The organism is Streptococcus sp. ZY19097 (genome assembly GCF_040731245.1).
Taxonomy (GTDB): domain Bacteria; phylum Bacillota; class Bacilli; order Lactobacillales; family Streptococcaceae; genus Streptococcus; species Streptococcus orisratti.
Map to the genome: position 1 here is coordinate 1,095,761 of NZ_CP160400.1, position 57,671 is coordinate 1,153,431.

A 57,671-nucleotide genomic window follows, 5' to 3' on the forward strand; every position below is an offset into this window, starting at 1 on the left:
CCAAACTTGGTCTATCGTCAATGGTTGGTGGTTCTCTATTTCACTTTCTTCATTCTAATGCTATTTTATATGAATCGCTCCTATCAAAATTTACTTGAGAAAGAAGTATCTTTAGCGCGGGAACAAGAACTGCACTCTTTGTCGGTGTATAGCAAACAAATTGAAGGCCTGTATGAAGAACTAAGAGCATTTCGTCATGATTATGCTAATATCTTAGCAAGTTTAAAAGAAGGAATTGACCAAAATGATATGACCATGGTGAGAAATATTTATAATTCTGTCTTAGAAGATTCAGGGCAACTTATTCAGAATAAAAAATTTGATATTGGACGGTTGGTTAATATTGATAATGATGCGATAAAAAGCGTGTTATCAGCAAAATTTTTGGAAGCAGAATCTTATCATATAGAGGTGGAATTAGAAGTTAAAGACAAAATTGGAACTCCAGATATTCCCTTGTTAGATTATGTACGACTTGTATCCATTTTATGTGATAATGCGATTGAAGCAGCTATAGAAGCTGAAAAGCCTGCCATGATTATTGCTTGTTTCTATCAAGATGGTGATTATATTTTAATTGTGGATAACACCACAAAAGAAGAACGAGTTCCAGTGGAATTGATTTATCAAAAGAATTATTCAAGTAAGGGATTCGGCAGAGGTGTTGGTCTCAAAACGATTAACCAGATGATGAAAAAATATTCTAATATGTCGGTACAAACATCAAGCAAAAATTATCATTTCAGACAAACAATACGGATCAAAAAACCATTCGACTGAAATAGTCGAATGGTTTTTTGATTTAAGCGTGTCTGGTAGGCTTTTGATTTTTCTTCAACCAATCGAATGCTCCAGCAATTAAGAAGTCTTTAGTGTTTCCACCAACTGTTTTCTCTAATTCAGACTGACTTAGTTCTTTAAACGTTTTTTCCGTTGCCATATCAAACACCTCCTCTCTCAATAATTGTAACAAAAAAGTTGGCGATAATCTTCCTAAGTCGTAAACAGTCATTTTTAAGTCGTAAACGGTAGTAAACTAGTGACGATAATCTTGATTAGGGAATAAAAACACCTTCAGCTGATTGTTTGGCGAAACCTAACTGGTTAAATATTATAATAATATTTCGGGAAATGATTGACAAATTCCGAAAGTTAATATATGCTAAATATGTAATTAAGTATACTTAAATTTTAAATTAAATAAAATGAATGGAGTTTATGATGAAAAAAACTTATTTTACATTGCTTGCTTTGTTATTGTCACTTGTATTTCTAGGAGCCTGTTCATCAGGAAATAGATCGGACAGTGGTAAATTAAAGGTTGTTGCTACCAATTCGATTATTGCAGATATGACGAAAACGATAGCTGGTGATAAAATTGATTTACACAGTATTGTACCTACTGGTAAAGACCCACATGAATACGATCCCTTACCAGAAGATGTTGAGAAAACTAGCAGCGCAGACCTCATTTTTTACAATGGCATTAATTTAGAGGACGGTGGTCATGCTTGGTTTACGAAATTGGTCAAAAATGCTAAGAAAAGCAAGAACAAAGATTATTTTGCGGTCAGTGATGGTGTCAAAGTTATCTACCTTCAAGGACAAAGTGAGAAAGGCAAAGAAGATCCGCATGCTTGGTTAAGTCTTGAGAATGGTATCATTTATGCCCAAAATATCAGTAAGCGTTTATGTCAAAAAGATCCTAAGAATAAGGCTTTTTATGAAAAAAATCTGAAGGCCTACGTAGCTAAGTTAGAGGCATTAGACAAAGAAGCAAAATCAAAATTTGCTGCCATTCCCGAAAATAAAAAATTAATTGTCACCAGTGAAGGCTGCTTTAAATATTTTTCCAAAGCCTACGGCGTGCCATCAGCGTACATTTGGGAAATCAATACCGAAGAAGAAGGAACACCAGACCAACTGTCATCCTTAGTTGAAAAACTTAAAATCGTTCGTCCATCAGCGCTTTTTGTCGAATCAAGTGTTGATAAACGTCCAATGAAATCAGTTTCTAAGGATAGTGGTATTCCGATTTATGCTGAAATTTTCACAGACTCAGTTGCTAAAAAAGGCCAAACAGGCGACAGCTATTATGCCATGATGAAGTACAATCTCGACAAGATTGCAGAAGGTTTGTCACAATAGCAGAGCAACCTATATTTAGGAGGAAAAATGATTACAATAGAAAATTTGACGGTCAGTTATGAAGATGACTGTTTAGCCTTGGAGGATGTATCTGTCCATATTGAAGGACCAGCTATTGTAGGCTTACTAGGACCAAATGGTGCCGGGAAATCAACCTTTATCAAAGCTATTCTTAACTTGATTACTTACAGTGGTAAAATTTATATAGATGGCAAGGAAAATTCGGCAGATAAAGGACAAATCGCCTATGTCGAACAAAAGAGCCAGATTGACTATAATTTTCCGATGACAGTCAAGGAGTGTGTATCTCTGGGAACTTATGCAAAACTAGGACTTTTTCATCGTCCAAGTAAAGCAGAGTGGCGTAAAGTTTTTGAAGTCATGAAACAAGTGGGGCTGTCAGAATTTGCCGATCGTCCTATCAAGGCTCTGTCAGGAGGTCAGTTTCAGCGGATGCTGATAGCTCGATGTCTGGTACAGGAAGCTGACTATATCTTTTTGGATGAGCCCTTTGTAGGGATTGATTCAATTAGTGAAACAATCATCACTAATCTGCTTAGGGATTTGAAAAAGTCTGGCAAGACTATTTTGATTGTTCACCATGATTTGAGTAAAGCTCGGTCATATTTTGATCATCTTCTAATGATAAACAAGAACTTAGTGGCCTATGGAAAGGTTGAAGATATTTTCACCAAGGAAAATCTCAAGGCAACTTACGGGGACAATATTTTTCTGGGAAAGGAGAGCTAACTCATGTTTCTTAAATTTTTTCATGGTCTAGTAACCTACCATTTCTTACAGAATGCTTTGATAACAGCGCTCGTGATTGGTGTAGTAGCAGGAGCAGTCGGTTGCTTTATTATCCTACGCTCCATGTCCCTTATGGGAGATGCCATTTCACATGCTGTACTACCAGGAGTTGCTCTTTCGTTCATTCTAGGTATCAATTTCTTCGTTGGAGCCATTATCTTTGGAGTTTTGGCTTCGATTATCATTACCTATATCAAGGAAAACAGCATGATTAAGGGAGATACAGCCATTGGCATCACCTTTTCTTCCTTTTTAGCATTAGGTGTTATCTTGATTGGTGTTGCTAATAGTTCGACGGACCTTTTTCACATCCTTTTTGGAAATATCTTGGCAGTGCAAGATAGTGACATGTGGGTGACGATTATTGTTTCTATTATTGTATTAGCAGTTATGATTATCTTTTTCAAGGAATTACTACTCACTTCATTTGATTCGACTTTGGCTAAAACCATGGGAATGCCAGTAAAGTTTTATCACTACCTTTTGATGATTTTACTGACAGTGGTATCAGTGACTGCTATGCAAAGCGTTGGTACAATATTGATAGTTGCAATGTTAATCACACCAGCAGCAACAGCGTACCTTTATGCTAATAACCTCAAGACTATGATTCTATTATCCTCAGTGATTGGAGCTCTGACATCGCTAATTGGCTTATATATAGGATACACATTCAACATTGCAGCTGGATCTAGTATTGTACTAACAGCGACGACTTTATTTTTGATAGCATTCTTTATCTCCCCGAAGCAACTTTCTGTGAAAAAACTACGGTGATACTTGATGAAATTCAACATAGTTTATCTTTAACAGACTGAGAGGGCTGTAAATAAAGTCAATCTTCATTTGAAAACTAAAAAACGAATAACCAGAAATCATTCGTTTTTTTTTTATTTTTTTCAAAATCTAAAAATGTATGAGCAAAAGAGAAGGTCGGAGTGGAAAAAGAAGTCACTAAATCCTGAATGGACGAATACTAATTACAAAGTTGTTGGGAATGAAATTTCAATCAATTTTGGAGTGTGGATAGTTTTTAGTTGATCCATGAGGACAATAGACTGATTGATTTTGCGTTTGAGGAAAAACTCGCGAATCGCTTCAAGTTCGTTATCTTTGATTGCGCGGTATTTATTAGTAATCAACAACTCGTAGTGGTGCGGTGCCTGTGTAAAAATAACATCTGTGTTTCCTGCTGAGTAGGTTTCCACAAGTTTAGCATCAGTATTACGCAACTGATTTCGAACTAGCTCAGCATGGCTACTGGTCGTATTGATAAGTCTCATATTATCCTCCTTGAAAGTTCTTAGTCATATTATAGCACTATTTTAATAGAAAAAATATTAAATCTGATGATTTTTTTGCCACTGTTCGACTCCCCATTTATGACTTCCTCGTTTTAGTTTAGAAATGGCTTCGCTGATTGGAAACCAAGCCAGTTGGTTAAAGTCTTCCAATGGAGTATCAACTTGTGTAAAGTGTGTGATTTCATAGAGATAAGCAGGATTATAATAATATTTATCGCGATGACTGGAGTAAAAGTACTCATCTGCCTGACCTAAATACTCTCCAACTTCTGCAGTAAATCCTAGTTCCTCAATAAGTTCACGTTCAAGAGCAGTCATGTGATTTTCACCAGCTTCAATTTTACCTCCAGGTAAAAACCAAGCACCGTTAGGAGCCTGAACTAAGATAATTTTTGATTTCTCTGGATTAGGGATAACGGCATAGACACCGTAGCGAGCATTGTAATTAACACCGTCAATTTTTTTACCGAAGGTTGGATTGGTCATGATTTTCTCCTTTGTGATTATTATACTAAAAATAGATTAGAATTCCTATTGAAAATATCTGTAAAACTAAGAACCTGTATTCACAAGCGAAGTGCTTTTATATCAGAGATAGTTTTTCGCTAATCAAGGCATTTTTTTGAGAGAATACTGACTGTATTTTGAAAAAAATTAACGATGAGTAGCTCAAAAACTAGCCTTAGATAGAAGTGCTGAACTGTGAATACAGGTTCTTATACTCTTCGAAAATCAAAATTATCCGTTGTCAACTTGCCTTGATGAACTCAAGTTCTATCGTCGGCTTCGTTTCCTAGGCTACTTTTGATTTTCATTGAGTATTACTTAAAATCAAAACTATTTTTGAAAAATGCAGTGTTAATGATATAGAAAATAAAATGAAACCAAGTAATTGTCATGCACTTTATTTTTGATCGAATGACTTTCTTGTGCAAGAAGTGATTTTAAAGAGTGTAAGAAAGTGATGTTTTGATTTTTGAAAATAGGTTATAAATCAATATTGCATTACTCTTTGAAAATTAATACAGTAAAAGCCCTTACTAAGACGACACTCCTAGTTAAGGGCTTTGTGGCAATTACATTATTTTGTGGTTGGAAAATAAGTCATTACGGCTGATTTGCCCAACTCAAATTTATTCAGTCGTTACAGTCTCTTCTGTTTTTTCAACTTTTTGAGCTGCTTTTATGATAATTTTACCATTGCTTGTCAGGACAGCCTTGAGTTCTTTTTCTGTTGGGTGTTCCAGATAGTAATCTGTGATGGCATCCTCAATGTAATCCTGAATGGTTCGACGTAATGGACGTGCTCCCATTTTTGGATCAAAGCCAAGATCAACCAGTTTTTCTTTGACCTTATCTGTTACTTGAAGATGAATTTCATTGTAAGCTAAACGTTGATTAACATCGTCAAGCATAAGGTCAACAATATGAAGGAGGTTGTCCTTGCTAAGAGGCTTGAATTCAATGATACCATCGAAGCGGTTCATAAATTCAGGACTAAAGTAATTGCTGAGCTCTCCAAGGACAGAATTGGTACGCCCTTCACGAGCAGCTCCAAATCCGACACTTGCTTCAATCTTGCCAGTACCAGCATTAGATGTCATGATAATGATGGTGTCCTTAAAGCTGACAGTACGGCCTTGCCCGTCGGTTAATCGACCATCATCAAGAACTTGGAGGAACATGTGCATGACATCAGGGTGAGCTTTCTCTACTTCGTCTAGCAAGATAAGTGAATAGGGATTGCGGCGAACCTTTTCAGTCAATTGTCCAGCCTCTTCGTAGCCGACATATCCTGGAGGTGCTCCGACTAATTTAGCAACAGCATGTTTCTCCATGTATTCTGACATGTCAAAGCGAATCATGCTATCGGCAGAACCAAAGAGTTCAATAGCCAGTTGCTTAGACAATTCTGTCTTACCAACACCAGTTGGACCAACAAAGAGGAAAGATCCGATTGGGCGGTTTGGTGTACCAAGTCCGACACGATTGCGACGGATAGCTTTGGCGATTTTATCAACTGCATCATCTTGACCGATGACATGAGCTTTCAAATCAGTAGCTAGGTTAATCAGTTGTGATTGTTCTTTTTCCTTCAAATCACCGACAGGAATGTTGGTTTTTTCTTCGATGATAGCTTCGATAGTCTTTTCTGTAATGACAGGTATATCTTGCTCATTGATGGTTTGTTTTTGCATTTCCTTATATTTGGCGATTTGGTCGCGGAAATAAGCTGCGCGTTCGTAGTCTTCGTCACGTGTGGCTTGCGTTTTGAGATTTTCAGCTTCAATTAGGCGCTTGTCAATATCTTTAGGGTCAACGAAGTTGAGAGTCAAATTCATCTTAGAACCAGCTTCATCAAGAAGATCAATAGCTTTGTCCGGCAAGAAGCGGTCTTGAATGTAGCGGTTTGATAAGACAGCGGCAGCCTCAATGGCATCGTCACTGTATTTGACATGGTGGTAATCTTCGTATTTTTTTTGAATGCCACGTAGGATGGTGATGGTTTCTTCAACAGAAGGTTCATCAACCTTAACTGGCTGCATACGGCGCTCTAGCGCAGCATCTTTTTCAATAATACGGTATTCGTTGAGGGTTGTCGCTCCAACCAATTGAAGTTCACCACGTGCCAAAGCTGGTTTGAGGATATTTCCTGCATCCATATTACCATCGCCAGCAGAGCCAGCACCGACAATTTCGTGAATTTCGTCAATGAAGAGAATAACATCCTTACGGTTACGAATTTCTTCCATCAGCTTTTGCATACGTTCTTCAAATTGCCCGCGAATGCCAGTACCTTGGACAAGACTAACCACATCAAGACGAATAACTTGTTTGCCTTGGAGTTTTTGTGGAACATTGCCATCAACAATTTTCTGAGCGAGGCCTTCAACAACAGCAGTTTTACCAACACCAGGTTCACCGATGAGAACTGGGTTGTTCTTAGTACGTCGGTTGAGAATTTCAATGACACGAATAATTTCGGAATCGCGTCCTATAACAGGGTCAATGTCACCACGGCGAGCAATATCAGTAACGTTAATGCCAAATTCCTCTAGTAGGCCTTTTGGTTGTTGGGGTACTTGTTGCGGGCGAGGTCCATTTGGTCGATGGTTATTACCTGCTCCGCCATTTCCTCCGAAATTGCCTCCAGATTGAGTTGGTGGTGTATTTGGTAAGTCTTGACCGTTAAAAGCGCGGAAATTATTAAGATCGTTGAAAAAATCATCAAAGAAAGGATTGATTCCCCCTGCTTGAGCTTGCTCGGAAGAGGTTTGTGAGCCATTGCCAAGACCACCCAAAATAGCATTATTTGGGTCTGTTTTCATAATTTGATAACAGTTTTGACAAAGATCAATCTGTTTTTGATGTCCGTTGACATTAGTATAGAGATGTATGGTTGATTCGTTTAAGTTACAATTTTGGCAGAGCATAACTGCATCCCCCTTTCGTGATTAGCTGACTTTTTGATGTTTGGTCAGATATAGTCAAACTTTATGCTTCTATTATAGCACTAGGAATATAGAAATCAAGTAAAAAGATTATGATTTTTAGCACTTACACCATAGGAGTGCTAAAAGTCATTAAAAATACATTTTTTGTGAATGTTTCGGAGAATTTTCTTGACATAATGAATAATTATGCTAAAATAAATTATATTATTACACGGTATAGGAGTAACAGTATGGTAAAAAATCGGTCGTTTTTAAAAGAAATTGATTTTAGCAAAGAAGAACTAGAAGCATTAATTGATCTAGGATTGAAATTTAAGGAACTCAAAAATGCAAAAATTTCGCATAAATATTTAGATGGTTTAAATATCGCTTTAATTTTTGAAAAGGCCTCAACAAGAACACGTTCTGCCTTCACAGTTGCGGGGCAAGACTTAGGAATGAATGTGACTTATCTTGGTGCTGGCGAAATTCAGCTAGGGAAGAAAGAATCGGTTGTTGACACAGCTAAGGTTTTGGGTTCCATGTTTGATGGGATTGAGTACCGAGGTTTCAAGCAAGAGGATGTGGAAACCTTGGCTGAGTACGCTGGAGTACCTGTTTGGAATGGACTGACCGACACTTGGCACCCCACACAGATGATTGCAGATTTTATGACTTTGAAAGAAGTTTTTGGAAAGGTGGAAGGTTTGACCATTGCTTATGTCGGTGATGGTCGCAATAACATGGCAAATTCTCTTTTAGTAACCTCAGCTATCTTGGGCGTCAACGTTAAGATTATCGCACCAACTGATTTGCAGCCTGAGGTTGAGATTGTGGCAATGGCAGAGCAGCACAACGCAGGAGCTAAATTAACTGTTACGGATGATATCAATGAAATTAAGGGAGTTGATATGCTCTATACTGATGTTTGGGTATCTATGGGAGAAGATGTGGATTTCAAGGAAAGGATTGACTTGCTACTGCCTTATCAAATCAATGCTGACCTGCTGGCTAAGACTGAAAATCCAAATGTCATTGTCATGCACTGCTTGCCGGCTTTCCATGACCTTAACACTGAGATTGGTCAAGAAATCTATGCTAAATATGGTTTGGCTGAACTGGAAATCACTGACGAAGTTTTTCAAAAATACAGTTCTATTATTTTTCAAGAAGCTGAAAATCGCATGCATTCCATCAAGGCAATTATGTATAATTCGTTAAAATCTCTCTAAACTGATGACGAATAGTCCGCATTGTGTTAAAATAGAGGAGACAAAAAACGAATAGGAGAATAATATGGAATCACATTTGGTGAGAATTATCAATCGTCTGGAGTTGATGACGACTGATGCTAGCAATCTTAAACGTAATTTTGAACGAGATGGTGTTGTGGTTGCCGAAGTTTCTTTCAGTAATGACCCAGATAATGGGCCTGTCTTTACTTTGCGTGACGTTGAAGCTCGTGAATCATACTCATTTGATAGCATTGACCTTATCGCAATGGAAATCTACGACTTGCTTTATTAAAGAGGTCGGAGAAATAGTGTGTTGCCGACTATTATCTAGTAGCATAATCTTTTCATAGATAGCAGTGGATAGCTAGTCGCAATGTCTAAAAATCTCGTAAGAAAAGCTGATCATCATGTTTGGCTTTTTTTCTTTTGGTTTTGAGAAAAGGCTGTTGGTATTTTTATGCAAAATGTGTTATAATTAGCTGAATTACTAGCGTGAGGAGTTAAGATAACTATGAATTTTTCATTTTTACCAACTTATTGGTCTTATTTCAATTACGGTGTCGTCGTAACCGTCATGATTTCGGCTTGTGTCGTTTTCTTTGGTACCATTCTGGGAGTATTAGTTGCTTTGATTAAACGTAGCAATATCAAAGTTTTAGACTGGATTGTTAGTTTTTACGTCTGGGTCTTTCGTGGAACACCTATGGTCGTACAAATTATGATTGCCTTTGCTTGGATGCATTTTAATAATGCTCCGACTATTGGTTTTGGTGTTCTTGATCTTGATTTTTCACGATTACTGCCAGGGATTATTATTATTTCGCTCAATAGCGGAGCTTATATTTCTGAAATTGTCAGAGCTGGGATTGAAGCTGTTCCAAAAGGTCAACTTGAAGCTGCTTATTCATTGGGAATTCGTCCAGTTAATGCTATGCGCTATGTCATTTTACCTCAAGCTCTGAAAAATATTTTACCAGCCTTAGGGAATGAATTTATTACCATTATCAAGGATAGTTCACTTTTGCAGACTATTGGTGTTATGGAGTTATGGAATGGTGCCCAATCAGTCGTGACAGCAACTTATACTACGGTTGAACCACTTTTATTTGCTGCTTTCTACTATTTAATGTTGACAACAGTTCTGTCTTTTGCACTCAAATCTCTTGAAAAACGTATGGCTCAAGGAGGAAAACACTAATGACTGAGACAATTATTTCCATTAAGAACCTTCACAAATATTTTGGAAAAAATGAAGTGTTAAAAGGGGTAAACCTTGATATTAAAGCAGGAGAAGTTGTGGTTATCATTGGTCCGTCAGGGAGTGGGAAATCAACTTTTCTTCGCACCATGAATCTTCTTGAAACTCCGACTAAGGGTGTGATTACCTTTGAAGGAGTGGATATTACTGATAAGAAAAATGATATTTTCAAAATGCGTGAAAAGATGGGGATGGTTTTCCAACAATTCAACCTTTTCCCAAATATGACAGTACTTGATAACATCACCCTATCTCCAATAAAAACTAAGGGCCTATCTAAGGTTGAAGCAGAAGCAAAAGCTTATGATTTGCTTGAAAAGGTTGGTCTTCGGGATAAGGCTAAAGCTTACCCACCAAGTCTTTCAGGCGGACAGCAACAGCGTATTGCTATTGCGCGTGGTTTGGCTATGGATCCTGATGTTTTGCTTTTTGATGAACCTACTTCGGCACTTGACCCAGAAATGGTTGGTGAAGTGCTTGGAGTCATGCAAGATTTGGCAAAATCAGGTATGACTATGGCTATCGTTACTCACGAGATGGGCTTTGCGCGTGAAGTAGCAGATCGTGTTATCTTCATGGATGGCGGTGTCATCGTTGAAGAAGGCACACCAGAAGAAGTTTTTGAACACACCAAAGAAGACCGTACCAAGGACTTCTTGAGCAAAGTCTTGTAAGAAAGCCTCAAAACCTAGGCCATTCGCCTAGGTTTTTTAGTATCTGGGAAATGAGAAAATTCTTCTGTGCATAGCTCTGTATAAGAACAAAAAATTGAAAACGTTTTCGAGGAGCTTTTGTATAAAGGTTCAAAGGTTTTAACATATTTTAAGAAGAAATTATCATCTGTAAGGTTACCCTTGTTTCATTTTTATTATTTTTGCATTTTTTAGTTCATAGATAGTATCATAATCTTCGGGATTATATTTGTGTGCAACTTCAATGATGGTAATGGTTTTAGGGAGCTGATGGAGGAGAGTTCTAATTGACTTTGCGGTATGTCTATCAAGGGATGCTGTGATTTCATCTGCTAAGATGACTGATTTTTGGCGAAGAAGTGTTCTCGCAATTTCTAGTCGCATGATTTGACCGCCTGAAAGATTGTGTCCATCAAGGTAGTAGTCTAGGTTTTGATTAAAGTCCTGTGATAAACCAACGGCTTTTAAGATAGATAAAAGTTGTTCATCATTATAATTTTGATAAAGTGTTAGATTATCTCTCAGGCTAGCTTGAAAAATATAGGGAATTTGATGAATTAAAGAAATAAAATTGTAACTAGGTTTTAGTTGGTAATTCTTCCTGTTAGTATAGACGATGTTCCCTGAGTAATTTTGGTCTTCACCGCTTAAAATATTTAAAAGTGTAGATTTACCACTGCCGCTTTCTCCAACAAGAAGAACATGTTCGCCTTCTGTTATTTTTAAGTTAGCCTCTTTGACAATCACTTTTTCAGGAAATGACTTTGAAAGGTGAGTTATTTCAAGTGAACTAATGTGAGATGCTTCCTTGATTTGTAGCTGTTTATCATCAGGATAAGTTTGGGCGTTCTGAAGAATTTTTTCTTTAATCTTTTGACTTGATTGTAAATTTGAACTTGCCTCTAACAATTGTTGTAGAGGGTTAATCAGATAAGTAGAAGCGGTCATCATGGCAATTAAGGTGGTCAGAGGTAGATTTGTAATTGTTAATCCGATGATAAAGGGAAGAATAATTCCCAAACTTTTCAAAGGACCAGTCCAAAACATGACAAGATTATGAGTGGTGAAATATTGGAATTGACGATGCTCAGTATTTCTAATTTGGTTTAAGGTATGATTAGAAAAGTCACTTTCTGCCTGATTGCTCCGGATGGAATTTATCCCTTTTCCAAAGTCAGTAATGCTTTTCAAGCTTTCTTCCTTGGCTTGACTAAGCAGGAGGCCTGTTTTATTGAGTTTTTTATTAAAGATAAATTGGGGGATAATCATCAATAAGCCACCAATAACAAACAGTGTGCCTACGAAAGGATTTTGCCAAATAATATAAATAATTGAGACAATAATAGATGATCCAAAAACTGGAAAAATCAGCAAAGACAACAAGCAATCTTGCCAGAATATTGTTAAATCTTGTGTGAGTAGGGAGGTTAATTCTGAGTCTGTCAAACAAATCTGTTTAGAAGCGTAATTATCTAAAATCTGTTTAGAAATTTCAGTATTATTATCCTTAATGAGACTTCTCAGGAGTACATTTTCTACATACATAAAAAGATAAACAAGGATCCATAAGCTGATACTAACAATACCAAAAATAACGATTTGATAAGTATTATTTAAATCAAGCTTTCCAGCCAACTGAATAATAATGGGCATAATAACTCCTTGGCAGGAGTAAAGCAAGGCAAAAATTAGAAAGAGATATAATTTCCATTTTTTTAGGTATTTTAGACTTTGTAACATGATTGTCCCTCCTCGGTTAAGGTTGTGATTTCTTGTGTTATAATATGTAATAGTTTAACACCTTCATGTTTTTTATTTTTGAGGTGAGTTTATTATAATTGAGAAATGGCAACTTATGAGGGATTTTCGGAAATCCGAACAGGAGTTTTTATGGAACAAGGACAAAAATTCAGACTAATTCGCAAGCAACGTCACTTAACAATTAAACAATTAGCAGAAGTTGCTAGTTCAGTTGCCAGTATTTCTGATTTTGAAAATGGAAAAACCTCTTTATCTAATGATAATCTCTTTAAACTGTTGAGATATTTACGAGTTGAATATAATGAATTTTTCGACAATGATTTGTTATTGGATAAAAGCTTTCAAGAGTTGGCCAATGATTTTAATAAGGCTATGTTTGAAAAAGATGTTGCTTCCCTAGAGAAATGTTGTCATGCGTTTGAACAGTTAGGAAATAACAATCCCATAGATAAGATTATTTCTTTATGTATTCAATGCCAAATACACCAGTTGCAACACCGAACTTTAGATAATGGGGTTATAGAAACTCTGAGAGATTATTTCTTTTCTCTTGATATTTGGACAAATGTGGATATCAGTTTGTTGGATATGGCTAAAACAGTTTTTAATGTAAAAACATTAACCATTTTTATGAATGAAATTATGGCTAGTATCAATCATCCACCTAGAAATAATCTTGATCGTATTAAGGTTGACAGCATTGGTAGTTGTATCTTTTACCTCATCAAAATTGGCGAAAGTGCTGAAAGCAGGCGATTTTTATCACTTTTAGAAGAACTTAAATTTCCTGATTATTTTGCCTTACAGAGTCTATATCTTAAGGAGCTTGAATCCGCCTATCATTATTGTTTTAAAAATAAATCAAATGGTCTGAATCTGCATCAGAAAGTTTTGAAAACTTTAGAGTTTATTGAGTTAAAAGGATTGGCAGAGGAATGGGATGCCGATTTTAAATCTGCGTTTATCAATGAGTTTTAATGTGAAATCCGAAAGGAAGCAAATGGAAACAAGAGAAAAATTTAGAGCTATTCGTAAGCAACGTAAATTATCTTTAAAGCAGTTGGCAAGTATCGCAGGATCAGCAACCAGTATATCTGATTTTGAAAATGGTAAAACAATGCTTTCTAACGATGTACTCTTAGAACTGTTGAGTTATATGATTGTTGAAGTTAATGAATTTTTTGAGTGGGATTATTTTTACAAGTCTGACTTTTTCACTCAAGTCAATCACTTACAAAAAGCAATAGCTGATGGCAATCAAGAAGAACTGTTTTCTTTGACGCAGGTCTTTGAAACTTTGGTTTCAAGTCAAGGTCAATATATTTACCACATTATTAGTTTGACAATTGCTATTGTCTTAGCTAAGTTACAGGGGAAAGAGCCAGATCAGGAAATCATTGCAGAGTTAACAGATTATTTTTTCTCGATAGATTATTGGACGAATTTAGATATTGGTTTATCGGGAAATGTGGTGTCGTTTTTAACAGCAGATACGCTAGCTCTTTTAGCCACAGATATCCTAAAAGAACTTAATTCTGAACCACGCAATAATTTAGACAGAATTAAATATGACACACTCTTGAACTGCTTATCTGTTTTGCTTTCTAGGAAAGAAAAGAGTTTAAGTCAGACCTTATTAAATCACTTAAAGCAGGTTTCCCTACCTCACTATTTTGCCTATGAAAAACTTGCCTTGTTAGAATTGGAAGCAAGTTTTGATTATTTGTGGCAAGATAGATCAGAAGCAAAAAGGCAACACCAACAAGTTTTGAGTGCTATTACCTTATTATTTTCAGCGGAGGAGGCTAAGCAGTGGCATGAAGAGTTTGAAAAAATTGTTTCATGAGAGGATTTTGTGGAGAAATTGTTGATTTGGTCAGCGTATTTTCATTGTAGATATCAAATCAAAAACTGTTAGTCTATTTCTTTTCAGACGAAAACTGGTTTAATTTATAATTATTCTAAATAACACATACATTTATTTAGAACGACTCTAAACAATGTATAAAATACACAAAATATTCATTTTTTTGCTAAAATGGGTATTTTTTTGTGTTATAATGGTGACGTTGAAAGTATTTTTAGGGTTGACTAGCGAAGGAGGCTAATGAGTTGATTTTACTGGATGCCAAATCTGAGGTGGCTTATAAGATTGTCAGTATTGATTTACCAGAGGAAAGCCAGCGGCATTTGTCCAATCTTGGTGTCAAGGTTGGCAGTCAGGTGAAGATTGTATCGAAAACTAAGACGAGCGCTATTATTATGCTTAAGGCCAGTCGGTTGGCTTTTGATCAATCTATTTTAAAACACATTGATGTGACAGAGGAGGAAAATATTCTGGAAGCTCTGCCATTATCAGAACTAAAAGTTGGAGAATCCGCCTATGTAGAGGGAATTTTTGCTATTGGCGAGGCAAAACGTCGTCTTATGGATATGGGGCTGACGCGTCATACTAAGATTTATCTGCGAAAGGTTGCACCTTTGGGTGATCCGATTGAGATTAGCTTACGCGGTTATGAATTAACGTTACGTAAATCTGAAGCGCAAATGATTAGTGTTGTGAAAACAAGGAAGGAGGCAACAGGTGACTGAGATTGCTTTAATTGGGAATCCTAATAGTGGAAAAACCAGTCTATTTAACTTGGTGACAGGAACCAATCAGCGTGTTGGAAACTGGCCTGGAGTAACAGTTGAGCGTAAAAGTGGAACGGTCAAAAAAGACAAATCTCTTAAAATTCAGGATTTGCCAGGAATTTACTCAATGTCGCCTTACACACCAGAGGAAAAGGTTGCGCGTGATTACCTGCTCAGCAATCATGCTGATAGTATTTTAAATGTGGTTGATGCGACTAACTTGGAGCGAAACTTATATTTAACGACTCAACTTATTGAGACAGGGATTCCTGTTACCATTGCGCTCAATATGAGTGATGTGCTCAAGAGTCAAGGAAAATCTATCAACACGGAAAAATTGTCCTATCAATTAGGGGTTCCAGTCATTTCAACCAGTGCCGTTAAAAGCTATGGAGTGGATAAAGCGGTCAAAATGGCTGCCCAGACAACCAAAGATACTATTGATAGCATTCAATTTCCACTTTACGATGATAAGTTTGAAGCGGCTATTGCCCAGATTATTGAGGTTCTTGGTGATTCAGCGCCAGAGCGTTCAGCACGTTTTTATGCCATTAAACTCTTTGAACGTGACAGCCTAGTAAATCTAGATCTCAATTTGTCTGAATTTCAGAAACAAGAAATTGCCGAAATTATCAGGATTACAGAGGAAGTCTTTACTGAAGATTCGGAAACGATTGTCATCAATGAGCGTTACGCCTTCATTGAACGTGTGGCAAAAATGGCACAGAGTCAGGAAAGCGACTTTAAAATGACGATTTCTGATAAGGTTGATAAGATTGTAACCAATCGTCTTTTAGCCTTACCGATTTTTGCACTGGTCATGTTTTTGGTTTATTATCTGTCAATCCAAACAGTCGGAACCATGTGGACCGACTGGGTTAATGATGTCCTTTTTGGAGAGTGGATTCCCAATTGGGTTAAATCTGGTTTGGATTATTTACATGTGGCAGGTTGGTTGGAATCTCTTGTTATTGATGGGATTGTTGCTGGGGTTGGAACGGTACTTGGTTTCTTGCCACAGATATTTGTGCTTTTTGTCTGTCTAGGTATTTTGGAAGATATTGGTTATATGAGCCGTATTGCCTTTGTCATGGATCGTATCTTTAGACGTTTTGGTTTATCAGGAAAATCTTTTATTCCAATGCTCATTGCGACAGGTTGTGGTGTACCAGCGATTATGGCTAGTCGTACCATTGAAAATGAGCGTGACCGTCGTATTACCATCATGACATCAACTTTCATGCCTTGTTCAGCTAAGTTAGAAATCATTGCGCTAATTGCAGGAGCCTTTTTCCCAGATAATCCATTTATTGCACCTTCAACTTATTTCTTAGGATTGATTGCTATCATTTTGTCAGGGATTGCTCTTAAAAAGACTAGTTTCCTTGGTGGCTTTACGAGTCCTTTCATTATGGAATTGCCAGCTTATCACTTGCCAAAACTGCTGTCTGTCTTGCGTTATGCATTTAGCAAGGCGCTTAGTTTTGTGAAGCGGGCAGGAACGATTATCTTTAGTTTGACAGTGCTGATCTGGTTCATGTCCAACTATAACTTCACCCTACAGGTAGTGGATACAGAGTCCTCTATTTTAGCTAGTTTAGGAAAAGCTGTCGCTTGGATTTTCGCACCACTTGGCTTTGGCAATTGGAAGGCAACGGTAGCTGCGGTGACAGGTCTTGCGGCCAAAGAAACGGTTGTAGCAACCTTTGGTATTTTATATCACGATAGTTCTGAAACTGGTTTGTCTCAGGCTCTGCTCGCAGATTATTCAGCACTAGCTGCTTATTCGTTCTTGACGTTCAATTTGTTGTGTGCACCGTGTTTTGCGGCCATTGGAGCTATTAAGCGTGAAATGAATAATGTTAAGTGGACGGTTGGTGCTATCGCATTTCAAACAGGGCTTGCTTATGTGGTCAGCTTAATCATTTATCAAATTGGTCTGGTTATGTTGTATGGTAAAGCTATCAATTTTTGGACTCTTGTTGCACTCGCTTTGCTATTGATCATCATTTACTTTATTGTTCGAAAACCACGCGCAATTAAAGAAAAAGTCATTACGCTAGACAATCTGGCTTTGAGTCAAAAGTAAGGAGGGCATCATGGCAACATTAGTGATTACACTCATTATTGCAGTGGCAGTTTTTTATGGCCTGCGTAGTTTTATCAAGGGCAAGGGGTCTTGTGGAGATTGTAATTGCTCCTGTCCAGTTAAAAACGAGATGCATAAGGCAAAAAAATGACATAAATAAAGGAAGCTGGGACTTTTGTCTCGGCTTCCTTTGTTGTCTCACGAAAACCACTAGCTGTGCTAGTGGTTCCGAAAAGCTTTTAGCGATGTATCAAAAAAGTCCCCCTAAAGTGTTATATTAGATAAGGTTTCCCGACCACTAACTAATATACAAAAGGAGGACCTCTGATGAGACAGGATAATAATAGTTTAGCACATACTACATGGAATTGTAAGTATCATATTGTTTTCGCCCCAAAATATAGACGTCAGATAATCTATGGGAAATACAAAGCAAGTATTGGTCAAATCTTACGGTTATTATGTGAAAGAAAAGGTGTTGAAATTCATGAAGCAGAAGCATGCCCAGATCACATTCACATGTTGGTGAGTATACCACCGAAGCTAAGTATTTCCTCATTTATGGGATATTTAAAGGGTAAAAGTAGCTTAATGATATTCGACCGACACGCTAATTTAAAGTATAAATATGGGAATCGCAAATTTTGGTGTCGAGGGTTTTATGTTGATACGGTTGGGCGAAATCAGAAGCGAATTGAAGAATATATTCGTAATCAATTACAAGAAGACGTGATAGCAGATCAGCTCAGTCTTTTCGAGGAATATGATCCGTTTACAGGTGAGAAGAATAAAAGAAAGTAGTCTTAAAGAGACCCGCTAGTCGGGTCAGCTAGCAAAGGTGGTGCTGAAGGGAAACCATTCGGTAGGCCTTTAGGCCTCGGCCGGTAGCAGAGGCTTTCAGCCGAAGAGCAAACCACCCGTTCTCACGGGTGGTTTTGATTTGCGTAGTTATAGTGTGATTTAATTTCCATTGCGTATAAACTATCTAATTATTACTCTTCCACTATCGGAAGCTCAATATTAACTAGAAGGCCAGGATGGTTACTGTCAAAGTGAATATTTCCTTGATGGAGGAAAATGATTTGTTTGGTGATGACGGTTCCCATACCGTGAGTGTCATAATTGCGGGATTTCTGATTGAGTTCAAGAATTTTTTCAGCACTAATAGAACCATTGTCTGTAATTATCAGCTGCGCGTGGTCTTCAACCTGCTGTAAGTTGAGTTTCAGTTGTGGCGAGGTATTGTGCGTTAGGCTGTTGAGAAGAATATTGTTGATGGCGCGTGTTAGCAGCGTTTTATTACCCAGAACAGGAGTTGCTTCTTCTGGCAGTTTAAAGCTCAAATCAATCCCTTCATAGTTATTGTAGAGATCAGCTATGATTTGTCTGAGGAGACCATTAAGGTCAAAACTGGTCATTTCCTGCTCAATATCTTGATTCTCCAGCAGATAGCTCATATTAAGGTTGGAAATGATGTCCTCCATTTTATGAATATTAGCTTCAATTTGCTGAGTTTGATGACTGCGACCTTGCAGACTTTCAAGTTGGTTAGTGTACCCAAGGATAAGGGTCAGAGGATTGCGCAGATCGTGACTGATACCGCGTATCCAATGGCTGCGCATTTCCTTGGTTTCAATCAAGAGCTGCGAGGTCTGATTAAGAGCGAACTTGATTTCAGACAAATTGCCTTTTTCATCAAGAAGGACAGGTCGGCTGTCAGACAGGTCAGCAAGGGCTTGAGTGATCGGTTTGAATTCCTTACGCAGCCTCATTTGCGACCGCAGGTAAATAGCCAATAAGGCTATGATCAGTCCCACAAAAATACCTGCAACCAGCTTTGCGATGCTAAAGAAATTTTGGACGTTGTAGTAGTTGGCAGGATATTTTTCAAAAGACCCCTTGGGATAGCCTAAGATGAGAACTTTTTCACCAACGACAAAGGTAAAAATAGGATAATCGTCCAAATACCAGCGTGATGAACGAGCCACATCTGCCATGCTGTAGTGGCGCTTAAGCTTGTCTGGTAAGCGGTAGGATTGTTCAATGTTCCCTTGCTCTGACAATAGCATAAGCCAGATTTTTTGCTTGTCTAGAACTTTCTTATTCTGGGTGGTTAGCTGCAGCTGGTTATGATTAACCATCGTTTTGACGATAGCCGTCGGCTCTTCATGACTGTTTTGCATGCTATCAATGATGTGATAGCTGCCAAATAAAAAGATAAAAATGGCAGTCAGCCCCAGAAGAACCACTGTCGCAAAATAGGTCAACAAAACCTTAGAAAAATACTTAAAAGTCGTCATTTAATCCACCCGCAGCTGGTAGCCCAGCCCCTTAATAGTAATGAGGTGGACAGGTTTAGACGGATTAGCCTCTATCTTCTGCCGCACCTTGCGGATATGAGCCATGAGCGTATTTTCATAACCTTGATAATTGTCGCCCCAAACCTTACTCAAGAGCTGGTCGAAGGTGACGATTTTATTTTTATGATCGTATAGCACCTTGAGCAGGCTGTATTCTTTAGCGGTTAGCGGAATTTCTTGGTCCTCTTTTAGAATGGCTGCGCGCTCAAAATCAATCTGACAACTATCTAATTGCACCACGTCATCTTGCGGCGGATAGCTGCGCTTGAGAATGGACAAGAGCCGCAGTTCTAGTTCCTTAGGACGAAAGGGTTTGACGATGTAGTCATCCGCTCCCAGCTCGAAACCTTGGTATTGCTTTTCAATGTCAGACACCGCAGACAGAAAGAGCACAGGCATGTCAGATTTCTGGCGAATGTGGCGAAGCACCTCAAAACCAGAACCATCTGGTAGCATGATGTCCAAAATCGCCAAGTCAAAGGCTTCCCTTTCCAGAAGTTCTAGGGCTTCTTTTTTGCTGGCAGCCCGTGTCAAATGACTGAAACCAGTAATAGATAGACTTTCTGTGATCATGTCTAAAATCTCAGGATTGTCATCTAAGATGAGTAGTTTTCTCTCTTTTTCTTTCATATCAGTTTACCTCAATCTTAGTATAGCATAATCAAAAAGCCTGCTCTGCCATTTTCCTAAAAATTAAGGAAGAATTAAGGTAGAGAGTAAGGACTGGTAAGGTAGGAACGCTATACTGAAAGTATCAAGAAAAAGGAGGTAGACACATGACAGCAATGATTCGTTTAAAAGAAGTCAAGAAAGTTTTTGGAAAGCAGGTTGCTGTTGATTTAAGTAATTTGCATATTGAACAAGGGGAAATTTACGGACTTATCGGGCCAAATGGTGCTGGTAAGTCAACTATCATGAAAATGATTTGTGGTCTTCTGGAGCCAAGCTCTGGTCAGGTTACGGTGGCAGGAGTTCCTATGTCAGATACCAATCGGATTGGTATTCTGAAACAAATAGGTTCTCTGATTGAAGAACCAGCCTACTACGATAATCTGACAGGCTTTGAGAATATGCAGATTCTCAAAGAATTGAAGGGGCTGACGGATCATGATGTGGCAGAAGCGCTAGCTATTGTCCGACTAACGGATTATAAGGATAAGCGGGTCAAGCATTATTCCCTAGGAATGAAGCAGCGTTTGGGCATTGCCATGGCTATTATGGGGCGTCCTAAATTGATTGTCTTAGATGAGCCAACTAATGGACTTGACCCACAGGCGCGTGAAGAGATTCGTAAGCTTATTCGCAGCCTACCTGAGAAGTTTCACACCACAGTCATGATTTCCTCTCATGCTTTAGATGAAATCGAAAAAATGGTAACTCAAATTGGTATCATCGGAAAAGGGAGACTGCTTTATCAGGGAACCATTGAACAGTTCAAGAGTCAACATAGTAGCAATATCTGTCTAAGAACATCAGCTGATGATATGGTGGCTGCACTTTTGGGACTTGATGTTAACCAAACACAATTAACGGAGCAAGGTATTTTGTTGCCGCATTATGCTGATGCCCAACTAGCACAAGTCGTGAAACGCTTGGTGCTTGCTGATGTGGCAGTCTATCGTGTGTTTGAAGTTAGCAAGTCCTTAGAAGAACTTTTCATCGACTTCACTGTCAGTGATGTCTTGTAGGAGGTTGCTATGCTGAAACTTTTTAAGATTGAATCTCAAAAATACCGTGGCTTGCCCATTTTCCGCCTTTTGTTTGTTTCTCTTGTCATATCTATCTTATTTTCTTGCATACAGATTTTTGATCATAAAACTGCGGCAGATTTGGCAAGTCTGGCCAAACTCTATGGGGTTTGGGATGCAGTTGCTATGGTCAAAATTATTGTTCAGCCGGTGATATTGGCGAGTCTGGTTAGTATGGCTGTTCAGCTGGAAAATCGTCATAAGATGTGGAAGGTTCTGACCAGCAGCGGTGTGGATTATAAGTCTATCTACGCTGTCAAATTCTGCTACATCTATGGAGCCTATGCCCTGATGCAAATCTTAGAATTCTTGGCGATAACTGCCCTGATTAAAATGAAGGGATATACCGTCAGCATACCGATAGGAAGAATGGTTTTGTATGGCCTGACCATGTTGGCTATTTCAGGGACAATCATGCTCATTCATTATCTCTTATCGCTCAAATGGGCTAATCAGCTCATCAGCTTGTCAGTAGCTGTCTTAGCCAGTTTGATGAGTGTGATTATGATTTTCATTTCAAAAGCTACTATGTATGTCATTCCTTATACTTGGTATGCTTTTCTCTTGGCCAGTCAGCCTGAGAAAGTTGGAGACAAGTTTATTTACCATATCGCTGCATTTGATTATTATCCTTTGATAGCATCAGTTATTCTGGGATTTGTCCTTTATCAAGTCGGCAAGCGCGTTAAGATTGGAGATTAAGATGACTTTATTAAAAATTGAATGCCTAAAATTACGTCGAGCAAGATTGTGGTTGCCGCTTTTGATTTTGCCGCTTCTATCAGTTCTTTATGGCAGTATCAATTATGCAGGCAATCAAGGCATACTCAAGAAAGAGTGGCTTAGTTTGTGGACACAAGTCTATCTCTTTTATGGTAGTTTTTTCTTTCCGTGTATGATTGGTATTGTCTGTGCTTATATCTGGTATGGTGAACACAAACATAATAACATCAAGCTTTTACTGACATCAGCTTATTCGCTTAGGCAGATGATTTGGGCAAAGATGCTGGTGGCCTTTACCTTGGTCATGCTGTCTCAAGTTTACTTTTTGGGGCTGTATTCTCTGAGTGGTTTTTTCTTCCACTTTAAGATGGCCTATCCGCTGGAGTTGCTTGGTTGGAACCTAATAGCTACGCTCTTTTCCATTGCTTTGGTGGCTATCCAGTCTTATCTCTCGCTGGTGATTAAAAGTTTTGCACCGCCAGTTGCTTTGTCAATGTTGGTGGGGATTGGAGGCTTTATTCTCACTGCGCAGAATATCATTCCAGAACTTGGCAATGTTCTAGCTTCATCAAAATTGGCCCTCCTCATGAATCAAATGAACACTGCACATGTGTCCTTGCCTTTTGACATGTGGCTGCGCTTTGTTTTATATTCAGCCCTGATTGTAATGCTCTCAGTTCACCTCCAAAAAAGGCACTTAAAAGGACAAATGAAATAGTGCGTTAGAATATTCAGAAAAAGGAAGTGACATCGCTTCCTTTTTTGGTATAATGGTTTTAATAATATTTAGGAGATGCGTAATTGATGGCAAAAAAAATAGATGGAAAAGCACTAGCACAGAAAATACAAGGACAGCTAGCTGAAAAAGTTGTACAAATGAAGGCAGACTATGGCATTGTTCCAGGTTTGGTTGTAATATTAGTTGGGGATAATCCTGCCAGTCAAGTTTATGTCCGCAATAAAGAGCGCTCTGCCCTTGCTGCAGGCTTTAAAAGTAAAACGGTACGTTTGTCAGACAGCATTAGTGAAGAAGAATTACTTACTGTCATTGAGCAGTACAACAACGAACCAGATTTTCATGGGATTTTGTTACAGTTGCCTCTGCCAGCTCATATCAATGATAAACGGATTTTGATGGCCATTGATCCTAAAAAGGACGTAGATGGCTTTCACCCAATGAACACAGGCCACCTTTGGAATGGTCGTCCTCAGATGGTTCCCTGCACGCCAGCTGGTATCATGGAAATGTTACGCGAATACCACGTTGATCTTGAGGGTAAGCAGGCTGTCATTATTGGTCGCTCCAACATTGTTGGTAAGCCTATGGCACAATTGTTGCTTGATAAGAATGCTACTGTCACACTGACTCATTCCCGCACACGCAATTTGCCAGAAGTCGCCAAGCAGGCTGATATTCTTATCGTAGCAATTGGTCGGGGTCATTTTGTGACTAAAGATTTTGTTAAAGAAGGTGCAGTTGTTATTGATGTGGGGATGAATCGCGATGCCAATGGAAAACTAATTGGGGATGTTGATTTTGCTGATGTTGCTCCTATTGCTAGTCTTATCACTCCAGTGCCAGGTGGTGTCGGTCCAATGACCATTACCATGTTGCTAGAACAAACCTATCAAGCGGCCCTTAGAAGTGTGACGAAACATGATTATTGATGAAGACTTAGCAGCAAAAATTATCCAACCTCGTCCGCTGAACAGTCATAAAGGTACCTTTGGAAAAGTACTTCTTGTTGGGGGAAACTATCCTTACGGTGGAGCCATTATCATGGCAGCTCTGGCTTGTGTCAATAGCGGAGCGGGTTTGGTAACAGTTGCAACTCACCGAGATAATATCACCGCCTTGCACAGCCATCTACCTGAAGCTATGGCTTTTGACATGGCAGAAGAAAAACGATTAGCAAATCAAGTGGCAGCAGTAGATGTCATCTTGATTGGTCCAGGTCTATCCGAAGATGACCTAGCACAAAGGTCTTTTGATATCGTTTTTGGAAACATTAGTCCTCATCAGACCTTGATTATTGATGGCTCTGCCCTCAATCTCTTGGCGCGACAGGGGGTGCTCAAGTGGCCAACAGAAAAGCTAGTGTTGACACCTCATCAGAAAGAGTGGGAGAGGTTGTCTGCGCTTCCGATTGCTGAGCAATCAGTGGAAAAGACACAAACAGCACTAACTCATTTTCCTAAAGAAACAGTACTAGTGGCTAAATCGCATCAAACAAAGATTTTTCAAAATCAACGGATAGGCGAGTTAACTGTGGGTGGTCCTTATCAAGCAACTGGAGGTATGGGCGATACCTTGGCGGGAATGATAGCAGGGTTTCTGGCACAATTTCGAAATGATTTGTTTGAGACGGTAGCTGTGGCAACTTATCTGCATTCTGCCATCGCGGAAAGCTCGTCTCAAGAGCATTATGTAGTACTACCAACCAATATTAGCACGGATATTTCAAAATGGATGAAGCGATTGAGTGAGAGATAGAAGTGAAGACAGCTAAAAAGTAGTGAGTAATGAGTTTAAAAAAGTTGCACTTATTCTTGTAATTTGTTCTGACAAAAAAAGCTAACAAGGAGAAAAAATAATGTTTAGTCAACTGGTTGAAGAATTGTCACATTACGATGAAGTGGAGGCTATCGCTCTGGGTGGCTCAAGGGCAGGTCAACTCTTTGATGAACAATCAGATTATGATGTTTATGTTTATCTAACAGATCCTTTGGCTGTCGAAAAGCGCCGAAATGTGCTAGATAAGTATTGTTCCTATATGGAGTATGGCAATCAATTTTGGGAGTTGGAAGATGATGGTGTACTTAAAAACGGCATTGAGATTGAACTTATTTATCGCAATTTAGACGATTTTCGCCAGGAAGTAGAAGCGGTAGTCTTGAAGCATCAGGCTCATAATAGTTACACAACAGCGATGTGGTACAATTTGTTGCACAGCAAGATTATCTTTGATCGCATAGGGCGTTATGCGAAACTGCAAAAGGAGCTGACTCTGCCATTTCCTCAAAAACTGAAAGTTAATATCATCAATCGTCAGTTGCAACTGCTGGAAACTAGCTTACCAGCTTATCCTCGTCAAATTAAGAAAGCTCTAGAGCGTGGCGATTTTGTAGCGGTCAATCATAGGGTAGCTGAGTTCTTGGCATCTTACTTTGACTTGATTTTCGCTTTTAACGGGCAACCTCACCCTGGAGAGAAACGCATGCTGACTTATGCCAAGAAAACTTGCTTGCACTTGCCTCGAGATTTTGAAAGTAATCTTACCGACTTGTTTAACCACCTCTTCGATGAGAAGAATACAGCTATTGTAGAAAATCTAGTATCAGGTGTGTATGAACTGGTGGAAGGCACGCAATAATACTCTTCGAAAATCAAAATTATCCGTTGTCAACTTGCCTTGATGAACTCAAGTTCTATCGTCGGCTTCGTTTCCTAGGCTACTTTTGATTTTCATTGAGTATAAGTCATCAAAATATAAAAAATAAAATCCAGCTTCATTTTGCGGAAGCTGGATTTTACGTTTTCAACAAGCAATTTTATAAACAATATCAGCCATCTCTTCAGGACTTTCTTGACCGCCATCAGCTATCCAGCGAGAAATGATAGACTCAATAGAGGCGATATAGGAAGTTCTGGCATAGCGTGCAGGAATATGATAACGCTCTTCAACACTTTGATCGAAGTTGGGAATTTTATCCAGAACTGTAGTGATAAACTGTCTGATAGAACGTGGCAAATCAACGTAGGTAGAAGTGGAAAGGGCGGAGATAAATTCAAAGTCTTTGTTAATATAGAGGAGAGCTCCGAGTATAACTTCCTTAGACAGCACGCTTGTATCTTCTCCGATAATGCTGTATATGTCAGCAAAAGTCTCTTCTTTCATTTTTTCAATCATATCATACTTGTCGATATAATGTAGATAAAAGGTACCACGGTTGATACCAGCTTCTCTACAAATCATGGTTACTGAAATCTCTTCGAAATTTTTTATGTTAATCAGTCGTGTCAATGCCTGTTTGATATAGGACTTGGTTTCTGTCGTACGTTTTTGCTTCATTTTAATACCTTCCTTAAATCAACATATTGTTGATTTTTGACCATTGTTTTTTTAAAGTAAGTCTTTTATACTTAATATCAGGTTTAAAAATCAACACGTTGTTCATTTTGTGTTATAATTATTATAGTGAAAATTCATGAAATGTCAAGTCTTATTAAGTGAAGGAGATATTATGGCCTATATAGAAGTTAAACATTCCTCTAAGCGGTATCGCATGGGAGATACTATCATATCAGCAAATGAAGATGTCAATTTTGAGATTGAAAAGGGTGAGCTAGTTATTATCCTAGGTTCTTCGGGAGCTGGGAAATCAACCATGCTCAACATTCTAGGCGGCATGGATACCAACGATGAAGGGCAAGTCATCATTGATGGGACAGACATTGCCCGATTTAATTCACATCAGAGAACCAATTACAGACGCGATGATGTGGGATTTGTTTTCCAATTTTATAATCTGGTTGCCAATTTGACAGCCAAAGAAAATGTGGAGTTGGCTTCAGAAATTGTGAAAGATGCTATGGATCCCGTTGAGATTTTAAATCAGGTTGGATTGGCGAATCGGATTAATAATTTTCCAGCGCAACTTTCGGGTGGAGAACAACAACGGGTATCCATCGCACGTGCAGTAGCGAAAAAACCTAAAATCCTGCTCTGCGATGAACCTACAGGTGCCCTAGACTACAACACAGGAAAACAAGTTCTGCAAATCCTACAAGATATGTCTCGCAACCAAGGGGCAACGGTCATTATTGTGACTCACAACTCAGCTTTGGCACCTATCGCTGATCGCGTCATTCATATGCGGGATGCGACAGTTAAGTCTATCAAGGTCAATGATCATCCTCAAGATATTGCTACCTTAGAATACTAGGAGGTTGTCATGGCAAAAAGAACTTATTGGAAAGATATTAGGCTGTCATTTAGTCAGTCAAAGGGGCGATTTCTATCAATCTTCAGTTTGATGGCCATCGGTGCCATTGCTTTAGTTGGTTTGAAAGTAACTCCACCAAATATGGAACGGACGGCTCAGACCTACATTGACCGCTACAAAACCATGGATCTAACTGTCATGGGTAGCTATGGTTTGGATGAAGACGATGTTAAGGAGTTAAATACTCTTGACAATGCGACAGTGGAATATGGCTATTTATCTGATGTTACAATTAAGGGAAGTAATGATGCGATTCGGATTTTTTCGGAAAGTCAAAACAGTTCACGTTATAAGCTCATTTCGGGAGCAATACCTCAAAAAGCTAATGAGATTGCTTTGGAATCTAGCATGAAATCCGATTACAAGATTGGTGATAAGATTTCCTTTAAACAATCGGAAACTGGTATTTTGAAAAATACTAGTTTCACCGTTACGGGCTTCGTGGATTCATCTGAGATTTGGGATGAAAAGACCATGGGAACTTCAACAGCTGGTTACGGTCAATTAACGGGTTATGGGGTAACAACGGCTGATGCTTTTGATTCTGATGTTTATCTGATTGCACGGATTAGATATGATGATTTGAAAAATCTAGATTATTCCAGTGATGAGTACATGGAGAAACTCAATCAGCACAAGAAAGATTTGGATGATTTATTGGCAGACAATGGTAAGAAACGCTTGGCTCAGTTAAAGAAAGATGGTCAGGCAGATATTGACAAAGGCTATGTAGAAATTGAAAAAACTGAAAAATCACTTGCGGAAGCTGCTCAGAAAATAGCAGCAACTGAAAGTCAAATAGCCTCTGGTCAACTCCCAACTCAAGCTGCCAGTGCGGCTCTGGCTCAGTCCAAAGCAGATTACGAAAAACAAAAGTCTCAAGCAGAGAGCCAAATCGCTAGCTCAAAAAGCGATTTAGAAGCTGCACAAGAAAAATTGGATTCTCTGAAAACTCCCACCTACAATTCTTACACTCGTTCTAGTCTCCCTGGTGGAGAGGGCTACACCACTTATAGTGCGGCAACGGGAAGTATTTCCTCAGTTGGCAATATTTTTCCGGTTGTGCTTTACCTAGTAGCTGCTATGGTGACCTTGACAACCATGACTCGATTTGTTGATGAAGAACGTAATAAGGCGGGTATTTTTAAGGCATTAGGCTACACCAATCGACAAATTTTAGCTAAATTTGTCATTTATGGCTTAGTAGCTAGTATGCTTGGGACTGCAGTTGGGATTTTGGTAGGAAATGTCATTCTTTCTCCAGTGATTGGCAATATCATCTCAGGAACATCTGTCATTGGTGCTTCCCATCTCTATTTTTACCCTTCGTGGATGCTTTTGACCATCTTTCTGGGGCTTATCTCAGCTGTCCTACCAGCCTATTTGGTGGCACGAAAGGAACTGACGGAAGAACCAGCTCAATTGTTATTGGCAAAACCACCGGTTTCAGGCTCTAAGATACTTTTGGAGCGGTTGACCTTTATCTGGAAACGGCTTAGCTTTACTCATAAGGTAACGGCTCGCAATATTTTTCGTTACAAACAGCGCATGCTTATGACCATTTTTGGAGTGGCTGGATCAGTGGCTTTACTTTTTGCAGGACTGGGAATTCAATCGTCCATTTCTGGTATTGTGGATAGCCAATTTGGCGATATTTTAAAGTATGATATGATTGTGGTTGAAAATAGCGGTGCTAGCCAAGAGGATAAAAAAGCTGTAAATAATTTATTATCATCCAGTCAGGTTAGTGATAAATTAGCTATTCAATACCTGACTACCGATCAGAAAATTTCAGGAGTGGCAGAGAACCAAACAGTCTCTGTACTGGTTTCTGACAGTTCAGACCTTGCGAACTTTATCAAGCTAAAAAATCGTACTAGTGGTCAATCACTCAAACTAACTAATAGCGGTGCTGTTATTTCTGAAAAACTAGCCAAACTCTATAAAGTTCAAGTTGGCGACAACATTAAGATGACCCTAGATAGCAAAACGGTGAACGTTAACGTATCTGGTATTTCTGAAATGTATGCGGGACACTTTGTCTATATGACCGCAACTTATTACCAAGAATTAACTGGTCAAGCACAGGCTAAAAACAGTTATTTGGTAAGGCTAAAAAATGGCTCTAGCAAAGGAATCCGTAAAGTTGCAGCTAATTTTCTAGCACTAGCGGGAGTTGCTGGAGTTTCGCAAAACACCTCCTTGATTAAGCAAGTGGAGACTGTCTCTAGCTCCCTCAATTCAGTCATGTTGATTTTGATTGTCTTGTCAGTTTTATTAGCAGTAGTTATTCTTTATAATTTAACCAATATCAATGTTGCCGAGCGGATTCGTGAATTGTCGACAATTAAGGTGTTGGGCTTTCATAACAAAGAAGTGACCTTATATATCTACAGAGAAACCATTAGCCTGTCCATTATTGGGATTGTGCTGGGATTACTTGGTGGGTATGGGCTACACCAAGCTATTTTAAATATTATTGGCTCAGACAATATTATGTTTAATCCTTCGGTAGCTCTCTACGTTTATTTGGTTCCAATCTTTGCTATTGTGCTCATCTTAGCGATCCTTGGCTGGCTAGTCAATCATAATCTCAGAAAGGTTGATATGTTAGAAGCCTTGAAATCTGTGGAATAGAAAAAGGAAATGAAATGAATTGCACCCCAAAAGTTGGACAGAAAAAACTAACTTTTGAGGTGTTTTTGTATGAAATTAAGCCATGGAGATAAAGTAAAAATACATGAGATGTGAAAATCAGGCGTTACTCGGTCCCAAATTCATGATTAGTGTAGTGTAATCAATTCACTATTACCAATTAAAACGTTTAGGGCCAGTAGATAGGGAAACTACTCTCAAAAAAAGAAATCAAAGCGATTTTCAAGGAGTATAGGTGAGTTATGGCTATCGTAGAATTTGTTTAGAACTCCATAATCGTGGTTCACATATTAATCATAAAAAATCCAATGATAAATTGTACCCATGCGATATCTGTTTCATCGTAGTAGCGGTGGTTGTTGGTCAGTCGATGAGAGTGGATGAGTCCTTCTTTTTCATAATATCTAAGGGGATCTATGGAAAGTCCGCATTTTCTAGAGAATTCCCCGATAGCATAGTGTTTTTGCATAACTTCCTCCTTAATGATTGTTATTAGGTGCTAGCAAATACCTCTAACGTTCTGACAGATATTGGTCAATTTCGGCTGGCATTAATCTGCGAACTTGGGTGTCGGGAAAGTCGTGATAATCTGTCATGCAAAAAAGCGGAGCGGTACTGGTAGAGGCTTTTGTCTTATTCTTTTTTAAGTATCGGTTTAAGTCTTCTTGGGAAGGGAATATTTTATAAGACAGTCTTTTGTTTTCGCTTTTGATTTCATAAATGCCGCAGGCTTTCTTCATGCTATAGTCTGCTGTTCGCAAGTACAGCTTTGCGATTTCTAAGGATTTAAAAGGAAATTGCCAGCGCTGTAAGCTGCGCTGAGGGTCTTTGTCAATGCAGATACATCTGCCACAACTTCCACAAATGTATTGGAGATGATTTTTTAAGCAGGCCGCAGGGGTTAATAGTGGTGTTATTCGGTTTTTGTCCACATAGCATTCTTTACACATGGTTTTATCCTCCTAAGATATCTGTACCCTTAGTATAGCACGCTCAATTTCATTCTTCCAGTTGTTGATGCAGAAGGGAGCTTGAACCAAACTAGAGAAAAAAGGTAAATTATTGCAATAATCACCTATTTTTGTAACAATAGTAGCATCAAGTGATTTTAAGAAAGAAAAGTGGTATTTTTAACTTTAACTCACACTTTTTGGAGACAAGCAACCATGATAAAACACCTCAAAACCAAGCACTTGACTTACTGCCTGACGATAGCTATAGTCGCTTTTGTCTTGATATTACCACAACTCATATCTGGAAATATGGTTCTGGGGTCAGATGTCATTTTTCATTTTAATCGGTTTTACGATACGGCGGAACAAGTGCGGCATTTGAACTTTGATTATTTTATATCTCTGTATGGTTTTCAGCAGTCGGGACGGATTGTCAATGCTTTGTATGGTCCAGTGCTTTCTTATTGTCAGGGAGTGCTGGTCTTGGTGAGCAGGAATTGGTTCACTTATCAGCTGTTATCAAATTGGCTTTTGTATTGTCTGGCTGGTCTATCAATGTATATCTTTTTGATAAAGGCAAAGTTGAAAAAGCCTTATGCGCTGATAGGAAGTTTGGTTTATCTGTCCACCTATTCTATCCAGTATTGGATTATCAGACAGGGCTTTACCAGCTGGGGAGCGGCTTTCTTACCCCTAGCGCTGAGCATTCTCTTTCAATTGACAGAGACTAAGCAAGTTCCCAAGTGGCTGTTGGGTATTTACACAGCTATGATGGTTCAGACCCATATGTTGACCTCGCTTATCTTGGTGTTGATTTACCTTCCTTTCTTTGGCTATGCCTTTTTCCAAAATCGTCAAAAAGGTAAATTTATAAGAGATTTGGTTGTGGAGATACTAATCTTTATTTGCTTGACCTTAAATGTCTGGCTAGCTTATGTGACCGTCTTTGCTCGCAATCAGATGACTAGACCTTTCATTAATCATGAGATGAGTTATTCTACCATCAACCAGCACAGTTTTTATTGGCTCCTAAATCCTGTTATCCTTGCTCCCATTTTGGTTGTGATTTATCTTGTTTTTGTATGGAAATGGCGGTCAATGACGGCTGGTGACAGACTTTGGCTTGGGGTAATGACCCTTATGTTACTACTGTCGACCAGTCTTGTTCCTTGGGACTGGCTAATTAAGCAGAACAATTCGGTGGCAGAACTGGTGCAATTTCCTTTTCGTTTTTTTGTCCCTGTGTCTGTCATTGCCATTTACTTGATTTTGAAGATTTGCAGTCGGGTTCAAGGTCTACAACCTTATCTGAAAATTTTTCTCTCGCTTGGTCTGGTGATTAGCCTTGTGCAGTCTCTGTTTCTTTTGGTTAGTGCGACAGCACATTGGAATACTGAAACGAATTTCATGCCTTCACAGTACAAGGTGGTCTTTAACGCTGATATTGCTAGTGTTAAGCAGTCTTTTTACGATAGAGATAAGAAGAAAGCATTGGACTTGGTTGCCAAGGGAACACCTGATTACTTGCCCATTTATCCCAAGCGGTCAGGTGATAAGCAAAATCGTTACGACCTCTACCTGTCGAAAATTGTGGCAGCCAATAAAAAGTTTACAAAGACAGTTACTCATGGGGGACTGCAGGTTGAGTGGCTAGGAATGTCGAGCACTGAGATGGAAGTCCCTGTGGTAGTCTATAAGGATACGGTAGTCATTCACAATGGCAAAGAAATAGCACACAGGCAGCTGAATCTGAGTAGTATAGGAACCCCATCTGTTAAGCAAAAAGCCCATCAAACAAATACTCTCTTTATCTACTACAGGACTGGGCTGTTAGAAAAAGCGATGCTGGCAGGTACAGTCTTATCATGGCTAGTTGTTTTATACCATTTAGCCTATCGCCTCGGTCGCAAGCAACTGGTGACACAAATATTTAAGAAATAAAGTCAAAAAGAGAGCGAATTATATTAGTACACTTTGAAGAAGTGATAATGCAGGTTCTAAGCAAATAAACGAAGGAGGAAATTGATGTTACTCGTTGGTGTAAAAGAAGAAAAGGGGTGGCTCACATCTAAGTGGCAATTAACCTATCCAGTAGGCTGGCAGCGAATTTGTAAGGCGGCAAATTCAGCCTATGATTATTATGATAACCTAGAAATTTTAATTGATAATGTGAAGGTTGATTTGTCATCCAAAAACGACCTTCTAAAACTTGAAGAAGGAGGAGCGATGACCATCCGAGGTATGTCAAAAATTATCAGGGTTCCGCTGATGATTACATTTTTCAACCAATCAGATGTTGTCAATGTCTGGGTGGCCTGTGCCTCAGAAGAATTTAAAGAAGCTGACTATCAAATCTTTAATCGCTCTCTGGGACAATACCTCGACAGTATGGAATTAGCCATGTATATTAATGTCATAGAGTAAAGGTGAGATACTATGAATCTTGGATTTTCCTATGTCGGTCTAATGTTTCTTATCATGCTGACCATACCAAATCTAATTTGGACAAAGAATAAACCTAAAGATTATGACAGATATGTTGTTAGCGAAAATAAATTGCTTTTAGTCTTAGAGAGAATTGGGGAAGTTTCAGTATCCTGTCTCTCACTTATCTTTTCAGATTTTAACTTAAAACCTTGGTCAAAATGGTCTTGGTGGTTAGTGTTGGCTTTCGTTCTCATGATATTTTATGAGATGTTCTGGTTAAGGTATTTTAGAAGCAAGAAAACTCTGCAAGACTTTTACAGCAGTTTTTTTGGACTCCATGTTGCAGGTGCGACCCTTCCTGTTTTAGCATTCTTTCTTTTAGCTGTTTACGGAAAAAATCCCTTACTTGCCTGTGCTGTTACAATTCTCGGAATAGGACATGTTGGTATTCATTTAGAGAATAAAAGAAAATTAGGTTTTAGAGAGAATGACTGATATTAACTAGAGTGTCAATGTAGCGCTTTTTCGTATTTTATATCTACTAAGTTTACTATTTTTTGGTATAATTGTATGAGTATGCAAATGAGTACAGAAAGAAGGGTGTTTGCGTGTCCGATTATTTATCGGTTAGTTCTCTGACCAAGTATTTAAAATTAAAATTTGACCGTGACCCTTATTTGGAGCGGGTTTATCTGACGGGTCAGGTTTCGAATTTCCGTCGGCGTCCTAATCACCAATATTTCTCACTGAAGGATGAGAAGGCTGTGATTCAGGCTACTATGTGGTCTGGTATTTACAAAAAACTTGGTTTTGAGTTGGAAGAAGGCATGAAGATTAATGTTATCGGTCGTGTTCAACTTTATGAGCCAAGTGGTTCTTATTCCATTGTTATTGAAAAAGCCGAGCCAGATGGGATAGGAGCTTTGGCCGTTCAATTTGAACAGCTCAGGAAAAAGTTAACCGAAGCAGGTTATTTTGATGAGCGTCACAAGCAGCCACTCCCTCAGTTTGTAAAGAAAATTGGGGTTATTACTAGTCCAAGTGGTGCTGTTATCCGAGATATTATCACGACGGTCGGTCGTCGCTTCCCTGGAGTAGAAATCTTACTTTTTCCAACAAAAGTTCAGGGTCAAGGGAGTGCCGAAGAAGTAGCAACTAACATAAACAAGGCTAATCAGCGTGATGACCTAGACTTGCTCATTGTTGGCCGGGGTGGCGGTTCTATTGAAGACCTTTGGGCTTTCAATGAGGAAATTGTGGTGCAGGCCATTTTTGAAAGTCATCTGCCAGTGATTTCTTCTGTAGGTCATGAGACAGACACAACTTTGGCGGATTTCGTCAGTGATCGTAGAGCAGCCACCCCCACGGCAGCAGCAGAATTAGCAACGCCGATTACTAAGGCTGATATCATTTCGTGGATAGCAGAGCAGCAAAATAGAGCCTACCAAGCTGTGCTGAGAAGTCTTAAACTTAAACAAGAAAAGCTAAATAAACTTAGCCAATCTGTCATCTTTAGGCAACCAGAACGCCTTTACGATGGTTATGCACAGAAGCTAGATAATTTAACTGGTCAACTGATAGCTCATATGCGCCAATATTACACTAAGGCATTGCAAGATGAGCGCTTACTTAGCCAACGCTTATTAGCGGTGGATTTATTAAGGCAGATAGAACGTTATAAGGAACGTTTGGGTACGCATAAACGTCTTCTCTTGTCAAATATGACTAACCAGTATGATAGTAAGGTCGCTCGATTTGAGAAAGCACAAGATGCGCTGCTCTCGTTGGATACCAGCCGTATTGTAGCGCGTGGCTATGCTATGATCCAAAAAAATGATAAAGTGGTGGCTAGCACCGAGGATATAGAAAAGGGTGACTTGGTCAGCGTGCTCATGCGTGATGGTCGCTTAGAAGTTGAGGTTAAGGATGTCAAACAAGAAAACATTTGAAGAAAATTTACAGGAATTGGAAGCCATCGTGGCTAAGCTTGAAAACGGAGATGTAGCTTTGGAAGAAGCCATCATCGAATTTCAAAAAGGCATGGTGCTGTCAAAGGATTTGCAGGCTACTCTGAAAAATGCTGAAGAAACTTTGGTCAAGGTCATGCAGGCAGATGGATCTGAAAAGGAAATGGATGCTTAATGGATAAGTTAGCAGGAATTGATGACGCTGTTCACCGATATTATAGTCAAAAGGCCGTATCGGGAGATTTGATTGAAGCTATCTTATATTCGGTCAATGCGGGAGGTAAACGGCTTCGTCCGCTGGTACTTTTGGACTTATTGGAAGATATGGGTTTGGAGTTGACAGCAGCACATTTTGATGTAGCGGCAGCAGTAGAGATGATTCACACCGGAAGTCTCATTCACGATGATCTACCAGCAATGGATAATGATGATTACCGTAGAGGCCACCTAACCAATCATAAGAAATTTGGTGAAGCAACTGCCATCTTGGCTGGTGACTCTCTTTTTCTTGATCCTTTTGGTTTGCTGGCAGAGAGCGATTTGCCTGTAACTATCAAGGTTGAACTGTTGCGTGAGCTGTCTTATGCAGCAGGGAGTTATGGTATGGTTGGTGGTCAGATGCTTGATATGAAGGGTGAAGAGCAGCAGCTGGCTATCTCTGAACTTCAGCTCATTCATGCTAACAAGACGGGTAAGCTACTGGCTTTTCCATTTGTAGCGGCAGGGATAATAGCAGAGCTGGGGTCGGCTGATGTGGCTGATTTGCGGACAGCAGGGGAGCTAGTTGGTTTAGCCTTTCAGGTGCGTGATGATATTTTGGATGTGACTGCAACTTTTGAGGAAATTGGCAAGACACCGCAAAAAGATTTGGATGCGGAGAAATCAACCTACCCAAGTCTGTTTGGTTTGGATAAATCGCATCAGATTTTGGATGACTCATTGGATCAAGCGTTAGCTATTTTCCGAAAACTGAAGAATAATCGAGGGTTTAATTCCGAAAAGACAGAAGAAATGATAGAAGGGTTGCGACTGCATGGCTAAAGAGCGAGTGGACGTATTAGCTTATAAACAAGGACTTTTTGAGACGCGTGAGCAGGCTAAACGAGGTGTCATGGCGGGGCTAGTGGTTAATGTTATTAACGGTGAACGTTACGATAAACCGGGTGAAAAAATCGCTGATGATACCGAACTGAAACTTAAAGGTGAAAAACTCAAATACGTCAGTCGCGGCGGTCTAAAACTTGAAAAGGCCTTGCAAGTTTTTGAACTTTCAGTGGATGGAGCAACTACCATTGATATTGGAGCCTCCACTGGTGGTTTTACAGATGTCATGTTGCAAAATGGATCTAAACTAGTTTACGCAGTAGATGTCGGTACCAACCAACTGGTCTGGAAATTACGTCAAGACACACGCGTGCGCTCTATGGAGCAGTACAATTTCCGCTATGCTGAATTGGCGGATTTCACAGAAGGACAGCCTACCTTTGCCAGTATTGATGTCAGTTTCATCTCGCTAAACTTGATCTTGCCCGCGTTAGCCAGAATATTAGCTAATGGCGGTCAGGTTGTTGCATTAATCAAACCGCAGTTTGAAGCGGGGCGTGAGCAGATTGGTAAAAATGGTATTATCAAAGATAAGATAGTCCATGAAAATGTTTTAAAAATGGTGACGACTTTTGCTATAGATTACGGATTTACAGTTAAAGGGCTTGATTTTTCACCAATTCAAGGCGGACATGGAAATATTGAATTTCTAGCGCATTTAGAGAAATCAGCTACGCCGGAGAACCTAGTTTTCTCACAAATTCACGATATTACAGAAAAAGCACATAGGGAGTTTGCAAAAAATGAAGAAGAGTGAACGTTTATCTCTTATCAGAAAATTAGTATTGGAAAGGGAAATAGCTACTCAGCATGAATTATTAAAATTGCTGGAGTTAGAAGGACTTCATTTGACACAAGCCACTATTTCTCGTGACATGAATGAGATTGGCATCGTTAAAGTACCGTCTCTTTCAGGGAAATATGTTTACGGTATCAAAGAAGAACCTAAGACAGTTATTCGTCCGCAGAGACCTATAAGAAGCACTATTTTAGCGATTTCTGATCCTGTTGTCGGGTTAGAAAATATGATTCATTTGGACGTTGTTCCAGGAAATTCACGTTTGATTAAGAAATTTATCCTAGAAGATTTTAAAGATGATGTTTTCAGTGTTATAGCTGATGATGACAGTATTTTGATTGTTTTGAAGTCAGCTGAGTCTGCTCAAGCTGTCCGTGAAAAAGTTGTCCAATGGATGGATGCACAGTTTTAAAACAAGAGGTAGCCGATGCTTTTAGAAATTTCCATTAAAAATTTTGCTATTATCGAGGAAATTTCCCTCACTTTTGATAATGGTATGACTGTTCTAACTGGGGAGACTGGTGCAGGAAAATCTATCATCATTGACGCCATGAACATGATGTTAGGCGCGCGTTCTAGTGTGGAAGTTATCCGTCATGGAACTCCAAAAGCCGAGATTGAAGGCTTCTTTTCTGTTGAAAAAAATGCTGCGCTGGCTCATATTTTAGAAGAGAATGGTATTGAATTTACTGATGAGTTGATTATTCGACGAGAGATTCTTCAAAATGGCCGTAGTGTTAGTCGAATTAATGGTCAAATGGTGAATTTATCAACCTTGCGCGCTGTTGGACAATATTTGGTTGATATTCACGGTCAACACGATCAGGAAGAACTCATGCGACCAAATCTTCACATTGCCATGTTAGATGAATTTGGTCAGGATGATTTCTGGACAAGTAAGAAACGTTATCAAGAAATTTTTGACAATTACCGTAAACTCCGAAAACGCGTTTTGGACAAACAGAAAAATGAACGTGAACATAAGGCACGCATTGAAATGCTGGAGTTTCAGATTGCAGAAATTGAAGCAGCAGCACTCAAAAATGACGAGGATAACCAACTTAATAAGCAACGCGATAAACTACTTAACCATAAGAATATCGCTGATACGCTTACTAATGCCTATGTTATGCTAGATAACGAGGACTTTTCAAGTCTTTCCAACATACGTTCAGCAATGAATGATTTGTTGACTTTGGAAGAATTTGATCCAGACTACAAAGAGATGTCAACCAGTCTTTCTGAAGCTTATTATGTTTTGGAAGAGGTTACCAAGCATCTTGGCGACGTCATTGAGGACCTTGATTTTGATGCTGGTTTACTTCAGCAAATCGAATCCCGCTTAGATGTTATTAATAGCATTACGCGTAAGTATGGAGGTAGTGTAGATGATGTTTTGGATTATTTTGACAATATAACCAAGGAATATAACCTTTTGACTGGGAACAATGAATCATCAGATGACATGGAAAAGGAGCTCAAACGCTTAGAGAAAGAATTAGTGGATGCGGCAGCGAAACTCAGCCAAAAGCGTCACGAACTGGCTAATGCATTGGAGGCTGAAATTAAACAAGAGTTGGCTGAACTTTACATGGAAAAAGCAGATTTTCAAGTTCAATTTACCAAGGGAAAATTTAACAGGGATGGCAATGAACTCGTAGAGTTTTATATCTCAACTAATCCAGGCGAGGGTTTTAAACCTCTAGTCAAAGTTGCTTCAGGAGGTGAATTGTCACGTCTCATGTTGGCTATTAAATCCGCCTTTTCTCGAAAGGAAGATAAGACAAGTATCGTATTTGATGAGGTGGATACCGGTGTATCAGGTCGCGTTGCACAGGCTATTGCCCAAAAAATCTATAAAATTGGCAAGCACGGTCAAGTTTTAGCCATTTCGCATTTACCACAAGTGATTGCTATTGCGGATTATCAATTTTTCATTGAAAAGAGAAGCAATGAAAACTCAACTGTTTCAACTGTGCGTCTTTTGAACAATGAAGAACGCGTTGAAGAAATTGCTAAGATGCTAGCAGGAGCAGATGTGACAGTAACAGCACGTCAACAGGCTAGAGAACTGTTGCTTGGGCTAAAAAACACTGACTGATATAAACGTGTGGCTCGTCAAATAATATTTTCATAAAGATTACCGAATGGTTATTGGAAACAAGAAATCTCAAATCGGAACTTATTCTTAATGGTTGTAAAAACATGAATTATCTAAAAAAACTCATTAAACGTTATCAATTTAATCCTAAAAAATTTAAACTAGGAATGAGAACTTTAAAAACGGGTCTAGCTGTCTTTATTGTCCTTCTATTATTTCACTTTTTTGGTTGGGAAGGGACTCAAATCGGAACTTTAACGGCTGTATTTAGCCTACGCGAAGATTTTGATAAAAGTGTTCACTTTGGAGTATCACGTGTTGTCGGCAATAGCGTAGGAGGCTTGCTATCCCTTCTGTTTTTCTTGCTAGATCAAGCCTTTCACCATCAATTTTGGGTAACGCTTATCTTTGTCCCTGTTTGTACCATGTTGGGGATAATGATCAATGTTGCGATTGATAATAAAGCGGGTATTATTGGAGGAACCTCCGCGCTATTGATTATTACCTTGTCCATTCCAGCAAACGAGACCATTGTTTATGTCTTTGCTCGAGTCTTTGAAACATTCTGTGGCGTTTTTGTTGCCACTTTAGTTAATGCTGATGTTGATAAGATAAGAGAAAAAATTAAAAGCAAGTCAAAGTAATGATTTGCTTTTTTTACGTTTTATGTTAGAATTTCTAACATAAAACTTGACAGTTAAAAAATTTCATTTTATAATAAAAAAGTGAAAGGAGTCAGTCATGAAAGAAAAAGAACTCAGACGTTCGATGGCGGTATTTCCCATTGGTACAGTAATGAAATTGACAGATCTGACAGCACGTCAAATCCGTTATTATGAAGATCAAGGCTTAATTACGCCAGAACGCACTTCAGGTAACCGTCGCATGTATTCATTGAATGACATGGATCGTTTGCTTGAAATTAAGGATTTTTTGGACGAAGGGCTTAATATTGCGGCTATTAAGCGTGAGTACGCTGATCGTAGAGATAAGGCACTGAAAAAACAGAAGACCTTGACGGATGCTGATGTTCGACGTATCTTACAAGATGAACTCCGCAATCAAGGGCGTTTTGCCAGCCCATCACAATTTGGCAATTGGCGTGTTTAACACATTCACATATTGTTTTTGGTAGAAAGAAAAAAGGAGACCTAATTCCAATGGCTATTACAGCTGCTGACATCCGTCGTGAAGTTAAAGAAAAAAATGTGACTTTCCTCCGCTTAATGTTCACAGATATTTTAGGTGTGATGAAAAACGTTGAAATCCCTGCAACCGATGAACAAGTTGAAAAAGTTTTGTCGAACAAGGCAATGTTTGATGGCTCATCTATTGAAGGGTTTGTTCGTATCAACGAGTCTGACATGTACTTGTATCCAGATTTGGACACTTGGACAGTTTTTCCTTGGGGAGACGAAAATGGGGCTGTTGCTGGTTTGATTTGTGATATTTATACCTCTACTGGAGAGCCATTTGCAGGTGATCCGCGTGGTAACTTGAAAAAAGCTTTGCGCCACATGGAAGAATCTGGTTTTAAATCTTTCAATCTTGGTCCTGAACCAGAATTTTTCTTGTTCAAGATGGATGAATTGGGGAATCCAACTCTCGAAGTAAATGATCACGGTGGTTATTTTGACCTTGCACCAACTGACCTTGCAGATAATACTCGTCGTGAGATTGTCAATGTTTTGACACAAATGGGCTTTGAAGTTGAAGCTAGCCATCATGAAGTTGCAGTAGGTCAACATGAAATTGATTTCAAATATGCAGATGCTTTGAAAGCATGTGATAACATCCAAATTTTCAAACTTGTTGTAAAAACAATTGCGCGTAAACATGGTCTTCACGCAACTTTCATGGCGAAACCTAAATTTGGAATCGCGGGTTCAGGTATGCATTGTAATATGTCACTATTCACCGAAGAAGGAAATGCTTTCTATGATCCAAAAGATCCACGAGGTATGCAACTTTCTGAAAATGCCTACTATTTCCTTGGTGGGTTGATGAAACATGCTTACAGTTACACAGCAATTATGAATCCAACGGTCAATTCATATAAACGTCTTGTTCCTGGTTATGAAGCACCTGTCTATATTGCTTGGGCAGGCAGCAACCGATCACCACTTATTCGTGTACCTGCCTCTCGTGGAATGGGAACACGTTTGGAACTCCGCTCTGTTGACCCTACAGCTAATCCTTATCTTGCCTTGGCTGTATTACTTGAATCTGGACTTGATGGCATTGAAAATAAAATAGAAGCTCCAGCACCTGTGGAAACAAACATCTACATGATGTCTCCTGCAGAGCGTAAGGCCTCAGGTATTATTGATCTTCCGTCAACATTGCATAATGCCCTAAAAGCCCTTGAAGAAGATGAGGTTGTTAAAGCTGCGCTTGGTAGTCATATTACAACAAACTTTATTGAAGCTAAACGAATTGAGTGGGCAAGTTATGCGACTTTCGTCTCACAATGGGAAGTTGAAAACTACCTTAATCTATACTAAGAGAAGAAGTGCGCTTGAGCATTAGTTCATTTTGAAGGTAATTTCAAAAATACGCTATTATATTATGGTTTAGGTCTGGGACTATTCTTGTGTTTCAGACCTTTTTTGACGCCCTCATAGTAAATGAAAAATGAAATCATACTAGGCGCTAATACTCAATGAAAATCAAAAGTAGCCTAGGAAACGAAGCCGACGATAGAACTTGAGTTCATCAAGGCAAGTTGACAACGGATAATTTTGATTTTCGAAGAGTATAAATTGTAGAAAATAATGTCATATACCACTTTGCTCTTAAATATAGTCAATTAGTTTATCTTTTATTACTTCGACGTAGGAGGAAACTCCGTTTCCTTATTTCCAACTTCAAACAATCCACTGGATTGTTTGAACTCACTTTGCCGTACTTTACGAAAGTGACTTGCTTCGCATGTCTTATTTCCAACGTAGAACAGCCTAGAGGCTGTTCTAGCAACCTGCAGCTCGTTGCCTTGTACTAAAAGCAAACTAAAAGACTATAATACCATATTGATGAAGGCCGACTAAAAGTAGAAGAATGACATTTTAAAAAATAGTAATCAAATGTTCACCGTAAAGCTTACGTTACTTTTATCAATTTTTGACGAATTTATCACCTAGTTCTCAAAAATTTGGTATAATAACATATAGTGTAGTGATACCAGACTGTCATTATGAGCTAGTATAGTTGTTTAGTTTGCTTTTATTATTTCTCTTTGCTGTATTCAGTACTAAAAGTAAACTGAATAATCACCCTATCAGCTGTTTTGTTCAAGTCTGTTATTTCGCGATGAATTACAAAATGAATGAAAATAGGAAAAGACATGAGTAAGATAAAAATTGTAACAGATTCCTCATTGACAATTGAACCTGAATTGGTTGAAAAGTATAACATCACTGTTGTTCCTTTAACAGTAATGATTGATGGGGTTCTTTATTCGGATAATGATTTGAAAGAGGAAGGCAAATTCCTCAACATGATGCGCAACAGCAAGGGGTTGCCCAAAACGAGTCAACCTCCTGTAGGTGTGTTTGCTGAGGTTTATGAAAATTTGGTAAAAGAAGGTGCCGAACATATTGTGTCTATTCACATCACGCATACTTTATCTGGAACAGTAGAAGCTGCGCGACAAGGCGCTGTGATTGCGGGTGCTCCAGTGACGATTGTTGACTCTACTTTTACAGATCAATGTCAGAAATTTCAAGTCGTTCAGGCTGCAAAATTGGCTCAAGAAGGAGGAAGTCTGGAAGAAGTTTTGGCACGCATTGAAGAAGTTCGTGAAAAATCTGAATTGTTTATTGGTGTTTCTACCCTTGAAAATTTGGTTAAAGGTGGACGTATCGGTCGTGTTACAGGACTATTGAGTACACTTCTTAATATTCGTGTCGTTATGGAGTTGAAAGATCATGTTCTAAATCCTGTGATGAAGGGACGTGGAGCGAAAACTTTCAACAAGTGGCTAGATACTTTTATCGAACATGCTAAGGGCAAGAAAGTGGCTGAAATCGGTATTTCTTACTGTGGTACGATTGATATGGCTAATAGTTTTAAGGAAAAATTGGCTGTGCTAGGTGCACCGATTGCTGTTCTTGAAACAGGCTCAATCATTCAAACTCATACTGGTGAAGATGCTTTTGCGGTAATGGTTCGTTATGAGTAAAAAGAGTATTTTATCAGGGCTTGTCTTTTTTGTAACAAGCCTTTTGCTGTCAGTTTTACTATTAAATGTTATTATTCCAAAATCAGATTCTAAATTAACTAAAAAAGATTTCCTAGCTAATAAGGCAACTAAATTAAATTATGTGGCTATCGGCGATTCATTGACAGAAGGTGTCGGTGATACAACAGGGCAGGGTGGTTTTATTCCCTTACTTACTCAAAGTTTAATCGAAAGCTATAATTATGATGTAAGTTACAGTAATTATGGCGTCTCCGGCAATACAAGTAATCAAATTCTCAAACGAATGAAAACCCAAGAGGATATTCAGAAAGATCTGAAAAAGGCGGATTTGATGACCTTAACTGTCGGCGGAAATGATGTTATGGCTGTTATTCGAAAGCATTTGACAACGTTAAAGGTTTCAACATTTACCAAACCTGCAACTCAATATCAGGGGCGCCTGCGACAGATTATTACTTTAGTCCGTAAGGATAATCCCGATTTGCCTATTTACGTTTTAGGAATTTACAACCCTTTTTATCTTAATTTTCCAGAGATGACAGAAATGCAGGAGATTATTGACAACTGGAATAACTCAACTCAAGCAGTCACTAAAGAATATAACAATGTGTATTTTGTTCCTATAAATGATCTGCTTTATAAGGGGATTGATGGTGAAGAAGGGATTGTCCAAACTTCTGGAGAACAAACGACGGTACTGAACGATGCCCTGTTTTCGGGAGATCACTTTCACCCTAATAACATTGGATATCAGATTATGGCAAATGCAGTGATGGAGGAAATCAGTGAAACAAAGGATAATTGGGAAGAAAATTAATATTTGGAAATGGCTATGTTTGTTGATTTTGGCAATCAATCTAGCATTTGTCGGTGTTGTGGCGAGTCGAATCATTCAGATTCGAGAACCTGAGGCGGAAAATATTGCTACTAAGACAAAAGGGGGAATTAAGATTGGGACCTTTAGCACAACCAAAGAGCAATTAAATAAGACCGTGGTTTCCTATCTAGAAGATTACCAAAAGAAAGGAATGACTTATAAATTATATGCGACTTCAAGTCAGATTCTTTTTGAAGGCACCTACACCCTACTTGGTTACGAAGTCCCACTCTATGTTTATTTTCAACCTAGCCGTCTGGAAAATGGTGCAGTACAATTAAAGGTAACGTCTTTTTCTGTTGGTACCCTCCCTTTACCAGAGGAGCAGGTTCTTAAGTATATTAAATCTAGTTATGATTTGCCGAAATTTGTCAAAATTCAACCTAACCAGTCAACTATTACTATAAATGTTCAAAATTTAGATAATGAAGAAGGGATTTATCTGAAAGCACAAACGATAAATCTTGTCAATGATGATATTAGCTTTGATATCTATAAGAAAAGCGAGTAAAAAGGCGTTAAATACTTGACCTACAACGACTTTTTCGGTATGATAATACATGTTAAAGCGTAATGCTTAAAAAATATTGGAGGATTTGTTAAATGGCTAACAAACAAGATTTGATTGCAAAGGTTGCAGAAGCAACTGAATTGACTAAGAAAGACTCAGCAGCAGCTGTTGATGCTGTATTTGCAGCAATTGAAGGTTTCCTTGCTGAAGGCGATAAAGTACAATTGATCGGTTTTGGTAACTTTGAAGTTCGTGAACGTGCTGCTCGTAAAGGTCGTAACCCACAAACTGGTGCTGAAATCGAAATTGCGGCGTCTAAAGTTCCAGCATTTAAAGCTGGTAAAGCTCTTAAAGACGCTGTAAAATAATTAACACTGAGGCCTATCAGTCGACGTTTATATTGACTGGTAGGTCTATTTTTTTGGATAAATTGTAAAATATTTTCTATTTAAGTGAGGAGGCTACCTTGCCCTTATTCTTTTAAAAAGCTATAATAATAAGGAGATTAAGAAGGTGAGGAATTATTTATTATGCTAAAAATAATCGTTATTATCTTAGCGATTTTTTCACTAATCAAAATTATAGCCATTATTTTTGTGAGTCGTAAGTTAGCCCCTCAAGAGATGACGGCTGCTGAGAAAAAAGCATTCGATGAAGAAGCAGGGAAATCTTTTCTGGATGACGAAGATGATAACGACTTTTAATAAAATTTATCAATAAAACAAAAACACTTTTGATGAAGACACCCTTTATCAGCGTAATGCCGCTGGTTAAGGATAACTTGTCAAAAGTGTTTTTATTTTGAGTAAGGGATAGCAACTTTTAGTTCATATAGTGTAATTTTCCACGGAAATCTTCTAAGCTTTGGTAGCCTTTTTCAATCATAATGGCTTTTAGCTCATTGGTAATGCGTTCAAAAATAGAAGGACCTTCTTGGTGAAGAGCAGTTCCGATTTGCACCATGCTAGCACCGCAAAGGATGTGTTCAAATGCATCTCGGCCTGATTTGATACCGCCCGTACCAATGATTTGAATAGACGGATTGAGACGTTGGTAAAATGCGTGAACATTAGCCAGAGCTGTAGGTTTGACGTAATCACCACCGATACCACCAAAACCATTTTTAGGTTTGATAACAACAGTTTCATCCTCAATGACTAATCCATTGCCGATGGAGTTAATGCAGTTGACAAAAACGAGAGGGTATTTATTGAAAACAGCGGCTGCCTGATCAAAATGCACAATATCAAAATAAGGCGGCAATTTAACACCAAGAGGCTTAGTGAAATAGCTAAAAACTTCCGATAGAATACTTTCCGTTGTTTCAAAATCGTAAGCAATTTGAGGTTTACCTGGAACATTTGGGCAAGAGAGGTTGAGCTCGACCAATCCTTGATATTCAGAGGCTTGTACAGCTTTAAGTATGATGTGTGTTTCTTCAGGAGAAAGTCCAACTAAGGAAAGAAAATGATTTTTACTTTGAGGTTGGTCCTGCAATTCAATCACATAGTCCAAATAATACTGAAAACCAAGGTTTGGCAGCCCCATAGAATTAATTGATCCAAGTGCTGTGTCAGAATATCGTGGTTCGGGGTTTCCTTGGCGTTCTTCTAAGGTTCCAGTTTTGGTCACAAAGGAACCGGCAGCAGAAGCCTCGATTTCAGCAAGTTCCTGACGAGTCATGCAGTAAACACCGGCAGCGTTCATGAGGCAATTGTCAAAAGCAAAATTTCCGATAGTTGTTGCAGTAGATGGCATAATATTCCCCTATTTTTAATAATTTACTCTATTTTACTATTAAAAAAAGCCGAAAGCAAGTATTTCCCCGAACAATGACATTGTCCTCCTAATATAATCCGTTAAATGATATAAAAGTTGTAAATTATTTTATATTGATGTATAATACAAACGAAGAACAATTGAACAAATATTCAATCGTTTAAATATATTGTTTTATGGGAGAATAGCAAATGGAGAACAAGAGACTATTAGAAGTGGATTTATTAAATGCTGTTTCAAATTTTTTTAAGGCTCTGGGAAATGATACCAGAAGTCAAATTTTGTGGTGTTTGAGTCAAGGAGAACTTCGATCGAGCGAACTTGCTGAAGTTTTAGAAATGACTCCATCAGCAATTTCCCATCAACTTACCTTACTAAAGCATCTTAATATCGTTTCATCTCGTCGTGAAGGAAAAAATCAGGTTTATTCATTAGCGGATGAGCATATCAACCGTATTTTGACCTCGGTAGTTGAACATTATCAGGAGGATTAGACATGGCAAATAAGGATAAAAACCGACTTATTGGCATTATTTCGGCAACCTTGCTTCTACTTTTAGTTTATGTTTTTAGTAAGATAGCTGATTTATCATTGACTTTGCAAGCCCTGCTCTATTTACTACCATATTTATTAGTTGGTCATGATGTACTGGTTAAAGCGGTTAAGAAAATGAGTAAAGGCAAGGTTTTTAGTGAACATTTTCTTATGTCTTTGGCTACACTTGGTGCTTTTGCATTGAGTTTTATGACAGGTAAGCCAGAGTTTGCAGAGGCTGTTTTTGTCATGATTTTCTATCAAGTCGGTGAACTTTTTGAGCATATTGCAGAAGGGAGCAGTGAAAAATCTATTTCAGAGCTGCTAAGTTTACGACCTGATACTGTTCAGTTGGAAAGTGATGGAGGTCTAGTTACTGTATCGCCACAAGAACTTCAAAAAGATCAGATTATTCTAATTAAATCTGGTGAAAAGGTAGCTGTAGACGGTATCATTGTTGAAGGAAAATCGCAAATTGACACAGCAGCTTTGACAGGAGAAAGCTTGCCACGTACGGTTGGGGTAGGTGACGAGGTGCTATCGGGCACTGTCAATATGACTGGGCTTATTCGAGTCAAAGTAATGCGAACTTTAGAGGAATCAACCTTATCCAAAATTCTAGATTTAATGGAGAACTCTGCGGCGAATAAGTCTACAAATGAAGCGTTAGTGACTCGTTTTGCATCAGTTTATACGCCCACTGTGGTGATTTTAGCAGTACTCATTGCCTTTTTGCCGCCAATTTTTTCAAATAACTTTATCAGCACTTTTCCAGATTGGCTAGGCAGAGGATTAACATTTCTTGTCATTTCATGTCCCTGTGCACTTGTCATTTCAATTCCGATGAGTTTCTTTGGTGGTCTCGGAGCTAGTTCAAAAGCAGGTGTTTTGGTTAAGGGATCTCATTATTTAGAAAATCTAGCAAAGCTTGACACACTTGTTTTTGACAAAACAGGAACATTGACGGAGGGTGTTTTTACAGTTACCGCCCTGCACCCTGAGAAAATTAAGGAAGAAAGACTCTTACACTTAGCTAGTCACGTAGAACGTTTTTCTAGCCATCCGATTGCCCAATCGTTGCGAGCTGTTTATCAAAAAGAAGAGGACGATTGCTTGATTTCCGAGGTTGTTGAAACTGCAGGTCAAGGGATTAGCGCGAGAGTGAACAAGCAGACGGTTGCTGTCGGAAACACAAAATACATGGATGACCTCGGTGTAAAATGGAAAGAGTGTCATCAAATTGGAACGATTGTTCATGTGGCCATTGATGGTGTCTATGCAGGACATATTGTTATTTCTGATCGTATCAAGCCTGATACAAAAAAAGCGCTAGGAGAGTTACGCAAGTTAGGAATAAGACAATTGGTTATGCTGACGGGAGATCATGAAACAGTTGCCAAAGTTGTAGCTGATGAATTGAAATTAACTGACTACAAGGCGAACTTATTACCGGCTGATAAAGTTTTAGAGTTAGAACAACGCCTTGAACAAAGAAAAGCAAAGAAAACAGTGGGCTTTGTAGGCGATGGGATCAATGATGCTCCTGTTTTGGCCAGAGCAGACGTTGGTATTGCCATGGGTGGACTTGGTAGTGACGCTGCGATAGAGGCAGCAGACGTTGTTGTTATGAATGATCAATTAAGCAAAATAGCACAAGCAATTATGATAGCCAGAAAAACCATCAGAATTGCTCATGAAAATGCAATCTTTTCAATTATTGTGAAAATTTTAGTTTTACTTTTAGCAGCAGGAGGAGTGGCTAATATGTGGATGGCTATTTTTGCAGATGTCGGGGTGACCGTTCTAGTTGTGATTAATGCATTGAGAACTTTGAAATTCAATCGTGAGAGTTAAAAAATCTCCTCAAGAGCTGGGTTGACTAGCATGTCTGAATGTCCTATAATCATTGTTGTTAAAATAATAATCATTCCCCACCTTCCCCGGAGTGTGGATAAGGATAATGAGACTATTTCGTAGGGATATCTCTTTTGGGATAAAGAAATAGTCTTGTTATCCTTTTATTTTTTAAGGAGGAAAGAAATATGATGTGGTTTTATTTAATTTTGGCAGGATTACTGGAAGTTGTCTGGGCGACAACCATGAAATTAAGTGATAGTTTTAGTAGAGTCGGCTATAATATCATAACAGTATTTGGCATGATTTTGAGCTTTTACCTTCTTTCTAGAGCTTTGAAAGATTTACCTATGAGTTTAGCCTATCCTATTTGGACTGGGATTGGAGCCATTGGGACTGTAATTGTTGGAGTTGTTTTTTGGGGAGATTGTTTATCACCTTTATCTTACCTATTTTTGGTTCTGTTATTAATTGGAATTATTGGTTTAAAAGTGACAAGTAGCCATTGAGCCTTTTGGAGAAAATTATGGATTTGACTAGATTTTTTCTTATTTTTTTTGTAAAATGGAAAGAGTAAATGGCGTAAAGCCTAAATAAAAAGGAGACATAACTAATGGTAAAATTGGTTTTCGCTCGCCACGGTGAGTCAGAATGGAACAAAGCTAACCTTTTCACTGGTTGGGCTGACGTAGATCTTTCAGAAAAAGGAACACAACAAGCTATTGATGCTGGTAAATTGATTAAAGAAGCGGGTATCGAATTTGACCTTGCCTTTACATCAGTTTTGAAACGTGCGATTAAAACAACTAACCTTGCTCTTGAAGCAGCTGACCAACTTTGGGTGCCAGTTGAAAAATCATGGCGCTTGAACGAACGTCACTATGGAGGTTTGACAGGTAAAAATAAAGCTGAAGCGGCAGAACAATTTGGTGATGAACAAGTTCACATTTGGCGTCGTTCATACGATGTATTGCCACCAGCTATGGCAAAAGACGATGAATATTCAGCACATACTGATCGTCGCTATGCTCACCTTGACCAATCAGTTATCCCTGATGCTGAAAACTTGAAGGTCACTTTGGAACGTGCCCTTCCATTCTGGGAAGACAAAATCGGTCCAGCACTTGTTGATGGTAAAAACGTTTTTGTTGGAGCACATGGTAACTCAATCCGTGCTCTTGTTAAACATATCAAAGGTCTCTCAGATGATGAAATTATGGACGTTGAAATTCCAAACTTCCCACCATTGGTATTTGAATTTGATGAACATTTGAACGTTACTGCTGAATACTATCTTGGCAAATAAGTTTAGTTAAAACCAAATCTTCGGATTTGGTTTTTAGTTTCACTTAGATTGAGTCTATGATTTTTAAAATCAAAGTCACCTCGTTGATTTTGATGCAAATAGCAAAATTCAATACAACAATACAAAAAGTCAGCAAGGTCCGATTTTGATTTTTTAAGACTACTGTTTGGTAAAAATAGTTGTGAAGGTATAACATGTAGAATTCACAATTTAAGTTTTGGTCATTTATCACATCAAATTCATGAAGGTAGTTTTGTTTTCAGAAGACATACTTTCGGAGGTGAGGTCTGCTTTTCGATAGAAAATGTGACATAATATCCTTGAAAATGAAGAACCATCTTTTTCGTATTGTAAACTATGTAAAAATATTTTGAAAAAAGGCGCGTAGTTAGAAAATGATTATATACATTTTTTCTGTATATGGCGTGATTATTCATTATCAGTCAATGATAAATTATTTATTTTATGGTATGATGGATATACATATGAATGCGCGGAGGTATTAAGAGTGAAAGCGAATGAGCGTCGTCAAAAAATTTTGGATAGTCTAAGTCAGGTTACTGATCCAATTTCTGCCAGCCGCTTGGCTAAAGACTTAGGGGTGAGTCGTCAAGTTATTGTTGGGGATGTCGCTTTGCTTCGTGCTAATGGAAGTGATATTATCTCTACACCGCGAGGTTATGTTCTAACGCAGTCTCTTTATTCTAGTCAATTTATTGGAAAGATAGCCTGTAAGCATGATTTATCAACAACACAGCAGGAGTTAGATACTATCATCTCAAAAGGGGGGATTGTTGTAGATGTTGAGGTTGAACATCCAGTCTATGGTATGTTGACAGCTCCTTTGAATATCAAGACGGAAGAGGATATTGTCAATTTCATGGGTAAAATTGAAACTTTACATGCTAGTCTTCTTTCTACCCTTACACAAGGGATTCATGTTCACACCATTTCTTGTCAAAATAAGGAAATATTTGATGACATCAAGATGAGTTTATCACAAGAGGGTTTTTTGTTAGAAGAAGGATAGAATGGTGTCTTGACATGTGACAAATGTTGTTTTATAATAGTTTTCAAACATTGATGAGATGATAAATCTCTGATCCAAGGAGTTTGAAAATGAAAAAGAACCATACGAAACAATTAGCTTTTACTGCAATTTTAGTTGCTTTTGGGATTTTAATTCCTATGATTATGCCGGTTAAAATCATTATTGGCCCAGCTTCATTCACGTTAGCAAGTCATGTCCCTTTGTTTTTAGCTATCTTTATTTCACCAACTGTAGCTGCTTTGGTCGCTCTAGGAACGAGTTTGGGATTTTTGCTAGCAGGTTTCCCTATTGTTATTGTTTTGAGAGCGCTGTCACATTTAATTTTTGCCTCAGTAGCTGCTTATTGGCTAAAGAAATATCCAGAGCAAATTTTAAAAACTTTACCAACCTTTATGTTTGCTTTGATTGTCAATCTTTTGCATGGTCTTGCTGAGTTTGTAGTTGTTTATGTTCTGACGGTGACTTCAAATAGTGGTATAGCTTACATTTGGTCTTTAGTTGGGCTCATCGGTTTTGGTTCGATGGTTCACGGAATTGTTGATTTTTATATTGCTTATTATCTTTGGAAAATTCTTTCTCAAAAAGTTGGGATTGACTTTTCAGTCAGTTCAAATTAGAGCTGTACAGAGGTCTATTTTTAGACCTCTTTTTGAGTGAAATTTTCAAGATATTCTAGTATGGTAAATCTTTAATGCCTAATATAGTCAATTAGTTTATCTTTTATTACTTCAACGTAAGAGGAAACTCCGTTTCCTTATTTCCAACTTCAAACACTCCACTGGAGTATTTGAACTCGCCTTGCCGTACTTTACGAAAGTGACTTGCTTCGCATGTCTTATTTCCAACCTAGAACAGCCTAGAGGCTGTTCTAGCAACATGCAGCTCGTTGCCTAGTACTAAAAGACTATATTAAACAAAATAGCATAGAAATTAAGTGGTGGATATAATGTTTCTACGAGACGAATATTCATATTTAGAATTTGAAAAAAAGCCTATTTTAGTTTATAATGGGAATGCTATAGTGACAGAAAGGATGTGAGGTCAAAAAATGACTACATATAGGTTTCCTTCGGTGGCAGATAGTGAGCCCATTATTGAGACACCAAAAGCAATGAAAATTTATGAGAATGAAGATCTCATCACAAATATTCAGGGCCTCTATCAGGAAAAAGATTATAGCGATGTAACGTACGATTATGAATTTGTTAACCAACGGGTCTCTAGAGGAAAAGAATCTTTTGAACGTGAAAAAACAATCAATGAAGGAAAGTCTTACGCAGAGTTGGCTCGTGAAAAAGCTAGACGTGATGTGCAAGAAAAGCGACAAACTTATCTAGTCAAGGACATAAAAAAGCCATCGAAGCCGACTTTCCAGAAAGACTTACAGTCTAGCTTACCTAAGAAAAAACAGCTACCTGTAAGTAATTTGAACTGTTTGGCAGACAAACTGCGGCAAGAAGATTATATTTTAGCGGAATTGCCAATAGTTTATCAGGAGCCTGTAAATGCTTCGAGAAAATCAAGCAAAAAAAATAACTATGATTTTTTAAAACGCAGTCAAATTTACAACAAAAAAGAAAATCAGTCTCACAAAGAAGCACTTTTTGCTCAAGAGCTGAATTTGTCACGCTTTGAGGATGTCAAGTGATAGTTATTGTCGCTATCTTTGCAACCTATATTTAAGGAGAAAACATGTCTAAAACTTATCATTTTATCGGAATTAAAGGGTCAGGGATGAGTGCCCTCGCTCTTATGCTTCATCAAATGGGGCATAAAGTACAAGGCTCTGATGTACCAAAGTACTATTTTACTCAACGCGGTCTGGAACAAGCGGGGATTCCTATACTCCCGTTTTCAGAAGACAATATTACAGCTGATGTCGAATTGATTGCTGGAAATGCCTTTCGCGAAGATAATAACGTTGAAATTGCTTATGCCATTCAAAATGGTTTTAAATTTAAACGATATCATGAATTTCTTGGTGAATTTATGAATCAATTTACCAGTCTTGGCGTTGCTGGAGCTCATGGTAAAACATCAACCACTGGCCTTTTATCTCATGTCTTGAAAAATATCACTGAAACGTCATATTTGATTGGTGATGGTACTGGACGAGGTTTGGCAAATAGTCAATACTTTGTTTTTGAGTCGGATGAGTACGAGCGTCATTTTATGCCTTATCATCCAGAATACTCTATTATCACTAATATTGACTTTGACCACCCAGATTATTTCACTAGTGTTAATGATGTTTTCGATGCCTTCAATGACTATGCTAAACAAGTCAAAAAAGGTCTCTTCCTTTATGGCGAAGATACTTTTCTCCGTAAAATAACGGCCAATGCCCCGATTTATTATTATGGTTTTAATGAAGATGATGATTTCATGGCTTATGATATCACTCGAACAATCAATGGCTCAGACTTCAAGGTTAAACACAAAAATGAGGAGTTAGGAAGTTTCCATGTGCCAACTTACGGTCGTCATAACGTTTTAAACGCGACAGCAGTTGTTGCAAATTTGTATATTGCAGGGGTTGATATGACGCTAGTGGCTGAACACTTAAAAACATTCTCGGGAGTTAAGCGTCGTTTTACAGAAAAAATCATCAACGGAACTGTCATTATTGATGACTTTGCACATCATCCGACAGAAATTATTGCGACTTTGGATGCTGCCCGTCAAAAATATCCATCAAAAGAAATTGTTGCCATTTTTCAACCGCATACCTTTACACGTACCATTGCCCTTTTGGATGAATTTGCTGATGCTTTAAATCAAGCTGATGCCGTTTATCTGGCTCAAATTTATGGTTCCGCACGTGAGGTAGATCATGGGGATGTCAAAGTTGAAGATTTGGCTGCAAAAATTGTTAAACCAGCTAAAGTTGTGACAGTTGAAAATGTATCTCCTCTCCTTGACCATGATAATGCTGTCTATGTCTTCATGGGTGCAGGAGACATCCAACTATATGAACGTTCCTTTGAGGAATTATTGTCAAATTTAACAAAGAATACCCAATAATATGCAAGGGGCTGATGAAGGCTCCTTCTTTGCGCATTTTGAGAGGAAATTTATGATTATCAGACACGCAAATATGGAAGATTTGGAAGATGTGGTACGTATAGAACAGGCAAATTTTTCACCAGCTGAAGCAGCTACTCCTGAGGCAATGGCAGAGCGGTTGAAGGTCATTAGCGATACATTTTTAATTGCAGAAATCAACGGAAAAGTCGCAGGATACATCGAAGGACCAGTTGTGACACATCGCTACTTGACAGATGAGCTTTTTCATCACGTGGTCCCTAATGTAGCAGAAGGTGGCTTCATCGCTGTTACGAGTCTATCCGTTTCTGAGGATTTTAAAGGTCAAGGAATTGGGACATCTTTATTAGCAGCCTTAAAAGATCTAGCTGTTTCTCAAAATCGTTTAGGGATTAACCTGACTTGCCATGACTATTTGATTGGTTACTATGAAATGAATGGATTTGTTGATGAAGGTGAGTCATTGTCAACACACGGTGGTACTAAATGGTATAATATGGTTTGGGAAAATCCATTGAAAAAATAGTAAAACGCTTTCTGTTTGTTACGAAATGATAACAAAATATTGATTTTGTTGATTTTATGCTATTTTTAGGTTATAATGGCGATTGATTAAAACTAGGAGGACTAGCTTTGACCGATTTTGAAAAAGACAAAGATACTAGCCAAGAAGCAAAAAGTTTCAAGGAGCAGATACTAGAAGAGATTAAAGAAGCTAATCGCTTGCGTCAGCTCCGAGAGGAAGAGATGTTCCGAAAAGAGCAAGAGGCTAAAGAAATTGCTCAAAAATCCTTGGAACAGCAAGAGAAAGTTACTCAGCAAAACAAAGATGCTGATTTGATTGCAGAAAAGATTAGATTGGCAGAAGAAGCTCAGAGAGCTCTCGAAGAAAATCAATTGCATTTGACTTCAGAACGTCAAAAAGTTGATGAAGCATTAGAAAGTCTAGAACAGGCTTTTACATTGCCTCACAGTAAAATAGTTGAGCCTACTGAGACTGTTTTAGACGAACAAGTAGGGCAAGTCAAAGATGAGCCAAGATATCAGCCTGATAATGAGAAGGAGCTTGTGCAATCAGTGACAACTAAAAGTGTCCCTGTAGAACAATCTACTATTCCAGAAGAGCCAGTAAGACCATCTAAAATAAGACGAAAACGTCAAAGAACAGATAGTCTTGCAAAGCGCATTGCTTCAGCAATCATTTCCATAGCTGTGATTTTAATCTTGGTTGGAGGTTTCTTCACCTATCGATATGTGACCGGTGCAGTTGGTCCATTGGACAAATCATCGTCCAAATATATAACAGTAGAAATTCCTGAAGGTTCTGGAAATAAGTATATTGGACAAATCCTTGAGAAAGCTGGAGTTATTAAGGATGCAAATATCTTTAATTTCTACACCAAGTTTAAAAACTATACGAATTTTGGTAGTGGTTATTATAATCTTAAAGCGAGTATGGATTTAGATGAGATTAGTAAATTGTTGCAAAAAGGTGGAACTGTTGAACCAGAGCGACCAGCTCTTGGAAAAATTCTAATTCCTGAAGGTTATGCAATTAATCAAATTGCGGATGCGGTGACGGTTAACACTATTGCACAAAAAAGCGAGAAGACTTCAACACCATTTTCAAAGGATGATTTTCTGAAACTAATTCAGGATGAGACATTTATTGCTAAGATGGTAGCCAAGTATCCAAATCTATTTGCAAGTCTTCCAAATACTGATCAGGTAACATATCGTTTAGAAGGATATCTTTTCCCAGCAACATACAATTATTATGAAGATACCACACTTGAGGATTTAGTCGAACAAATGATTTCAACGACAGATTCCTATTTATCATCTTACTATGATACAATTGCAAGTAAAGGCATGACTGTTAATGAAGTGCTTACATTAGCATCTCTCGTTGAAAAAGAAGGTTCAACTGATGAGGATCGTCGAAATATTGCTAGTGTTTTCTATAATCGTCTCAATGCTAATATGCCATTGCAAAGTAACATTGCAATCCTGTATGCAATGGGTAAACTTGGAGAAAAGACCAGCTTAGCAGAAGATGCAGCTATTGACACAACGATTGATTCGCCGTATAATATTTATACTAATACTGGCTTAATGCCTGGTCCAGTTGATAGTCCTAGTCTATCAGCTATTGAAGCGACTATTAACCCAGCTTCAACTGACTATCTTTACTTTGTGGCAGATGTTAAAACTGGAGCAGTTTACTACTCCGAAACGTTTGAAGAACATCAAGCCAATGTTGAGAAATATATCAATAGTCAATTAAATCAGTAAATTGTATGTAAGCATGGTGTCAGCCTAGGCATCATGCTTACGTTTATAGTGGAGTCAATACTTCAACTTAAATATATTTAGGAAAGAGAATAAAAATGGCAGAAAAAACTTATGTAATGACACTTGCTGAAAAAGCACAACTTGAAAAGGAACTTGAAGATTATAAACTTGTTCGTCGTCCAGAAGTTGTTGAGCGTATTAAAATTGCTCGTTCATATGGAGATCTTTCAGAAAACTCTGAGTATGAGGCTGCAAAAGATGAACAAGCCTTTGTTGAAGGACAAATTCAAATTTTGGAAACAAAAATTCGCTATGCAGAGATTATTGATAGCGATGCTGTTGCAAAAGATGAAGTTGCGATTGGAAAGACAGTTCTTGTTCAAGAAATTGGTACAAGTGATAAAGACACATATCATATCGTTGGTGCAGCAGGAGCAGATATTTTCTCAGGAAAGATTTCCAATGAAAGTCCAATCGCTCAGGCTCTTATCGGAAAGAAAACAGGAGATATTGCTACAATTGAATCCCCCGCAGGTAGCTATGATGTGAAAATCCTAAGCGTTGAAAAAACAGCGTAAAAACTATCAATGAAGTCAGCTTTCACTATTTTTGGAGTATGATTTCAAAATGATGATGCAGGTCCCATAATTTCGTAATGAGTAAAACTGTCCATTGCAAAATTATTGGGGTCTTTTTGATGCACCATAGGGTCTAAAACAAAATTTAGAACCTGTATTCAACCGAAATCAAAAATAGCAATCTCCTATTTATTCACGAGTTATACCTTTTTAACATAACAAAAGATTTCATCAATCGTGTAATTATCCATTTTTAATATATTCAATTACTATCAGATAGCTATTTTTAGTCAGTATTAGCAAGTATTTCTTGAAAATATAGTAGGGTAGGTGCCGGAGATGAGGATCTTAGTTAAAGACGGTAATCAAAAAGACACTCCGTTTGCTAGAATGTTTACCTAGCAAATGGAGTGTCGTCTTTTTATAATAT

61 protein-coding genes (1 of these 61 cut by a window edge) are annotated in these 57,671 nt (G+C 38.4%); 50 read left to right on the forward strand and 11 right to left on the reverse strand.

Annotation, left to right across the window (positions count from 1 at the left end):
- Positions 1-780 carry the 3' portion of a GHKL domain-containing protein gene (locus ABZ559_RS05635; protein ID WP_273415044.1) on the forward strand. 528 nt of this gene lie to the left of the window's left edge, so 780 of the gene's 1,308 nt are visible here — the last part of the coding sequence; its start codon lies off the left edge, out of view; it ends in the stop codon at positions 778-780.
- 22 nt (positions 781-802) lie between these two features.
- On the opposite strand, the gene ABZ559_RS05640 is transcribed toward ABZ559_RS05635, so the two are convergent.
- Complete coding sequence (locus ABZ559_RS05640; protein WP_273415043.1) at positions 803-940, reverse strand: competence protein; 138 nt, start codon at positions 938-940, stop codon at positions 803-805.
- A 281-nt stretch (positions 941-1,221) separates the two neighbouring features.
- Here ABZ559_RS05640 and ABZ559_RS05645 point away from each other — a divergent pair, with 281 nt between their 5' ends.
- The 3 genes from ABZ559_RS05645 to ABZ559_RS05655 are packed head-to-tail and all read left to right on the forward strand — an operon-like array spanning position 1,222 to position 3,735.
- A complete protein-coding gene (locus ABZ559_RS05645) occupies positions 1,222-2,148 on the forward strand; it encodes a metal ABC transporter substrate-binding protein (protein WP_273415042.1) in 927 nt (308 codons plus the stop codon).
- Between the two features lie 27 nt (positions 2,149-2,175).
- Entirely contained in the window at positions 2,176-2,898 is a 723-nt protein-coding gene (locus ABZ559_RS05650; protein WP_321057334.1) for a metal ABC transporter ATP-binding protein, read from the forward strand.
- Between the two features lie 3 nt (positions 2,899-2,901).
- A complete protein-coding gene (locus ABZ559_RS05655; RefSeq protein ID WP_018376540.1) occupies positions 2,902-3,735 on the forward strand; it encodes a metal ABC transporter permease in 834 nt (277 codons plus the stop codon).
- Positions 3,736-3,938: 203 nt separating this feature from the next.
- Here the strand turns inward: ABZ559_RS05655 and ABZ559_RS05660 are convergent, their stop codons facing one another.
- The 3 genes from ABZ559_RS05660 to ABZ559_RS05670 all read right to left on the reverse strand — a co-directional run bounded on the left by ABZ559_RS05660 (position 3,939) and on the right by ABZ559_RS05670 (position 7,696).
- Positions 3,939-4,241 (reverse strand): DUF1827 family protein, encoded by a 303-nt coding sequence (locus ABZ559_RS05660; protein ID WP_018376539.1) that lies wholly within the window; start codon positions 4,239-4,241, stop codon positions 3,939-3,941.
- Positions 4,242-4,298: 57 nt separating this feature from the next.
- On the reverse strand, positions 4,299-4,748 hold the full coding sequence (locus ABZ559_RS05665; protein WP_367007495.1) for an NUDIX hydrolase: 450 nt from the start codon (positions 4,746-4,748) through the stop codon (positions 4,299-4,301).
- Positions 4,749-5,395: 647 nt separating this feature from the next.
- Positions 5,396-7,696, reverse strand: a complete 2,301-nt coding sequence (locus tag ABZ559_RS05670) for an ATP-dependent Clp protease ATP-binding subunit (protein WP_367007496.1) — start codon at positions 7,694-7,696, stop codon at positions 5,396-5,398.
- A 251-nt stretch (positions 7,697-7,947) separates the two neighbouring features.
- Between ABZ559_RS05670 and argF the strand changes: the two genes are divergently transcribed.
- The 4 genes from argF to ABZ559_RS05690 all read left to right on the forward strand — a co-directional run bounded on the left by argF (position 7,948) and on the right by ABZ559_RS05690 (position 10,863).
- Positions 7,948-8,928 carry an ornithine carbamoyltransferase gene (argF, locus tag ABZ559_RS05675; protein WP_367007497.1) on the forward strand — a complete coding sequence of 327 codons (981 nt, stop codon included), beginning with the start codon at positions 7,948-7,950 and terminating at the stop codon, positions 8,926-8,928.
- A 64-nt stretch (positions 8,929-8,992) separates the two neighbouring features.
- A complete protein-coding gene (locus ABZ559_RS05680; RefSeq protein WP_018376535.1) occupies positions 8,993-9,223 on the forward strand; it encodes a DUF1797 family protein in 231 nt (76 codons plus the stop codon).
- A gap of 219 nt (positions 9,224-9,442) precedes the next feature.
- Positions 9,443-10,129, forward strand: a complete 687-nt coding sequence (locus tag ABZ559_RS05685; RefSeq protein WP_018376534.1) for an amino acid ABC transporter permease — start codon at positions 9,443-9,445, stop codon at positions 10,127-10,129.
- Positions 10,129-10,863: an amino acid ABC transporter ATP-binding protein gene (locus ABZ559_RS05690; protein ID WP_018376533.1), complete on the forward strand. Its 735-nt coding sequence runs from the start codon at positions 10,129-10,131 to the stop codon at positions 10,861-10,863. The genes ABZ559_RS05685 and ABZ559_RS05690 overlap by 1 nt, the downstream gene beginning before the upstream one ends.
- Before the next feature lie 174 nt (positions 10,864-11,037).
- On the opposite strand, the gene ABZ559_RS05695 is transcribed toward ABZ559_RS05690, so the two are convergent.
- A complete protein-coding gene (locus ABZ559_RS05695; RefSeq protein WP_367007498.1) occupies positions 11,038-12,621 on the reverse strand; it encodes an ABC transporter ATP-binding protein in 1,584 nt (527 codons plus the stop codon).
- Between the two features lie 150 nt (positions 12,622-12,771).
- Between ABZ559_RS05695 and ABZ559_RS05700 the strand changes: the two genes are divergently transcribed.
- From ABZ559_RS05700 to tnpA, 6 genes are all read left to right on the forward strand, one after another.
- Positions 12,772-13,620 carry a helix-turn-helix domain-containing protein gene (locus ABZ559_RS05700; protein ID WP_367007499.1) on the forward strand — a complete coding sequence of 283 codons (849 nt, stop codon included), beginning with the start codon at positions 12,772-12,774 and terminating at the stop codon, positions 13,618-13,620.
- Positions 13,621-13,642: 22 nt separating this feature from the next.
- Entirely contained in the window at positions 13,643-14,488 is an 846-nt protein-coding gene (locus tag ABZ559_RS05705) for a helix-turn-helix domain-containing protein (protein WP_367007500.1), read from the forward strand.
- A gap of 266 nt (positions 14,489-14,754) precedes the next feature.
- Positions 14,755-15,234, forward strand: a complete 480-nt coding sequence (locus ABZ559_RS05710; protein ID WP_367007501.1) for a ferrous iron transport protein A — start codon at positions 14,755-14,757, stop codon at positions 15,232-15,234.
- Positions 15,227-17,365 (forward strand): ferrous iron transport protein B, encoded by a 2,139-nt coding sequence (gene feoB, locus ABZ559_RS05715; RefSeq protein ID WP_367007502.1) that lies wholly within the window; start codon positions 15,227-15,229, stop codon positions 17,363-17,365. The genes ABZ559_RS05710 and feoB overlap by 8 nt, the downstream gene beginning before the upstream one ends.
- 10 nt (positions 17,366-17,375) lie before the next feature.
- Positions 17,376-17,516: a FeoB-associated Cys-rich membrane protein gene (locus ABZ559_RS05720; RefSeq protein ID WP_018376527.1), complete on the forward strand. Its 141-nt coding sequence runs from the start codon at positions 17,376-17,378 to the stop codon at positions 17,514-17,516.
- A 176-nt stretch (positions 17,517-17,692) separates the two neighbouring features.
- A complete protein-coding gene (tnpA, locus tag ABZ559_RS05725; protein ID WP_002891962.1) occupies positions 17,693-18,166 on the forward strand; it encodes an IS200/IS605 family transposase in 474 nt (157 codons plus the stop codon).
- Positions 18,167-18,357: 191 nt separating this feature from the next.
- Here tnpA and ABZ559_RS05730 read toward each other — a convergent pair whose 3' ends face one another.
- Positions 18,358-19,665, reverse strand: a complete 1,308-nt coding sequence (locus ABZ559_RS05730) for a HAMP domain-containing sensor histidine kinase (RefSeq protein WP_367007503.1) — start codon at positions 19,663-19,665, stop codon at positions 18,358-18,360.
- Entirely contained in the window at positions 19,666-20,355 is a 690-nt protein-coding gene (locus ABZ559_RS05735) for a response regulator transcription factor (protein ID WP_367007504.1), read from the reverse strand.
- A gap of 146 nt (positions 20,356-20,501) precedes the next feature.
- Between ABZ559_RS05735 and ABZ559_RS05740 the strand changes: the two genes are divergently transcribed.
- The 6 genes from ABZ559_RS05740 to ABZ559_RS05765 all read left to right on the forward strand — a co-directional run bounded on the left by ABZ559_RS05740 (position 20,502) and on the right by ABZ559_RS05765 (position 25,570).
- Complete coding sequence (locus ABZ559_RS05740) at positions 20,502-21,413, forward strand: ABC transporter ATP-binding protein (RefSeq protein WP_367007505.1); 912 nt, start codon at positions 20,502-20,504, stop codon at positions 21,411-21,413.
- A 9-nt stretch (positions 21,414-21,422) separates the two neighbouring features.
- Positions 21,423-22,175, forward strand: coding sequence for an ABC transporter permease (locus tag ABZ559_RS05745; protein ID WP_367007506.1), 753 nt, complete (start codon positions 21,423-21,425; stop codon positions 22,173-22,175).
- 1 nt (position 22,176) lies between these two features.
- Entirely contained in the window at positions 22,177-22,914 is a 738-nt protein-coding gene (locus ABZ559_RS05750; protein WP_367007507.1) for an ABC transporter permease, read from the forward strand.
- A gap of 86 nt (positions 22,915-23,000) precedes the next feature.
- Positions 23,001-23,864, forward strand: a complete 864-nt coding sequence (locus tag ABZ559_RS05755) for a bifunctional methylenetetrahydrofolate dehydrogenase/methenyltetrahydrofolate cyclohydrolase (protein WP_367007508.1) — start codon at positions 23,001-23,003, stop codon at positions 23,862-23,864.
- Entirely contained in the window at positions 23,854-24,690 is an 837-nt protein-coding gene (locus tag ABZ559_RS05760; RefSeq protein WP_018376520.1) for an NAD(P)H-hydrate dehydratase, read from the forward strand. Before ABZ559_RS05755 ends, ABZ559_RS05760 begins: the two co-directional genes overlap by 11 nt.
- 100 nt (positions 24,691-24,790) lie before the next feature.
- Complete coding sequence (locus ABZ559_RS05765; protein WP_273414566.1) at positions 24,791-25,570, forward strand: DUF4037 domain-containing protein; 780 nt, start codon at positions 24,791-24,793, stop codon at positions 25,568-25,570.
- A 165-nt stretch (positions 25,571-25,735) separates the two neighbouring features.
- On the opposite strand, the gene ABZ559_RS05770 is transcribed toward ABZ559_RS05765, so the two are convergent.
- Positions 25,736-26,269, reverse strand: a complete 534-nt coding sequence (locus ABZ559_RS05770) for a TetR family transcriptional regulator (RefSeq protein WP_273414565.1) — start codon at positions 26,267-26,269, stop codon at positions 25,736-25,738.
- A 172-nt stretch (positions 26,270-26,441) separates the two neighbouring features.
- On the opposite strand from ABZ559_RS05770, the gene ABZ559_RS05775 reads away from it, so the two are divergent.
- On the forward strand, positions 26,442-27,143 hold the full coding sequence (locus ABZ559_RS05775) for an ABC transporter ATP-binding protein (RefSeq protein ID WP_018376517.1): 702 nt from the start codon (positions 26,442-26,444) through the stop codon (positions 27,141-27,143).
- A 9-nt stretch (positions 27,144-27,152) separates the two neighbouring features.
- Positions 27,153-29,840, forward strand: coding sequence for an FtsX-like permease family protein (locus ABZ559_RS05780; protein ID WP_367007509.1), 2,688 nt, complete (start codon positions 27,153-27,155; stop codon positions 29,838-29,840).
- A 301-nt stretch (positions 29,841-30,141) separates the two neighbouring features.
- Here the strand turns inward: ABZ559_RS05780 and ABZ559_RS05785 are convergent, their stop codons facing one another.
- Together ABZ559_RS05785 and ABZ559_RS05790 are read right to left on the reverse strand one after the other, a co-directional pair.
- Entirely contained in the window at positions 30,142-30,327 is a 186-nt protein-coding gene (locus ABZ559_RS05785; RefSeq protein WP_367007510.1) for a MerR family transcriptional regulator, read from the reverse strand.
- Positions 30,328-30,370: 43 nt separating this feature from the next.
- A complete protein-coding gene (locus tag ABZ559_RS05790) occupies positions 30,371-30,808 on the reverse strand; it encodes a hypothetical protein (RefSeq protein ID WP_367007511.1) in 438 nt (145 codons plus the stop codon).
- A gap of 216 nt (positions 30,809-31,024) precedes the next feature.
- Between ABZ559_RS05790 and ABZ559_RS05795 the strand changes: the two genes are divergently transcribed.
- The 17 genes from ABZ559_RS05795 (at position 31,025) to ABZ559_RS05875 (ending at position 45,502) form a co-directional block, all read left to right on the forward strand.
- Positions 31,025-32,752, forward strand: coding sequence for a hypothetical protein (locus ABZ559_RS05795; protein WP_273414560.1), 1,728 nt, complete (start codon positions 31,025-31,027; stop codon positions 32,750-32,752).
- Between the two features lie 84 nt (positions 32,753-32,836).
- Positions 32,837-33,235, forward strand: coding sequence for a hypothetical protein (locus ABZ559_RS05800; RefSeq protein WP_367007512.1), 399 nt, complete (start codon positions 32,837-32,839; stop codon positions 33,233-33,235).
- 12 nt (positions 33,236-33,247) lie between these two features.
- Positions 33,248-33,733, forward strand: coding sequence for a hypothetical protein (locus tag ABZ559_RS05805; RefSeq protein WP_273414558.1), 486 nt, complete (start codon positions 33,248-33,250; stop codon positions 33,731-33,733).
- Between the two features lie 113 nt (positions 33,734-33,846).
- Positions 33,847-35,187: an exodeoxyribonuclease VII large subunit gene (xseA, locus tag ABZ559_RS05810; RefSeq protein ID WP_367007513.1), complete on the forward strand. Its 1,341-nt coding sequence runs from the start codon at positions 33,847-33,849 to the stop codon at positions 35,185-35,187.
- Positions 35,165-35,380 carry an exodeoxyribonuclease VII small subunit gene (locus tag ABZ559_RS05815; RefSeq protein ID WP_018376507.1) on the forward strand — a complete coding sequence of 72 codons (216 nt, stop codon included), beginning with the start codon at positions 35,165-35,167 and terminating at the stop codon, positions 35,378-35,380. Before xseA ends, ABZ559_RS05815 begins: the two co-directional genes overlap by 23 nt.
- Positions 35,380-36,246, forward strand: a complete 867-nt coding sequence (locus ABZ559_RS05820) for a polyprenyl synthetase family protein (RefSeq protein ID WP_367007514.1) — start codon at positions 35,380-35,382, stop codon at positions 36,244-36,246. The genes ABZ559_RS05815 and ABZ559_RS05820 overlap by 1 nt, the downstream gene beginning before the upstream one ends.
- The gene (locus ABZ559_RS05825) at positions 36,239-37,066 is read left to right on the forward strand and encodes a TlyA family RNA methyltransferase (RefSeq protein WP_367007515.1); all 828 of its coding nucleotides are present in this window, start codon (positions 36,239-36,241) and stop codon (positions 37,064-37,066) included. The genes ABZ559_RS05820 and ABZ559_RS05825 overlap by 8 nt, the downstream gene beginning before the upstream one ends.
- Positions 37,053-37,520 (forward strand): ArgR family transcriptional regulator, encoded by a 468-nt coding sequence (locus tag ABZ559_RS05830; protein ID WP_273414554.1) that lies wholly within the window; start codon positions 37,053-37,055, stop codon positions 37,518-37,520. Before ABZ559_RS05825 ends, ABZ559_RS05830 begins: the two co-directional genes overlap by 14 nt.
- Positions 37,521-37,535: 15 nt before the next feature.
- Positions 37,536-39,209, forward strand: a complete 1,674-nt coding sequence (gene recN, locus ABZ559_RS05835) for a DNA repair protein RecN (protein ID WP_367007516.1) — start codon at positions 37,536-37,538, stop codon at positions 39,207-39,209.
- A gap of 104 nt (positions 39,210-39,313) precedes the next feature.
- Complete coding sequence (locus tag ABZ559_RS05840) at positions 39,314-39,853, forward strand: aromatic acid exporter family protein (protein ID WP_018376502.1); 540 nt, start codon at positions 39,314-39,316, stop codon at positions 39,851-39,853.
- A 97-nt stretch (positions 39,854-39,950) separates the two neighbouring features.
- Positions 39,951-40,319, forward strand: a complete 369-nt coding sequence (locus ABZ559_RS05845; RefSeq protein WP_018376501.1) for a MerR family transcriptional regulator — start codon at positions 39,951-39,953, stop codon at positions 40,317-40,319.
- A 50-nt stretch (positions 40,320-40,369) separates the two neighbouring features.
- Positions 40,370-41,713 (forward strand): type I glutamate--ammonia ligase, encoded by a 1,344-nt coding sequence (gene glnA, locus ABZ559_RS05850; protein WP_018376500.1) that lies wholly within the window; start codon positions 40,370-40,372, stop codon positions 41,711-41,713.
- An 839-nt stretch (positions 41,714-42,552) separates the two neighbouring features.
- Positions 42,553-43,389, forward strand: a complete 837-nt coding sequence (locus ABZ559_RS05855; protein WP_273414551.1) for a DegV family protein — start codon at positions 42,553-42,555, stop codon at positions 43,387-43,389.
- A complete protein-coding gene (locus ABZ559_RS05860) occupies positions 43,382-44,227 on the forward strand; it encodes an SGNH/GDSL hydrolase family protein (RefSeq protein WP_367007517.1) in 846 nt (281 codons plus the stop codon). Before ABZ559_RS05855 ends, ABZ559_RS05860 begins: the two co-directional genes overlap by 8 nt.
- Positions 44,196-44,798 (forward strand): DUF2140 family protein, encoded by a 603-nt coding sequence (locus tag ABZ559_RS05865; protein WP_367007518.1) that lies wholly within the window; start codon positions 44,196-44,198, stop codon positions 44,796-44,798. Before ABZ559_RS05860 ends, ABZ559_RS05865 begins: the two co-directional genes overlap by 32 nt.
- A gap of 92 nt (positions 44,799-44,890) precedes the next feature.
- Positions 44,891-45,166 carry an HU family DNA-binding protein gene (locus ABZ559_RS05870; protein WP_018376496.1) on the forward strand — a complete coding sequence of 92 codons (276 nt, stop codon included), beginning with the start codon at positions 44,891-44,893 and terminating at the stop codon, positions 45,164-45,166.
- Between the two features lie 162 nt (positions 45,167-45,328).
- Positions 45,329-45,502: a hypothetical protein gene (locus ABZ559_RS05875; protein ID WP_367007519.1), complete on the forward strand. Its 174-nt coding sequence runs from the start codon at positions 45,329-45,331 to the stop codon at positions 45,500-45,502.
- 118 nt (positions 45,503-45,620) lie between these two features.
- Here ABZ559_RS05875 and ABZ559_RS05880 read toward each other — a convergent pair whose 3' ends face one another.
- Positions 45,621-46,556: a dihydroorotate oxidase gene (locus ABZ559_RS05880; protein WP_367007520.1), complete on the reverse strand. Its 936-nt coding sequence runs from the start codon at positions 46,554-46,556 to the stop codon at positions 45,621-45,623.
- Between the two features lie 212 nt (positions 46,557-46,768).
- Here ABZ559_RS05880 and ABZ559_RS05885 point away from each other — a divergent pair, with 212 nt between their 5' ends.
- The 11 genes from ABZ559_RS05885 to greA all read left to right on the forward strand — a co-directional run bounded on the left by ABZ559_RS05885 (position 46,769) and on the right by greA (position 57,241).
- Positions 46,769-47,071, forward strand: a complete 303-nt coding sequence (locus ABZ559_RS05885) for a metalloregulator ArsR/SmtB family transcription factor (protein ID WP_003089281.1) — start codon at positions 46,769-46,771, stop codon at positions 47,069-47,071.
- Positions 47,072-47,073: 2 nt separating this feature from the next.
- A complete protein-coding gene (locus ABZ559_RS05890) occupies positions 47,074-48,966 on the forward strand; it encodes a heavy metal translocating P-type ATPase (RefSeq protein ID WP_367007521.1) in 1,893 nt (630 codons plus the stop codon).
- Between the two features lie 188 nt (positions 48,967-49,154).
- The gene (locus tag ABZ559_RS05895) at positions 49,155-49,475 is read left to right on the forward strand and encodes a multidrug efflux SMR transporter (protein ID WP_367007522.1); all 321 of its coding nucleotides are present in this window, start codon (positions 49,155-49,157) and stop codon (positions 49,473-49,475) included.
- A 104-nt stretch (positions 49,476-49,579) separates the two neighbouring features.
- Positions 49,580-50,272: a phosphoglycerate mutase gene (locus ABZ559_RS05900; RefSeq protein ID WP_018376490.1), complete on the forward strand. Its 693-nt coding sequence runs from the start codon at positions 49,580-49,582 to the stop codon at positions 50,270-50,272.
- A 508-nt stretch (positions 50,273-50,780) separates the two neighbouring features.
- Positions 50,781-51,302: a transcription repressor NadR gene (locus ABZ559_RS05905; protein WP_367007523.1), complete on the forward strand. Its 522-nt coding sequence runs from the start codon at positions 50,781-50,783 to the stop codon at positions 51,300-51,302.
- 89 nt (positions 51,303-51,391) lie between these two features.
- Positions 51,392-51,940 carry a hypothetical protein gene (locus ABZ559_RS05910; protein WP_367007524.1) on the forward strand — a complete coding sequence of 183 codons (549 nt, stop codon included), beginning with the start codon at positions 51,392-51,394 and terminating at the stop codon, positions 51,938-51,940.
- Positions 51,941-52,371: 431 nt separating this feature from the next.
- On the forward strand, positions 52,372-52,971 hold the full coding sequence (locus ABZ559_RS05915) for a hypothetical protein (RefSeq protein WP_367007525.1): 600 nt from the start codon (positions 52,372-52,374) through the stop codon (positions 52,969-52,971).
- A 44-nt stretch (positions 52,972-53,015) separates the two neighbouring features.
- Complete coding sequence (gene murC, locus ABZ559_RS05920; protein WP_321057124.1) at positions 53,016-54,347, forward strand: UDP-N-acetylmuramate--L-alanine ligase; 1,332 nt, start codon at positions 53,016-53,018, stop codon at positions 54,345-54,347.
- 52 nt (positions 54,348-54,399) lie between these two features.
- Positions 54,400-54,894, forward strand: coding sequence for an N-acetyltransferase (locus tag ABZ559_RS05925; RefSeq protein WP_317336240.1), 495 nt, complete (start codon positions 54,400-54,402; stop codon positions 54,892-54,894).
- 107 nt (positions 54,895-55,001) lie between these two features.
- Complete coding sequence (gene mltG / locus ABZ559_RS05930; RefSeq protein WP_367007526.1) at positions 55,002-56,663, forward strand: endolytic transglycosylase MltG; 1,662 nt, start codon at positions 55,002-55,004, stop codon at positions 56,661-56,663.
- 95 nt (positions 56,664-56,758) lie between these two features.
- Positions 56,759-57,241 carry a transcription elongation factor GreA gene (greA, locus tag ABZ559_RS05935; RefSeq protein ID WP_018376483.1) on the forward strand — a complete coding sequence of 161 codons (483 nt, stop codon included), beginning with the start codon at positions 56,759-56,761 and terminating at the stop codon, positions 57,239-57,241.
- The last annotated feature ends 430 nt before the right edge of the window (positions 57,242-57,671 follow it).

Coding starts and splice junctions, on each gene's coding strand:
- argF (WP_367007497.1), top strand. CDS start 7,948: ATGGTAAAAAATCGGTCGTTTTTAAAAGAAATTGATTTTAGCAAAGAA.
- ABZ559_RS05805 (WP_273414558.1), top strand. CDS start 33,248: ATGAATCTTGGATTTTCCTATGTCGGTCTAATGTTTCTTATCATGCTG.
- ABZ559_RS05640 (WP_273415043.1), bottom strand. CDS start 940: ATGGCAACGGAAAAAACGTTTAAAGAACTAAGTCAGTCTGAATTAGAG.
- ABZ559_RS05790 (WP_367007511.1), bottom strand. CDS start 30,808: ATGTGTAAAGAATGCTATGTGGACAAAAACCGAATAACACCACTATTA.
- ABZ559_RS05840 (WP_018376502.1), top strand. CDS start 39,314: ATGAATTATCTAAAAAAACTCATTAAACGTTATCAATTTAATCCTAAA.
- ABZ559_RS05880 (WP_367007520.1), bottom strand. CDS start 46,556: ATGCCATCTACTGCAACAACTATCGGAAATTTTGCTTTTGACAATTGC.
- ABZ559_RS05750 (WP_367007507.1), top strand. CDS start 22,177: ATGACTTTATTAAAAATTGAATGCCTAAAATTACGTCGAGCAAGATTG.
- ABZ559_RS05860 (WP_367007517.1), top strand. CDS start 43,382: ATGAGTAAAAAGAGTATTTTATCAGGGCTTGTCTTTTTTGTAACAAGC.
- ABZ559_RS05695 (WP_367007498.1), bottom strand. CDS start 12,621: ATGTTACAAAGTCTAAAATACCTAAAAAAATGGAAATTATATCTCTTT.
- ABZ559_RS05830 (WP_273414554.1), top strand. CDS start 37,053: ATGAAGAAGAGTGAACGTTTATCTCTTATCAGAAAATTAGTATTGGAA.
- ABZ559_RS05895 (WP_367007522.1), top strand. CDS start 49,155: ATGATGTGGTTTTATTTAATTTTGGCAGGATTACTGGAAGTTGTCTGG.
- ABZ559_RS05760 (WP_018376520.1), top strand. CDS start 23,854: ATGATTATTGATGAAGACTTAGCAGCAAAAATTATCCAACCTCGTCCG.
- ABZ559_RS05800 (WP_367007512.1), top strand. CDS start 32,837: ATGTTACTCGTTGGTGTAAAAGAAGAAAAGGGGTGGCTCACATCTAAG.
- ABZ559_RS05770 (WP_273414565.1), bottom strand. CDS start 26,269: ATGAAGCAAAAACGTACGACAGAAACCAAGTCCTATATCAAACAGGCA.
- ABZ559_RS05785 (WP_367007510.1), bottom strand. CDS start 30,327: ATGCAAAAACACTATGCTATCGGGGAATTCTCTAGAAAATGCGGACTT.
- ABZ559_RS05915 (WP_367007525.1), top strand. CDS start 52,372: ATGACTACATATAGGTTTCCTTCGGTGGCAGATAGTGAGCCCATTATT.
- ABZ559_RS05765 (WP_273414566.1), top strand. CDS start 24,791: ATGTTTAGTCAACTGGTTGAAGAATTGTCACATTACGATGAAGTGGAG.
- ABZ559_RS05925 (WP_317336240.1), top strand. CDS start 54,400: ATGATTATCAGACACGCAAATATGGAAGATTTGGAAGATGTGGTACGT.
- ABZ559_RS05825 (WP_367007515.1), top strand. CDS start 36,239: ATGGCTAAAGAGCGAGTGGACGTATTAGCTTATAAACAAGGACTTTTT.
- ABZ559_RS05700 (WP_367007499.1), top strand. CDS start 12,772: ATGGAACAAGGACAAAAATTCAGACTAATTCGCAAGCAACGTCACTTA.
- greA (WP_018376483.1), top strand. CDS start 56,759: ATGGCAGAAAAAACTTATGTAATGACACTTGCTGAAAAAGCACAACTT.
- ABZ559_RS05795 (WP_273414560.1), top strand. CDS start 31,025: ATGATAAAACACCTCAAAACCAAGCACTTGACTTACTGCCTGACGATA.
- ABZ559_RS05775 (WP_018376517.1), top strand. CDS start 26,442: ATGGCCTATATAGAAGTTAAACATTCCTCTAAGCGGTATCGCATGGGA.
- ABZ559_RS05720 (WP_018376527.1), top strand. CDS start 17,376: ATGGCAACATTAGTGATTACACTCATTATTGCAGTGGCAGTTTTTTAT.
- murC (WP_321057124.1), top strand. CDS start 53,016: ATGTCTAAAACTTATCATTTTATCGGAATTAAAGGGTCAGGGATGAGT.
- ABZ559_RS05680 (WP_018376535.1), top strand. CDS start 8,993: ATGGAATCACATTTGGTGAGAATTATCAATCGTCTGGAGTTGATGACG.
- ABZ559_RS05670 (WP_367007496.1), bottom strand. CDS start 7,696: ATGCTCTGCCAAAATTGTAACTTAAACGAATCAACCATACATCTCTAT.
- ABZ559_RS05735 (WP_367007504.1), bottom strand. CDS start 20,355: ATGAAAGAAAAAGAGAGAAAACTACTCATCTTAGATGACAATCCTGAG.
- ABZ559_RS05655 (WP_018376540.1), top strand. CDS start 2,902: ATGTTTCTTAAATTTTTTCATGGTCTAGTAACCTACCATTTCTTACAG.
- ABZ559_RS05875 (WP_367007519.1), top strand. CDS start 45,329: ATGCTAAAAATAATCGTTATTATCTTAGCGATTTTTTCACTAATCAAA.
- ABZ559_RS05820 (WP_367007514.1), top strand. CDS start 35,380: ATGGATAAGTTAGCAGGAATTGATGACGCTGTTCACCGATATTATAGT.
- glnA (WP_018376500.1), top strand. CDS start 40,370: ATGGCTATTACAGCTGCTGACATCCGTCGTGAAGTTAAAGAAAAAAAT.
- ABZ559_RS05815 (WP_018376507.1), top strand. CDS start 35,165: ATGTCAAACAAGAAAACATTTGAAGAAAATTTACAGGAATTGGAAGCC.
- ABZ559_RS05685 (WP_018376534.1), top strand. CDS start 9,443: ATGAATTTTTCATTTTTACCAACTTATTGGTCTTATTTCAATTACGGT.
- ABZ559_RS05755 (WP_367007508.1), top strand. CDS start 23,001: ATGGCAAAAAAAATAGATGGAAAAGCACTAGCACAGAAAATACAAGGA.
- ABZ559_RS05870 (WP_018376496.1), top strand. CDS start 44,891: ATGGCTAACAAACAAGATTTGATTGCAAAGGTTGCAGAAGCAACTGAA.
- ABZ559_RS05730 (WP_367007503.1), bottom strand. CDS start 19,665: ATGACGACTTTTAAGTATTTTTCTAAGGTTTTGTTGACCTATTTTGCG.
- ABZ559_RS05910 (WP_367007524.1), top strand. CDS start 51,392: ATGAAAAAGAACCATACGAAACAATTAGCTTTTACTGCAATTTTAGTT.
- ABZ559_RS05705 (WP_367007500.1), top strand. CDS start 13,643: ATGGAAACAAGAGAAAAATTTAGAGCTATTCGTAAGCAACGTAAATTA.
- tnpA (WP_002891962.1), top strand. CDS start 17,693: ATGAGACAGGATAATAATAGTTTAGCACATACTACATGGAATTGTAAG.
- recN (WP_367007516.1), top strand. CDS start 37,536: ATGCTTTTAGAAATTTCCATTAAAAATTTTGCTATTATCGAGGAAATT.
- ABZ559_RS05690 (WP_018376533.1), top strand. CDS start 10,129: ATGACTGAGACAATTATTTCCATTAAGAACCTTCACAAATATTTTGGA.
- ABZ559_RS05745 (WP_367007506.1), top strand. CDS start 21,423: ATGCTGAAACTTTTTAAGATTGAATCTCAAAAATACCGTGGCTTGCCC.
- ABZ559_RS05855 (WP_273414551.1), top strand. CDS start 42,553: ATGAGTAAGATAAAAATTGTAACAGATTCCTCATTGACAATTGAACCT.
- ABZ559_RS05650 (WP_321057334.1), top strand. CDS start 2,176: ATGATTACAATAGAAAATTTGACGGTCAGTTATGAAGATGACTGTTTA.
- ABZ559_RS05900 (WP_018376490.1), top strand. CDS start 49,580: ATGGTAAAATTGGTTTTCGCTCGCCACGGTGAGTCAGAATGGAACAAA.
- ABZ559_RS05780 (WP_367007509.1), top strand. CDS start 27,153: ATGGCAAAAAGAACTTATTGGAAAGATATTAGGCTGTCATTTAGTCAG.
- ABZ559_RS05645 (WP_273415042.1), top strand. CDS start 1,222: ATGAAAAAAACTTATTTTACATTGCTTGCTTTGTTATTGTCACTTGTA.
- ABZ559_RS05660 (WP_018376539.1), bottom strand. CDS start 4,241: ATGAGACTTATCAATACGACCAGTAGCCATGCTGAGCTAGTTCGAAAT.
- ABZ559_RS05885 (WP_003089281.1), top strand. CDS start 46,769: ATGGAGAACAAGAGACTATTAGAAGTGGATTTATTAAATGCTGTTTCA.
- ABZ559_RS05845 (WP_018376501.1), top strand. CDS start 39,951: ATGAAAGAAAAAGAACTCAGACGTTCGATGGCGGTATTTCCCATTGGT.
- ABZ559_RS05665 (WP_367007495.1), bottom strand. CDS start 4,748: ATGACCAATCCAACCTTCGGTAAAAAAATTGACGGTGTTAATTACAAT.
- ABZ559_RS05890 (WP_367007521.1), top strand. CDS start 47,074: ATGGCAAATAAGGATAAAAACCGACTTATTGGCATTATTTCGGCAACC.
- ABZ559_RS05740 (WP_367007505.1), top strand. CDS start 20,502: ATGACAGCAATGATTCGTTTAAAAGAAGTCAAGAAAGTTTTTGGAAAG.